The organism is Proteus mirabilis HI4320, from assembly GCF_000069965.1.
Classification (GTDB): domain Bacteria; phylum Pseudomonadota; class Gammaproteobacteria; order Enterobacterales; family Enterobacteriaceae; genus Proteus; species Proteus mirabilis.
The window spans coordinates 3,575,626-3,630,570 of record NC_010554.1; the positions used below are offsets into that span (position 1 = coordinate 3,575,626).

General features: G+C 42.6%; 64 protein-coding genes, 8 tRNA genes and 4 rRNA genes (2 of these 76 cut by a window edge). 62 read left to right on the forward strand and 14 right to left on the reverse strand.

Translation table 11 applies throughout. The features are described from left to right. The 3 genes from rrf (PMI_RS16085) to birA all read left to right on the forward strand — a co-directional run. Positions 1-16, forward strand: a 5S ribosomal RNA gene (rrf, locus tag PMI_RS16085); it begins 100 nt to the left of the window's first position. Between the two features lie 198 nt (positions 17-214). Then, a complete protein-coding gene (gene murB / locus PMI_RS16090; protein WP_012368687.1) occupies positions 215-1,249 on the forward strand; it encodes a UDP-N-acetylmuramate dehydrogenase in 1,035 nt (344 codons plus the stop codon). Further along, positions 1,246-2,208 carry a bifunctional biotin--[acetyl-CoA-carboxylase] ligase/biotin operon repressor BirA gene (gene birA, locus PMI_RS16095; RefSeq protein WP_004246972.1) on the forward strand — a complete coding sequence of 321 codons (963 nt, stop codon included), beginning with the start codon at positions 1,246-1,248 and terminating at the stop codon, positions 2,206-2,208. The genes murB and birA overlap by 4 nt, the downstream gene beginning before the upstream one ends. A 132-nt stretch (positions 2,209-2,340) precedes the next feature. On the opposite strand, the gene coaA is transcribed toward birA, so the two are convergent. Continuing rightward, positions 2,341-3,288, reverse strand: coding sequence for a type I pantothenate kinase (gene coaA / locus PMI_RS16100; RefSeq protein ID WP_004246971.1), 948 nt, complete (start codon positions 3,286-3,288; stop codon positions 2,341-2,343). Positions 3,289-3,725: 437 nt separating this feature from the next. Here coaA and PMI_RS16110 point away from each other — a divergent pair. The 37 genes from PMI_RS16110 to PMI_RS16285 all read left to right on the forward strand — a co-directional run bounded on the left by PMI_RS16110 (position 3,726) and on the right by PMI_RS16285 (position 21,380). Beyond that, positions 3,726-3,801, forward strand: a tRNA-Thr gene (locus tag PMI_RS16110). A gap of 16 nt (positions 3,802-3,817) precedes the next feature. After that, positions 3,818-3,902 (forward strand) — tRNA-Tyr (locus PMI_RS16115). Between the two features lie 82 nt (positions 3,903-3,984). Continuing rightward, a tRNA-Gly gene (locus PMI_RS16120) sits at positions 3,985-4,059 on the forward strand. A gap of 5 nt (positions 4,060-4,064) precedes the next feature. Beyond that, positions 4,065-4,140: transfer RNA gene (locus PMI_RS16125), tRNA-Thr, on the forward strand. Positions 4,141-4,261: 121 nt separating this feature from the next. Next, the gene (tuf, locus tag PMI_RS16130; protein ID WP_012368688.1) at positions 4,262-5,446 is read left to right on the forward strand and encodes an elongation factor Tu; all 1,185 of its coding nucleotides are present in this window, start codon (positions 4,262-4,264) and stop codon (positions 5,444-5,446) included. A gap of 202 nt (positions 5,447-5,648) precedes the next feature. Next, the gene (gene bfd / locus PMI_RS16135) at positions 5,649-5,846 is read left to right on the forward strand and encodes a bacterioferritin-associated ferredoxin (protein ID WP_012368689.1); all 198 of its coding nucleotides are present in this window, start codon (positions 5,649-5,651) and stop codon (positions 5,844-5,846) included. A gap of 77 nt (positions 5,847-5,923) precedes the next feature. Further along, positions 5,924-6,397, forward strand: coding sequence for a bacterioferritin (gene bfr / locus PMI_RS16140; RefSeq protein ID WP_004246967.1), 474 nt, complete (start codon positions 5,924-5,926; stop codon positions 6,395-6,397). Positions 6,398-6,762: 365 nt separating this feature from the next. Next, entirely contained in the window at positions 6,763-7,074 is a 312-nt protein-coding gene (rpsJ, locus tag PMI_RS16145; protein ID WP_001181005.1) for a 30S ribosomal protein S10, read from the forward strand. 32 nt (positions 7,075-7,106) lie between these two features. Continuing rightward, positions 7,107-7,736, forward strand: a complete 630-nt coding sequence (rplC, locus tag PMI_RS16150; RefSeq protein WP_004246966.1) for a 50S ribosomal protein L3 — start codon at positions 7,107-7,109, stop codon at positions 7,734-7,736. Between the two features lie 16 nt (positions 7,737-7,752). Beyond that, positions 7,753-8,358: a 50S ribosomal protein L4 gene (gene rplD / locus PMI_RS16155; protein ID WP_004246964.1), complete on the forward strand. Its 606-nt coding sequence runs from the start codon at positions 7,753-7,755 to the stop codon at positions 8,356-8,358. Then, positions 8,355-8,657 (forward strand): 50S ribosomal protein L23, encoded by a 303-nt coding sequence (rplW, locus tag PMI_RS16160; protein ID WP_004246962.1) that lies wholly within the window; start codon positions 8,355-8,357, stop codon positions 8,655-8,657. Before rplD ends, rplW begins: the two co-directional genes overlap by 4 nt. Before the next feature lie 19 nt (positions 8,658-8,676). After that, positions 8,677-9,501, forward strand: coding sequence for a 50S ribosomal protein L2 (gene rplB / locus PMI_RS16165; protein WP_004246961.1), 825 nt, complete (start codon positions 8,677-8,679; stop codon positions 9,499-9,501). Positions 9,502-9,515: 14 nt separating this feature from the next. Then, positions 9,516-9,794: a 30S ribosomal protein S19 gene (rpsS, locus tag PMI_RS16170; RefSeq protein WP_004246960.1), complete on the forward strand. Its 279-nt coding sequence runs from the start codon at positions 9,516-9,518 to the stop codon at positions 9,792-9,794. A gap of 14 nt (positions 9,795-9,808) precedes the next feature. Further along, a complete protein-coding gene (gene rplV / locus PMI_RS16175) occupies positions 9,809-10,141 on the forward strand; it encodes a 50S ribosomal protein L22 (protein WP_004246959.1) in 333 nt (110 codons plus the stop codon). A 17-nt stretch (positions 10,142-10,158) separates the two neighbouring features. Further along, on the forward strand, positions 10,159-10,860 hold the full coding sequence (rpsC, locus tag PMI_RS16180) for a 30S ribosomal protein S3 (protein ID WP_004246958.1): 702 nt from the start codon (positions 10,159-10,161) through the stop codon (positions 10,858-10,860). Between the two features lie 12 nt (positions 10,861-10,872). Beyond that, positions 10,873-11,283, forward strand: a complete 411-nt coding sequence (gene rplP / locus PMI_RS16185; protein ID WP_004246957.1) for a 50S ribosomal protein L16 — start codon at positions 10,873-10,875, stop codon at positions 11,281-11,283. Further along, positions 11,283-11,474, forward strand: coding sequence for a 50S ribosomal protein L29 (rpmC, locus tag PMI_RS16190; RefSeq protein ID WP_004238624.1), 192 nt, complete (start codon positions 11,283-11,285; stop codon positions 11,472-11,474). The genes rplP and rpmC overlap by 1 nt, the downstream gene beginning before the upstream one ends. Continuing rightward, positions 11,474-11,728 carry a 30S ribosomal protein S17 gene (gene rpsQ / locus PMI_RS16195; protein ID WP_004246956.1) on the forward strand — a complete coding sequence of 85 codons (255 nt, stop codon included), beginning with the start codon at positions 11,474-11,476 and terminating at the stop codon, positions 11,726-11,728. Before rpmC ends, rpsQ begins: the two co-directional genes overlap by 1 nt. A 176-nt stretch (positions 11,729-11,904) precedes the next feature. Beyond that, positions 11,905-12,276 carry a 50S ribosomal protein L14 gene (rplN, locus tag PMI_RS16200; protein ID WP_004246955.1) on the forward strand — a complete coding sequence of 124 codons (372 nt, stop codon included), beginning with the start codon at positions 11,905-11,907 and terminating at the stop codon, positions 12,274-12,276. Between the two features lie 10 nt (positions 12,277-12,286). Continuing rightward, positions 12,287-12,601: a 50S ribosomal protein L24 gene (gene rplX, locus PMI_RS16205; protein WP_004246953.1), complete on the forward strand. Its 315-nt coding sequence runs from the start codon at positions 12,287-12,289 to the stop codon at positions 12,599-12,601. A 13-nt stretch (positions 12,602-12,614) separates the two neighbouring features. Further along, complete coding sequence (rplE, locus tag PMI_RS16210; protein ID WP_004246952.1) at positions 12,615-13,154, forward strand: 50S ribosomal protein L5; 540 nt, start codon at positions 12,615-12,617, stop codon at positions 13,152-13,154. Positions 13,155-13,166: 12 nt separating this feature from the next. Further along, a complete protein-coding gene (gene rpsN / locus PMI_RS16215) occupies positions 13,167-13,472 on the forward strand; it encodes a 30S ribosomal protein S14 (protein WP_004246951.1) in 306 nt (101 codons plus the stop codon). A 32-nt stretch (positions 13,473-13,504) separates the two neighbouring features. Further along, positions 13,505-13,897: a 30S ribosomal protein S8 gene (rpsH, locus tag PMI_RS16220; RefSeq protein WP_004246950.1), complete on the forward strand. Its 393-nt coding sequence runs from the start codon at positions 13,505-13,507 to the stop codon at positions 13,895-13,897. A gap of 14 nt (positions 13,898-13,911) precedes the next feature. After that, positions 13,912-14,445 (forward strand): 50S ribosomal protein L6, encoded by a 534-nt coding sequence (gene rplF / locus PMI_RS16225; RefSeq protein WP_004246948.1) that lies wholly within the window; start codon positions 13,912-13,914, stop codon positions 14,443-14,445. Between the two features lie 9 nt (positions 14,446-14,454). Beyond that, complete coding sequence (gene rplR / locus PMI_RS16230) at positions 14,455-14,808, forward strand: 50S ribosomal protein L18 (RefSeq protein ID WP_004246947.1); 354 nt, start codon at positions 14,455-14,457, stop codon at positions 14,806-14,808. A 14-nt stretch (positions 14,809-14,822) separates the two neighbouring features. Further along, complete coding sequence (gene rpsE / locus PMI_RS16235) at positions 14,823-15,323, forward strand: 30S ribosomal protein S5 (protein WP_004246946.1); 501 nt, start codon at positions 14,823-14,825, stop codon at positions 15,321-15,323. Between the two features lie 5 nt (positions 15,324-15,328). Further along, positions 15,329-15,508 (forward strand): 50S ribosomal protein L30, encoded by a 180-nt coding sequence (gene rpmD, locus PMI_RS16240; protein WP_012368690.1) that lies wholly within the window; start codon positions 15,329-15,331, stop codon positions 15,506-15,508. A gap of 3 nt (positions 15,509-15,511) precedes the next feature. After that, positions 15,512-15,946, forward strand: coding sequence for a 50S ribosomal protein L15 (gene rplO / locus PMI_RS16245; protein WP_004246944.1), 435 nt, complete (start codon positions 15,512-15,514; stop codon positions 15,944-15,946). A gap of 7 nt (positions 15,947-15,953) precedes the next feature. Beyond that, entirely contained in the window at positions 15,954-17,276 is a 1,323-nt protein-coding gene (gene secY, locus PMI_RS16250; protein ID WP_004246943.1) for a preprotein translocase subunit SecY, read from the forward strand. A 44-nt stretch (positions 17,277-17,320) separates the two neighbouring features. Continuing rightward, entirely contained in the window at positions 17,321-17,437 is a 117-nt protein-coding gene (rpmJ, locus tag PMI_RS19140; protein ID WP_012368691.1) for a 50S ribosomal protein L36, read from the forward strand. A gap of 144 nt (positions 17,438-17,581) precedes the next feature. Further along, the gene (gene rpsM, locus PMI_RS16255) at positions 17,582-17,938 is read left to right on the forward strand and encodes a 30S ribosomal protein S13 (protein ID WP_004249689.1); all 357 of its coding nucleotides are present in this window, start codon (positions 17,582-17,584) and stop codon (positions 17,936-17,938) included. 16 nt (positions 17,939-17,954) lie between these two features. Beyond that, positions 17,955-18,344, forward strand: coding sequence for a 30S ribosomal protein S11 (rpsK, locus tag PMI_RS16260; RefSeq protein ID WP_002919257.1), 390 nt, complete (start codon positions 17,955-17,957; stop codon positions 18,342-18,344). A 36-nt stretch (positions 18,345-18,380) separates the two neighbouring features. After that, the gene (gene rpsD, locus PMI_RS16265; protein ID WP_004246942.1) at positions 18,381-19,001 is read left to right on the forward strand and encodes a 30S ribosomal protein S4; all 621 of its coding nucleotides are present in this window, start codon (positions 18,381-18,383) and stop codon (positions 18,999-19,001) included. Between the two features lie 25 nt (positions 19,002-19,026). Continuing rightward, a complete protein-coding gene (locus PMI_RS16270; protein WP_004246941.1) occupies positions 19,027-20,016 on the forward strand; it encodes a DNA-directed RNA polymerase subunit alpha in 990 nt (329 codons plus the stop codon). A gap of 37 nt (positions 20,017-20,053) precedes the next feature. Beyond that, complete coding sequence (rplQ, locus tag PMI_RS16275) at positions 20,054-20,440, forward strand: 50S ribosomal protein L17 (protein ID WP_004246940.1); 387 nt, start codon at positions 20,054-20,056, stop codon at positions 20,438-20,440. Positions 20,441-20,702: 262 nt separating this feature from the next. Further along, the gene (zntR, locus tag PMI_RS16280; protein ID WP_004246939.1) at positions 20,703-21,116 is read left to right on the forward strand and encodes a Zn(2+)-responsive transcriptional regulator; all 414 of its coding nucleotides are present in this window, start codon (positions 20,703-20,705) and stop codon (positions 21,114-21,116) included. A gap of 60 nt (positions 21,117-21,176) precedes the next feature. Further along, positions 21,177-21,380 carry an alternative ribosome-rescue factor A gene (locus PMI_RS16285; RefSeq protein ID WP_004246938.1) on the forward strand — a complete coding sequence of 68 codons (204 nt, stop codon included), beginning with the start codon at positions 21,177-21,179 and terminating at the stop codon, positions 21,378-21,380. A 3-nt stretch (positions 21,381-21,383) separates the two neighbouring features. Here the strand turns inward: PMI_RS16285 and mscL are convergent, their stop codons facing one another. From mscL to def, 5 genes are all read right to left on the reverse strand, one after another. After that, complete coding sequence (gene mscL, locus PMI_RS16290) at positions 21,384-21,791, reverse strand: large-conductance mechanosensitive channel protein MscL (protein ID WP_004246937.1); 408 nt, start codon at positions 21,789-21,791, stop codon at positions 21,384-21,386. Positions 21,792-21,897: 106 nt separating this feature from the next. Further along, positions 21,898-23,274: a Trk system potassium transporter TrkA gene (gene trkA / locus PMI_RS16295; protein ID WP_004246936.1), complete on the reverse strand. Its 1,377-nt coding sequence runs from the start codon at positions 23,272-23,274 to the stop codon at positions 21,898-21,900. A gap of 112 nt (positions 23,275-23,386) precedes the next feature. Next, positions 23,387-24,655, reverse strand: a complete 1,269-nt coding sequence (rsmB, locus tag PMI_RS16300; RefSeq protein ID WP_004249887.1) for a 16S rRNA (cytosine(967)-C(5))-methyltransferase RsmB — start codon at positions 24,653-24,655, stop codon at positions 23,387-23,389. A gap of 96 nt (positions 24,656-24,751) precedes the next feature. Continuing rightward, the gene (gene fmt, locus PMI_RS16305; RefSeq protein ID WP_004246934.1) at positions 24,752-25,702 is read right to left on the reverse strand and encodes a methionyl-tRNA formyltransferase; all 951 of its coding nucleotides are present in this window, start codon (positions 25,700-25,702) and stop codon (positions 24,752-24,754) included. Between the two features lie 26 nt (positions 25,703-25,728). After that, positions 25,729-26,244: a peptide deformylase gene (gene def, locus PMI_RS16310; RefSeq protein WP_004246933.1), complete on the reverse strand. Its 516-nt coding sequence runs from the start codon at positions 26,242-26,244 to the stop codon at positions 25,729-25,731. A gap of 131 nt (positions 26,245-26,375) precedes the next feature. Here def and dprA point away from each other — a divergent pair, with 131 nt between their 5' ends. From dprA to PMI_RS16335, 5 genes are read left to right on the forward strand one after another with little or no spacing between them, the layout of a single operon-like run. Further along, complete coding sequence (gene dprA / locus PMI_RS16315) at positions 26,376-27,536, forward strand: DNA-processing protein DprA (RefSeq protein WP_012368692.1); 1,161 nt, start codon at positions 26,376-26,378, stop codon at positions 27,534-27,536. A gap of 18 nt (positions 27,537-27,554) precedes the next feature. Next, positions 27,555-28,112, forward strand: coding sequence for a DNA topoisomerase family protein (locus PMI_RS16320; protein ID WP_004246931.1), 558 nt, complete (start codon positions 27,555-27,557; stop codon positions 28,110-28,112). Next, positions 28,105-28,674, forward strand: coding sequence for an L-threonylcarbamoyladenylate synthase type 1 TsaC (tsaC, locus tag PMI_RS16325; protein WP_004249883.1), 570 nt, complete (start codon positions 28,105-28,107; stop codon positions 28,672-28,674). Before PMI_RS16320 ends, tsaC begins: the two co-directional genes overlap by 8 nt. Before the next feature lie 7 nt (positions 28,675-28,681). Then, complete coding sequence (gene aroE, locus PMI_RS16330; RefSeq protein ID WP_004249684.1) at positions 28,682-29,506, forward strand: shikimate dehydrogenase; 825 nt, start codon at positions 28,682-28,684, stop codon at positions 29,504-29,506. After that, positions 29,503-29,766, forward strand: coding sequence for a DUF1488 family protein (locus PMI_RS16335; RefSeq protein ID WP_004249882.1), 264 nt, complete (start codon positions 29,503-29,505; stop codon positions 29,764-29,766). Before aroE ends, PMI_RS16335 begins: the two co-directional genes overlap by 4 nt. Here PMI_RS16335 and PMI_RS16340 read toward each other — a convergent pair. Next, on the reverse strand, positions 29,742-30,305 hold the full coding sequence (locus tag PMI_RS16340) for a gamma carbonic anhydrase family protein (protein WP_004249682.1): 564 nt from the start codon (positions 30,303-30,305) through the stop codon (positions 29,742-29,744). The genes PMI_RS16335 and PMI_RS16340 overlap by 25 nt on opposite strands. A 631-nt stretch (positions 30,306-30,936) precedes the next feature. On the opposite strand from PMI_RS16340, the gene PMI_RS16345 reads away from it, so the two are divergent. From PMI_RS16345 to PMI_RS16375, 7 genes are all read left to right on the forward strand, one after another. Beyond that, a 16S ribosomal RNA gene (locus PMI_RS16345) occupies positions 30,937-32,479 on the forward strand. A gap of 71 nt (positions 32,480-32,550) precedes the next feature. Further along, a tRNA-Ile gene (locus tag PMI_RS16350) sits at positions 32,551-32,627 on the forward strand. Between the two features lie 133 nt (positions 32,628-32,760). After that, positions 32,761-32,836: transfer RNA gene (locus PMI_RS16355), tRNA-Ala, on the forward strand. Between the two features lie 336 nt (positions 32,837-33,172). Then, positions 33,173-36,073: ribosomal RNA gene (locus PMI_RS16360) — 23S ribosomal RNA — on the forward strand. 117 nt (positions 36,074-36,190) lie between these two features. Beyond that, positions 36,191-36,306: ribosomal RNA gene (gene rrf, locus PMI_RS16365) — 5S ribosomal RNA — on the forward strand. Together the 16S, 23S and 5S rRNA genes with 4 tRNA genes alongside form the textbook arrangement of a ribosomal RNA operon. Positions 36,307-36,357: 51 nt before the next feature. Then, positions 36,358-36,434 (forward strand) — tRNA-Asp (locus tag PMI_RS16370). A 7-nt stretch (positions 36,435-36,441) separates the two neighbouring features. After that, positions 36,442-36,517: transfer RNA gene (locus PMI_RS16375), tRNA-Trp, on the forward strand. 270 nt (positions 36,518-36,787) lie between these two features. Here PMI_RS16375 and hdfR read toward each other — a convergent pair. Then, positions 36,788-37,612, reverse strand: a complete 825-nt coding sequence (hdfR, locus tag PMI_RS16380) for an HTH-type transcriptional regulator HdfR (protein WP_004249680.1) — start codon at positions 37,610-37,612, stop codon at positions 36,788-36,790. Positions 37,613-37,727: 115 nt separating this feature from the next. Between hdfR and PMI_RS16385 the strand changes: the two genes are divergently transcribed. Beyond that, entirely contained in the window at positions 37,728-38,066 is a 339-nt protein-coding gene (locus PMI_RS16385) for a MaoP family protein (RefSeq protein WP_004246370.1), read from the forward strand. Positions 38,067-38,113: 47 nt separating this feature from the next. Here the strand turns inward: PMI_RS16385 and PMI_RS16390 are convergent, their stop codons facing one another. Beyond that, positions 38,114-39,646, reverse strand: a complete 1,533-nt coding sequence (locus PMI_RS16390) for a YifB family Mg chelatase-like AAA ATPase (protein WP_012368693.1) — start codon at positions 39,644-39,646, stop codon at positions 38,114-38,116. Between the two features lie 444 nt (positions 39,647-40,090). Here PMI_RS16390 and ilvL point away from each other — a divergent pair, with 444 nt between their 5' ends. The 6 genes from ilvL (at position 40,091) to ilvA (ending at position 46,684) form a co-directional block, all read left to right on the forward strand. Then, on the forward strand, positions 40,091-40,192 hold the full coding sequence (ilvL, locus tag PMI_RS19340; protein ID WP_012368694.1) for an ilv operon leader peptide: 102 nt from the start codon (positions 40,091-40,093) through the stop codon (positions 40,190-40,192). 129 nt (positions 40,193-40,321) lie between these two features. Then, the gene (gene ilvG / locus PMI_RS16400; RefSeq protein WP_012368695.1) at positions 40,322-41,971 is read left to right on the forward strand and encodes an acetolactate synthase 2 catalytic subunit; all 1,650 of its coding nucleotides are present in this window, start codon (positions 40,322-40,324) and stop codon (positions 41,969-41,971) included. Next, positions 41,968-42,246: an acetolactate synthase 2 small subunit gene (gene ilvM / locus PMI_RS16405; protein ID WP_004246366.1), complete on the forward strand. Its 279-nt coding sequence runs from the start codon at positions 41,968-41,970 to the stop codon at positions 42,244-42,246. The genes ilvG and ilvM overlap by 4 nt, the downstream gene beginning before the upstream one ends. 10 nt (positions 42,247-42,256) lie before the next feature. Next, positions 42,257-43,183 carry a branched-chain amino acid transaminase gene (locus PMI_RS16410; RefSeq protein WP_004246365.1) on the forward strand — a complete coding sequence of 309 codons (927 nt, stop codon included), beginning with the start codon at positions 42,257-42,259 and terminating at the stop codon, positions 43,181-43,183. Between the two features lie 72 nt (positions 43,184-43,255). Further along, a complete protein-coding gene (gene ilvD / locus PMI_RS16415; RefSeq protein WP_004249676.1) occupies positions 43,256-45,106 on the forward strand; it encodes a dihydroxy-acid dehydratase in 1,851 nt (616 codons plus the stop codon). Positions 45,107-45,109: 3 nt separating this feature from the next. Continuing rightward, positions 45,110-46,684 carry a threonine ammonia-lyase, biosynthetic gene (gene ilvA / locus PMI_RS16420; RefSeq protein WP_004246363.1) on the forward strand — a complete coding sequence of 525 codons (1,575 nt, stop codon included), beginning with the start codon at positions 45,110-45,112 and terminating at the stop codon, positions 46,682-46,684. On the opposite strand, the gene ilvY is transcribed toward ilvA, so the two are convergent. Next, positions 46,670-47,557, reverse strand: a complete 888-nt coding sequence (gene ilvY / locus PMI_RS16425; RefSeq protein WP_004246362.1) for an HTH-type transcriptional activator IlvY — start codon at positions 47,555-47,557, stop codon at positions 46,670-46,672. The two genes, ilvA and ilvY, sit on opposite strands and share 15 nt — an antisense overlap. A 172-nt stretch (positions 47,558-47,729) precedes the next feature. On the opposite strand from ilvY, the gene ilvC reads away from it, so the two are divergent. Next, positions 47,730-49,205, forward strand: coding sequence for a ketol-acid reductoisomerase (gene ilvC / locus PMI_RS16430; RefSeq protein ID WP_012368696.1), 1,476 nt, complete (start codon positions 47,730-47,732; stop codon positions 49,203-49,205). Positions 49,206-49,432: 227 nt separating this feature from the next. Here the strand turns inward: ilvC and tnpA are convergent, their stop codons facing one another. Further along, positions 49,433-49,849, reverse strand: coding sequence for an IS200/IS605 family transposase (tnpA, locus tag PMI_RS16435; RefSeq protein ID WP_012368697.1), 417 nt, complete (start codon positions 49,847-49,849; stop codon positions 49,433-49,435). A gap of 22 nt (positions 49,850-49,871) precedes the next feature. Between tnpA and PMI_RS16440 the strand changes: the two genes are divergently transcribed. Further along, on the forward strand, positions 49,872-51,080 hold the full coding sequence (locus PMI_RS16440; protein WP_012368698.1) for an RNA-guided endonuclease InsQ/TnpB family protein: 1,209 nt from the start codon (positions 49,872-49,874) through the stop codon (positions 51,078-51,080). Between the two features lie 131 nt (positions 51,081-51,211). On the opposite strand, the gene PMI_RS16445 is transcribed toward PMI_RS16440, so the two are convergent. Further along, on the reverse strand, positions 51,212-51,472 hold the full coding sequence (locus PMI_RS16445) for a type II toxin-antitoxin system YafQ family toxin (RefSeq protein ID WP_012368699.1): 261 nt from the start codon (positions 51,470-51,472) through the stop codon (positions 51,212-51,214). A 9-nt stretch (positions 51,473-51,481) separates the two neighbouring features. After that, positions 51,482-51,730, reverse strand: a complete 249-nt coding sequence (locus tag PMI_RS16450) for a hypothetical protein (RefSeq protein ID WP_004253075.1) — start codon at positions 51,728-51,730, stop codon at positions 51,482-51,484. A gap of 172 nt (positions 51,731-51,902) precedes the next feature. Between PMI_RS16450 and rep the strand changes: the two genes are divergently transcribed. Further along, positions 51,903-53,924 carry a DNA helicase Rep gene (gene rep, locus PMI_RS16455; RefSeq protein WP_004249673.1) on the forward strand — a complete coding sequence of 674 codons (2,022 nt, stop codon included), beginning with the start codon at positions 51,903-51,905 and terminating at the stop codon, positions 53,922-53,924. Positions 53,925-53,998: 74 nt separating this feature from the next. Here rep and gppA read toward each other — a convergent pair whose 3' ends face one another. Then, a protein-coding gene (gene gppA, locus PMI_RS16460; protein ID WP_004246357.1) for a guanosine-5'-triphosphate,3'-diphosphate diphosphatase crosses the window boundary here: on the reverse strand, positions 53,999-54,945 show its 3' portion. Its footprint extends 562 nt past the window's final position; 947 of the gene's 1,509 nt are visible here — the last part of the coding sequence; its start codon lies beyond the right edge, outside the window — the gene reads right to left on this strand; the stop codon is at positions 53,999-54,001.

A 54,945-nucleotide genomic window follows, 5' to 3' on the forward strand; every position in this document is an offset into this window, starting at 1 on the left:
TAGGGAACTGCTAAGCATTAAATAAGACGAGAAAGCCAACCCAATGGGTTGGCTTTTTTGCATTTGTTTTTCTTTATTCTTAATGATCATCACACCTAGAATATTACAGGTATCTTTTTAACTTACTCTTATTACCTACCAACAGCTCACTCGCGCTATCCTCACAGCAGGTTGACTGCTAAACTAAGCTATCAGCTAAATGAGGTCGACTTTCATGAATGAACCTATTTCATTGCAATCATTTAATACATTTGGTTTGAAAGCCAATGCTCGTCATATAGAAACGGCAAAGAATACAGATGAACTCTGTCGGTACTGGCAAAATGCTCAAGACCAAAAACTGCCTATTCTTATTTTAGGCGGAGGGAGTAATGTTCTATTCATTGAAGATTTTAACGGTACGGTGATTAGAAACTGTATTTCTGGCATTGAAATTACAGAAGATGAGCAACAATGGCATATTCATGTTGGGGCAGGTGAAAATTGGCATAACCTTATAAAGAGCTTAATTGAAAAGCATATTTATGGGTTAGAAAATCTCGCTTTAATCCCTGGTAATGTTGGATCTGCTCCCATACAAAATATTGGTGCTTATGGTAAAGAATTAAAAGACGTTTGCGCCTATGTTGATATTGTTGAGTTAAGCACTGGTAAAGTCACGCGTTTAACAAATGAAGAGTGCCAATTTGGCTATCGCGACAGTATTTTTAAACATCACTATCAGCAAGGTTATGCAATTATTGCCGTTGGCTTAGTGCTGAATAAACATTGGGAACCTATTTTGACCTATGGTGATTTAGCTAAATTATCACCAGAAACAGTCACACCACAGATAGTATTCGACTCTGTATGCGGTATGAGGACAAGTAAATTACCGGATCCTGCTCTTACAGGTAATGCGGGTAGTTTTTTTAAAAATCCTATTGTTGATATAAAACTTGCACAACGCTTAAAAAGTAAATATCCATTTTGCCCTCAATATGTACAACATAATGGTGTAAAACTTGCTGCAGGCTGGCTTATTGATCAATGTGGTTTGAAAGGTTATCAGAGCGGTGGCGCTGCTGTGCATACAAAACAGGCATTGGTATTAATTAATAAAGAAGGCAAGGCAAGTGGGCGCGATATTGTTAATTTAGCAAGTTATATTCGCCAAAAGGTATTTGAACGTTTTGGAGTGCAATTAGAGCCGGAAGTGCGTTTTATTGGACGGCATGGCGAGATTAACGCGGTGGATGCTATTTCATGAAAGAGACATCAACTCCTCTATTACTCATCAATATCCTTGCTGATGGTGAGCTCCATTCAGGAGAACAATTAGGCGAAAGTTTGGGGATGACACGGGCAGGGATTAATAAGCATATCAAGACATTGCGTAGCTGGGGTATCGACATTCATACAGTGGCAGGTCAGGGTTATCAGCTAGATGCACCGATGAACCTGTTAAACAGTGAACGTGTCAATCGAGGCATTCAAGGTGCACCAGCTCGTGTGATACCGGTTATTGATTCAACTAACCAGTATATGATACAGCGTATTAGTGAATTAACCTCCGGTGATGTTTGTATTGCTGAATATCAATCTGCAGGGCGTGGGCGTAGAGGGCGGCAATGGATCTCTCCTTTTGGTCGTAATCTATATCTCAGTATGTATTGGAAATTGGATCAAGGACCTGCTGCCGCAATCGGGCTAAGTTTAGTTGTTGGTGTGATCCTTGCTGAAGTTTTACAGCAATTTGGTGCGAATGGTGTCAAAGTTAAATGGCCAAACGATCTTTACTTAAATGATAAAAAATTATCTGGGATCTTGGTTGAATTAACGGGAAAAACAGGTGATGTTGCGCATATTGTTACTGGCATTGGTATTAATATCGCCATGAGTAACAATCAAAAAGATGCAATAAACCAACAATGGATTAATTTAGAGCAGGTAGGGATAAAAATAGATAGGAATCAGTTGGCTTGTGAAATCACCAATGCGCTAAGAAAAGCATTTGTACAATTTGAAAAACAGGGGTTATCTGCTTTTATTGAACGTTGGAAAAGTTTAGATAATTTTATTGATAGGCGTGTTAAATTAATTATTGGTGACAAAGAGATCTTTGGTATCGCTAAAGGTATTAATGAGCAAGGGGCGTTACTTTTAGAACAAAACAATAAAATAGTACCCTATATTGGTGGTGAGATCTCGCTACGAAGTGCACCATAATTGGTTTATTTTGCTGCAATTTTCATATTAAAATATGCTCTCTAAAATAGGTAAAGAGAGCATATTTAAATTTAATCCACCTATTTATAGGGTGAGAATTGATAATTTATCTATTCTCTAAATAGGTAAGATTTATTTACGTAACCTAACACTTTTAACCGAATGGTTATCACCCTTAGTCATAATCAAACTGGCTCTTTCACGGGTTGGTAAAATATTTTGCTTTAGGTTTAAGCCATTAATTTCTTGCCAAATGGAAGACGCGATCTCAATAGATTCTTCGCGACTCAGTTTGGAATAATTATTGAAATAGGATTCGGGATCGGTAAATGCCCCTTCACGGAATTTTAAAAATCGGCTGATATACCAGTGTTTCAATAATGCTTCATCTGCATCAACATAAATGGAAAAGTCGACATAATCTGATACAAAAACATTGTGTGGATCATGAGGGTAGTCTTGATTACTCTGTAATACATTGAGTCCTTCAAGGATCAAAATATCGGGTTGCTCAATGACCTGTTTTTTGTCTGGAATAATGTCATACACTAAATGAGAATAGACAGGTGCAGTCACTTGCTTTTTGCCCGATTTAATATCAGAGACAAAAGAGACAAGACTATGCATATCATAGGATTCAGGAAACCCTTTTTTCTTCATTATTCCGCGTTTTTTTAATTCCGCATTAGGTAATAAAAATCCATCAGTGGTAATCAAATCCACTTTCCGATGTTCAGGCCAACGAGTTAGCAAAGCTTGAAGTAAACGGGCAGTCGTACTTTTACCCACCGCTACGCTACCCGCTATACCAATGATATAAGGAATTTTGGCGTTATTTGTGCCTAGAAACTGTTCTAAGACAGCCTGACGACGTAAATTTGAACTGATATAGAAATTTAACAACCTTGATAATGGAAGATAAATTTCAATGACATCATCAATTGAGATTTCTTCATTAATGCCTTTAAGGTCGGCAATTTCTGTTTCTGTTAATGTTAAGGGAACCGAATTCCTTAACGTAGCCCACTGCTTTCTATCAAATTCTAAATAAGGGGTTGTAAAGCGTTCTTTGTTATTCATAAGCCAACATCTGCCTAGTATTCGCAGGTTGGACAGGCTGTTTAAAACACCCGTATCCGATAAAAAATAAACAGCATCATAACGAGTGATGTGGCAGAGGCGTAGAGATTTTTTACTTTTTTTCTGCTTTTTTTGACGCGAACTGAATAAATTTGTAAAAAAAGTACAAAAAATAGTCATAAAAAATAAAAATAAGCGTAGAATAAAAGCGTAAAAATAATTCTTTTAGGTGAATTTTACTGTTTAGTGATAAATCTAGGATTGTAGAGAGAATATTGCGTTGGATTTTCTTTGATTTTTTTGCTGTCATTTTGGTCGTTTTTTTCCTAAAAAATCAACAATACATACAAAAATGAACAAAATCTAAGCAAAAGAACAAATATCGCAATTTTTTTGTTGCATCATGACGAAAGTCCTCCTAGAATGCGCACCACTTAGCCGGCATAGCTCAGTTGGTAGAGCAACTGACTTGTAATCAGTAGGTCCCGAGTTCGACTCTTGGTGCCGGCACCATTTAAAATTTAGATTTGGTGGGATACCCAAGCGGCCAAAGGGAGCAGACTGTAAATCTGCCGTCACAGACTTCGAAGGTTCGAATCCTTCTCCCACCACCATTAATTCCTTACTTAAGTGTTTTCAAATCGTGAACACTTGAGTAGAATACAAAGCTGATTTTAAGTCAGGTAGCCGAGTTCTGCGGGCATCGTATAATGGCTATTACCTCAGCCTTCCAAGCTGATGATGCGGGTTCGATTCCCGCTGCCCGCTCCAGATGTGCTGATATAGCTCAGTTGGTAGAGCGCACCCTTGGTAAGGGTGAGGTCGGCAGTTCGAATCTGCCTATCAGCACCACTCCCCAATGTTCTTGCCTTCCTGATTAAAAATCTTAACAAGCATAGCTAATCGCTAGTTTAATTACTGCTTGGTTGATGTGGTGTAACCACCGATTCCGTGTCTTAGAGGGACAATTTAAATGTCTAAAGAAAAATTTGAACGTTCAAAACCGCACGTTAACGTTGGTACTATCGGCCACGTTGACCACGGTAAAACAACTCTGACTGCTGCAATCACTACAGTTTTAGCTAAAACTTACGGTGGTGCTGCTCGTGCATTTGACCAAATCGATAATGCACCAGAAGAAAAAGCGCGTGGTATCACCATCTCTACTTCACACGTAGAATACGATACTCCAACTCGCCACTACGCACACGTAGACTGCCCAGGCCACGCCGACTATGTTAAAAACATGATCACTGGTGCTGCGCAAATGGACGGAGCTATTCTGGTAGTAGCAGCAACTGATGGTCCAATGCCACAAACTCGTGAGCACATCCTGTTAGGTCGTCAGGTTGGTGTTCCTTACATCATCGTATTCCTGAACAAATGTGACATGGTAGATGATGAAGAGCTGTTAGAATTAGTTGAAATGGAAGTTCGTGAACTTCTGTCTCAATACGATTTCCCAGGCGATGACACTCCAGTAATCCGTGGTTCAGCGCTGAAAGCACTGGAAGGCGAAGCAGAGTGGGAAGCAAAAATTGTTGAATTAGCAGAAGCACTGGATACTTATATCCCAGAGCCAGAGCGTGCAATTGACAAACCATTCCTGTTACCAATCGAAGATGTATTCTCAATCTCAGGTCGTGGTACAGTAGTTACTGGTCGTGTAGAGCGTGGTATCATCAAAGTAGGTGATGAAGTTGAGATTGTTGGTATCAAAGAAACCGCAAAAACAACTTGTACTGGCGTTGAAATGTTCCGTAAATTACTTGACGAAGGTCGTGCAGGTGAGAACGTAGGTGTTCTGCTGCGTGGTACAAAACGTGAAGAAATCGAACGTGGACAAGTACTGGCGAAACCAGGTTCAATCAACCCACACAACAAATTTGAATCAGAAGTTTATATTCTGAGCAAAGATGAAGGTGGTCGTCACACTCCATTCTTCAAAGGCTACCGTCCACAGTTCTACTTCCGTACAACTGACGTAACTGGTACTATCGAATTACCAGAAGGCGTAGAAATGGTAATGCCAGGCGACAACGTGAACATGATCGTTGAACTGATCCACCCAATCGCAATGGACGAAGGTTTACGCTTCGCAATCCGTGAAGGTGGCCGTACAGTAGGTGCGGGTGTTGTTGCTAAAGTATTAGGTTAATTCCTAGCTTTATTATTTTTGAAAAGGGCATCTGATGATGCCCTTTTTTAGTTTATGCCTCTATTAACGATAACTAGCTTATTGCCATTATTCATTTTTTATTATCATCAGCACACTTAGATAGATCTGTACGATAAATAGAAATTGAAATAACAATGATTATCATTTACTATCTTGATAGGTAGTTAATGAGGTCGTTATTATGTATGTCTGTCTGTGTCATGGTGTGAGTGATAAAAAAATTATCTCTACTGTTCATAAACATAAAATTCGAACAATCAATCAATTGCGTCAAATCCTACCTGTAGGCAGTTGTTGTGGTAAATGTATACGTCAAGCTCGTCAACTTATAGATGATGAACAACACCTCCTTTATCCTCAAATTTCTGAAGTTGCATAACAGTTTTTAATATTCCTTTCTCTCTACTTTGTATAAAAGGTCTACACTAAAAAGACTGGAAGCAAAGGAGCATAAAAATGAAAGGTGATAAAAAAATGATAGCCCACCTTAATAAATTATTAGGTGGTGAACTTGTTGCAATTAATCAGTATTTCTTGCATGCCCGTATGTTTAAAAATTGGGGATTTACTCGCCTTAATGCGATGGAATACCATGAGTCTATTGATGAAATGAAGCATGCTGATAAATATATTGAGCGTATTTTATTTTTAGAAGGTATCCCTAACTTACAAGATTTAGGAAAACTCAATATCGGTGAAGATGTTGAAGAGATGTTGCGTTCAGATCTTGAACTCGAATTAGGGGGAGCAAAAGACTTACGTGAAGCTATCGCTTATGCTGATTCAATTCATGATTATGTGAGCAGAGATCTGATGCTAGAAATCTTAACGGATGAAGAAGGGCATATCGATTGGATTGAAACCCAACTAGAGCTTATTGAACGTATCGGACTACAAAACTATCTTCAAGCGCAAATGATTGAAGAGTGATCTCATCTTTTAGCAAAAAAGAAGTATTAATCTTTCTTTATTGCTATCTATCGAATTTATAAAAGCAAAGGTAACGCTATTGTTGCCTTTGCCTTTTATTTTTTAAGTTCAATTTGCTGTGACTAGATAATTTTTATCGCTGTTTTTTTATTCTTGGCTTGATTTCATCTCTCAGGCAAGTATAATGCGCAGGCTCACTGATTTAGTGGGGCTGATTTATCAGCTAATGCAGATTTTTTTATTGCATTAATATAATACTCCCGATTGGGGAGTTATATGCAGAACGATTACACTCTCTCATCAATCGAAATGGGTACGAGTAGTAATCATTTACGTTTATAAAAAATAGTTGGAGCTCTGGTCTCATGCAGAACCAAAGAATCCGTATCCGCCTGAAAGCTTTTGATCATCGTCTGATTGATCAATCAACTGCGGAAATCGTAGAGACTGCTAAGCGCACAGGTGCGCAAGTTCGTGGTCCAATCCCACTGCCGACTCGCAAAGAGCGTTTCACAGTGTTGATTTCTCCGCACGTTAATAAAGATGCGCGTGATCAGTATGAAATTCGCACTCACAAACGTCTGGTTGACATCGTTGAGCCAACCGAGAAAACCGTTGATGCTCTGATGCGTCTGGATCTGGCTGCCGGCGTAGACGTGCAGATCAGCCTAGGTTAATCAGGTCATCAAGCGATTGAGAGGTTGAAACAATGATTGGTTTAGTCGGTAAAAAAGTAGGAATGACTCGTATCTTCACTGAAGATGGCGTTTCAATCCCTGTAACCGTTATCGAAATTGAAAACAACCGTGTTACTCAGGTCAAAGATCTAGAGAAAGACGGTTATCGTGCAATTCAGGTGACTACAGGTAGCAAAAAAGCGAACCGTGTACTGAAACCTGAAGCAGGTCATTTTGCTAAAGCTGGCGTTGAAGCTGGCCGCTTACTGCGTGAATTCCGTCTGAACGAAGGCGAAGAATACACTGTAGGTCAAAGCATTAGTGTAGAAATTTTCGCTGACGTTAAAAAAGTCGACGTTACTGGAACATCTAAAGGTAAAGGTTTTGCTGGTACTGTAAAGCGCTGGAACTTCCGTACTCAAGATGCTACCCACGGTAACTCCTTGTCTCACCGCGTTCCGGGTTCTATCGGTCAGAACCAGACTCCGGGTCGTGTATTTAAAGGCAAGAAAATGGCAGGTCAACTGGGTAACGAACAAGTTACCGTTCAGAGCCTGGAAGTAGTACGTGTTGACGCTGAGCGCAACCTGCTGCTGGTCAAAGGTGCTGTCCCAGGTGCAACTGGCAGTGACCTGATCGTTAAACCAGCTGTCAAGGCGTAACGTCGAGGAGATAGGAATGGAATTGGTAATGAAAGACGCGCAAGGCGCGCTGACTGTTTCCGAAACTACCTTCGGGCGTGACTTTAACGAAGCGCTTGTGCATCAAGTAGTCGTTGCATACGCTGCTGGTGCTCGTCAAGGTACTCGTGCTCAGAAAACTCGTGCTGAAGTTTCTGGTTCAGGCAAAAAGCCATGGCGCCAGAAAGGTACAGGTCGTGCACGTTCAGGTTCAATCAAGAGCCCAATTTGGCGCTCTGGTGGTGTTAGCTTCGCAGCTAAACCACAGGACCACAGTCAAAAAGTAAACAAAAAGATGTACCGCGGTGCTCTGAAGAGCATTCTGTCAGAACTGGTACGTCAAGATCGTCTGATCGTCGTAGAGAAGTTCTCTGTTGAAGCGCCTAAAACTAAGCTTTTAGCACAGAAACTGAAAGATATGGCTCTGGAAGATGTACTGATTGTCACAGCAGAAGTTGATGAGAATCTGTATTTAGCAGCACGTAACTTATACAAAGTAGACGTTCGTGATGCAGCAACAATCGATCCAGTTAGCTTAATCGCCTTCGACAAAGTCGTCATGACTGCTGACGCTGTGAAGCAAGTTGAGGAGATGCTGGCATGATCCGTGAAGAACGTCTGCTGAAAGTACTGCGCGCGCCGCATGTATCTGAAAAAGCTTCTATCGCGATGGAAAAATCAAACACCATCGTTCTCAAAGTTGCTAAAGACGCGACCAAAGCAGAGATTAAAGCAGCTGTACAAAAACTGTTTGAAGTCGAAGTTGAAAGTGTTAACACTCTGCTGATGAAAGGCAAAGTGAAACGTCACGGTCAGCGTATTGGTCGTCGTAGCGACTGGAAAAAAGCTTACGTCACCCTGAAGGAAGGCCAGAATCTGGACTTCGTCGGCGGCGCTGAGTAAGTCGGAGGAGTAAAGAACAATGGCAATTGTTAAATGTAAACCTACGTCTCCGGGCCGTCGCCACGTAGTTAAAGTGGTAAACCCAGAGCTGCATAAAGGGAAACCTTATGCGCCATTGCTGGAAAAGAACAGCAAATCCGGTGGTCGTAACAACAATGGTCGTATCACTACCCGTCATATCGGTGGTGGTCACAAACAGGCTTACCGTATTGTTGACTTTAAACGCAACAAAGATGGTATCCCTGCGACAGTAGAACGTCTGGAATATGATCCAAACCGTTCAGCTAACATCGCTTTAGTGCTGTATGCTGATGGTGAACGCCGCTACATCCTGGCTCCAAAAGGCCTGAAAGCGGGTGATAAAGTTCAATCTGGCGTTGATGCTGCTATCAAAACGGGTAACACCTTACCAATGCGTAATATCCCGGTTGGTTCTACCGTTCATAACGTAGAAATGAAACCAGGTAAAGGTGGTCAGTTAGCTCGTTCAGCTGGTACTTACGTTCAAATCGTTGCGCGTGATGGTGCTTATGTCACTATTCGTCTGCGTTCTGGTGAAATGCGTAAGATCCCTTCTGATTGCCGTGCAACTATCGGTGAAGTAGGTAACTCTGAGCACATGTTACGCGTTCTGGGTAAAGCTGGTGCAAGTCGCTGGCGTGGTATTCGTCCTACCGTTCGCGGTACTGCGATGAACCCAGTAGACCACCCACACGGTGGTGGTGAAGGTCGTAACTTTGGTAAACACCCTGTAACACCTTGGGGCGTTCAAACCAAAGGTAAGAAGACTCGTAAAAACAAACGCACTGAACACTTTATCGTTCATCGTCGTACTAAGAAATAATTAGAGGATAAGCCATGCCACGTTCTCTCAAGAAAGGTCCATTTATTGACCTGCACTTGCTGAAGAAGGTAGAGAAAGCGGTGGAAAGCGGTGACAAAAAGCCTGTTAAGACTTGGTCCCGTCGTTCAACGATCTTTCCTAACATGATCGGTTTGACCATCGCTGTCCATAATGGTCGTCAGCATGTTCCAGTTTACGTTTCCGACGAAATGGTTGGTCACAAACTGGGTGAATTCGCGCCGACCCGTACTTATCGCGGTCATGCAGCCGATAAAAAGGCTAAGAAGAAATAAGGTAGGAGGAAGAGATGGAAACTATCGCTATACATCGCCACGCTCGTTCTTCTGCTCAGAAGGTTCGCCTGGTGGCAGACCTGATTCGCGGTAAGAAAGTGTCGCAAGCTCTGGAAACTCTGACCTATACCAACAAGAAAGCTGCTGGTTTAGTGAAGAAAGTACTCGAGTCTGCTATTGCTAATGCAGAACACAACGATGGCGCTGACATTGATGATCTGAAAGTAGCTAAGATCTTTGTTGACGAAGGTCCTTCTATGAAGCGCATTATGCCTCGTGCAAAAGGCCGTGCAGATCGTATTCTGAAGCGCACCAGCCACATCACTGTGGTTGTGTCCGATCGCTGAGACTCTGGAGACTAGCAATGGGTCAAAAAGTACATCCTAATGGTATCCGCCTTGGCATTGTCAAGCCTTGGAATTCCACATGGTATGCGGGTACCAATGAATTCGCTGACAACCTAGACAGCGATTTTAAAGTGCGCCAGTACTTAACTAAAGAACTGGCAAAAGCATCTGTATCTCGTATCGTTATCGAACGTCCTGCGAAAAGCATCCGTGTGACTATTCACACTGCTCGCCCAGGTATCGTTATCGGTAAAAAAGGTGAAGATGTAGAAAAACTGCGTAAAAACGTAGCGGATATCGCTGGCGTTCCTGCGCAAATTAATATCGCCGAAGTACGTAAACCTGAACTGGACGCAAAATTAGTTGCTGACAGCATCACTTCACAGCTGGAACGTCGTGTTATGTTCCGTCGTGCTATGAAGCGTGCGGTACAGAACGCAATGCGTTTAGGCGCTAAAGGTATTAAAGTGGAAGTAAGTGGTCGTTTAGGCGGCGCTGAAATCGCTCGTACTGAATGGTATCGTGAAGGTCGTGTACCTCTGCACACTCTGCGTGCAGATATCGACTACAATACCTCAGAAGCACATACTACTTATGGTGTGCTCGGCGTTAAGGTATGGATCTTCAAAGGTGAGATCCTGGGTGGTATGGCTGCGGTTGAACAGGCGGAAAAACCAGCCGCTCAACCTAAAAAGCAGCAGCGTAAAGGCCGCAAGTAAGGAGAGTCGCTGATGTTACAACCTAAGCGTACAAAATTCCGTAAAGTGCATAAAGGCCGCAACCGTGGCTTAGCTATAGGTACGGATGTAAGCTTCGGGACTTACGGTCTTAAAGCTGTGGGCCGTGGTCGTCTGACTGCACGTCAGATCGAAGCGGCACGTCGTGCAATGACCCGTGCAGTTAAGCGTCAGGGTAAAATCTGGATCCGTGTGTTCCCAGACAAACCAATCACTGAAAAGCCGCTCGAAGTCCGTATGGGTAAAGGTAAAGGTAACGTAGAGTATTGGGTTGCCTTGATCCAGCCAGGTAAAGTCCTATATGAAATGGATGGTGTGCCTGAAGAAGTGGCCCGTGAAGCATTTCAGCTAGCGGCAGCAAAACTGCCTATCAAAACCACCTTTGTAACTAAGACGGTGATGTAATGAAAGCAAAAGAGCTGCGCGAAAAGAGCGTTGAAGAGCTGAACACTGAATTGCTGAACTTACTGCGTGAGCAGTTCAATCTGCGTATGCAGGCAGCAAGTGGTCAGTTACAACAGTCTCATCTGTTGAAACAAGTGCGTCGTAATATCGCACGCGTTAAGACTTTACTGACTGAGAAGGCGGGTGCGTAATGACCGATAAAATCCGTACTCTGCAAGGTCGTGTGGTAAGTGACAAAATGGAAAAATCTGTTGTTGTTGCTATCGATCGTATGGTGAAACATCCATTATATGGTAAATTCATCCGTCGTACGACTAAACTGCATGTACATGACGAGAACAACGAATGTGGCATGGGTGACGTAGTAGAAATTCGTCAAACACGTCCTATCTCTAAGACTAAGTCTTGGGCGTTAGTTCGCGTTGTAGAAAAAGCTGTTCTGTAATAAAATAGCCTTTTCGTACGAAATAAACGGCTCAAAACTGAACGAGCCGTTTATTTTTTCTGTCCATATCGAGAATGTGGTGTTATAATGCCGCTCCCTCGTATTATGGGATATTGAACGGCCTCTTCTAATGTGGAAGTGGCTCAGTAGTAGTTGACATTTAGCGGAGCACTAAAATGATCCAAGAACAGACTATGCTGAACGTGGCCGACAACTCCGGTGCACGTCGCGTAATGTGTATCAAGGTTCTAGGTGGCTCGCACCGTCGCTACGCAGATGTAGGTGACATCATCAAAATTACCATTAAAGAAGCAATTCCACGTGGTAAAGTTAAGAAAGGTGATGTACTGAAAGCGGTAGTGGTGCGCACCAAGAAGGGTGTTCGTCGCCCTGACGGTTCTGTCATTCGCTTCGATAGCAACGCTTGTGTATTGTTAAACAACAACAGCGAGCAAGTTATTGGTACGCGTATTTTTGGGCCGGTTACTCGTGAACTTCGTAACGAGAAGTTTATGAAAATAATCTCTCTGGCACCTGAAGTACTCTAAGGAGCAGGCAATGGCAGCGAAAATCCGTCGTGAAGACGAAGTTATCGTGCTAACTGGTAAAGATAAAGGTAAGCGCGGTAAAGTAAAACAGGTTCTTTCTTCTGGTAAAGTTATCGTTGAAGGTATCAATCTGGTTAAAAAACATCAGAAGCCAGTACCGGCTCTGAACCAACCAGGTGGCATCGTTGAAAAAGAAGCTGCAATTCAAGTTTCTAACGTTGCAATCTTCAATGCGGCAACCGGCAAGGCTGACCGTGTAGGTTTTAGATTCGAAGACGGCAAAAAAGTTCGTTTCTTCAAATCTAATAAAGAAACTATCAAGTAATTTGGAGTATACGATGGCGAAACTGCATGATTACTACAAAGACGAGGTAGTCCAAAAACTGATGTCTCAGTTTGGTTACCATTCTGTCATGCAAGTCCCTCGGGTCGAGAAGATCACCCTGAACATGGGTGTTGGTGAAGCAATTGCTGATAAAAAACTGCTGGATAATGCAGCAGCTGATTTAGCAGCAATCTCAGGTCAAAAACCTCTGATCACCAAAGCACGCAAATCTGTTGCAGGCTTCAAAATCCGCCAGGGCTATCCGATCGGCTGTAAAGTGACCCTGCGTGGCGAACGCATGTGGGAGTTCTTTGAACGTCTGATCTCTATTGCTGTACCACGTATCCGTGACTTCCGTGGTTTGTCCGCTAAATCATTCGATGGACGTGGTAACTACAGCATGGGCGTGCGTGAACAAATCATCTTCCCTGAAATCGATTACGATAAAGTGGATCGTGTTCGTGGTTTGGATATTACCATTACTACGACTGCGAAATCTGATGATGAAGGTCGCGCATTGTTAGCAGCGTTTAACTTCCCGTTCCGCAAGTAAGGCAGGGCATTCATGGCTAAGAAATCTATGAAAGCACGTGATGTAAAACGTGCGAATTTAGCTGAGAAATTCTTCGCAAAACGCGCAGAACTGAAAGCTATCGTTTCAGATGTAAACGTATCTGATGAAGATCGTTGGAATGCTGTTCTGAAACTGCAAACACTGCCACGTGATTCAAGTCCTTCACGTCAGCGTAACCGCTGCCGTCAAACTGGACGTCCGCACGGTTTCCTGCGGAAATTTGGCCTAAGCCGTATTAAAGTCCGTGAAGCCGCTATGCGCGGTGAAATCCCGGGCCTTAGAAAGGCTAGCTGGTAATCACCCTAATTGAATCACGGGAGTAAAGACAGATGAGCATGCAAGATCCCATCGCGGATATGCTGACCCGTATCCGTAACGGTCAGGCCGCGAATAAAGTTGCGGTCACAATGCCTTCCTCCAAGCTGAAAGTGGCGATTGCCAACGTGCTTAAGGAAGAAGGTTATATCGAAGATTTTAAAATTGAAGGCGACACTAAGCCAGAACTGGAAATCACTTTAAAATATTTCCAAGGTAAGGCTGTAGTAGAAAGCATTCAGCGCGTAAGCCGTCCAAGTCTGCGCATCTATAAAAGAAAAGATGAGCTGCCACAAGTTATGGCAGGACTGGGCATCGCTGTTGTTTCTACCTCAAAAGGTGTTATGACTGATCGTGCAGCTCGCCAAGCAGGTCTTGGTGGCGAGATTATCTGCTACGTAGCTTAATTCGGGAGGAAAGAATGTCTCGTGTGGCAAAAGCACCCGTCGTCATTCCTGCCGGCGTAGAGGTTAAACTCAACGGTCAGGTAATTACGATTAAGGGTAAAAACGGCGAGCTTACTCGTACTATCCATAATGCAGTTGAAATTCAACATGCTGACAACCAACTAACTTTCGCACCACGCGATGGTTATGCTGATGCATGGGCACAAGCGGGTACTACTCGTTCACTGCTAAATGCAATGGTTGTAGGTGTTACCGAAGGCTTCACTAAGAAACTGCAACTGGTAGGTGTAGGTTATCGTGCGTCTGTTAAGGGCAACACAGTTAACTTATCAGTAGGTTATTCACATCCAGTGGAACACCAACTGCCAGCAGGCATCACTGCTGAATGTCCAACACAAACTGAAATCCTACTGAAAGGTGCGGATAAGCAAGTGATTGGTCAAGTAGCAGCTGAACTGCGTGCTTACCGTCGCCCTGAACCTTATAAAGGTAAAGGTATTCGTTACGCCGACGAAGTTGTGCGTATCAAAGAGGCTAAGAAGAAGTAAGGTAACACTATGGATAAGAAAGCAGCTCGTATCCGTCGTGCGACCCGCGCACGCCGTAAGCTCCAGGAACTGGGTGCGACTCGCCTGGTGGTACATCGTACCCCTCGCCATATTTATGCGCAGGTTATTGCACCAAACGGTTCTGAAACTTTGGTGGCCGCTTCTACTACAGAAAAAGCTATCATTGAGCAACTGAAAAACACTGGAAACAAAGAAGCAGCAGCAGTAGTTGGTAAAATTGTTGCTGAACGCGCTCTGGAAAAAGGTATCAAATCAGTATCATTTGACCGTTCCGGTTTCCAATATCATGGTCGAGTCCAGGCACTGGCAGATGCTGCCCGTGAAGCTGGCCTTCAGTTCTAAGGTAGGAGTGTAAGATGGCTCACATCGAGAAACAAGCTGGCGAACTGCAGGAAAAGCTGATCGCGGTAAACCGCGTATCGAAAACCGTTAAAGGTGGTCGTATCTTTAGCTTCACCGCTCTTACAGTAGTTGGTGATGGTAATGGCCGCGTTGGTTTTGGATATGGCAAAGCTCGCGAAGTTCCGGCAGCAATCCAGAAAGCGATGGAAAAAGCCCGTCGCAATATGAAAACCGTCGCTTTAAACAACGGTACTCTGTTCCACCCTATTAAAGGTACTCATACAGGTTCTCGCGTATTTATGCAGCCTGCTCATGAAGGTACTGGTATCATCGCAGGTGGTGCAATGCGTGCAGTTCTAGAAGTGGCTGGCGTTCGTAACGTACTGGCTAAAACCTATGGTTCCACGAATCCGATTAACGTCGTTCGTGCAACACTGGACGCTTTAGATAGCATGAAGTCTCCAGAAATGGTCGCAGCTAAGCGTGGTAAATCCGTTGAAGAAATTCTGGGGTAATGACCATGGCTAAGACTATTAAAATTACTCAAACACGCAGTTTAATCGGCCGTCTGCCTAAACATAAGGCAACTATGGCTGGTTTAGGTCTGCGTCGCATCGGTCACACTGTAGAACGCGAAGATACACCAGCAGTTCGCGGTATGATCAACTTGGTTTCCTATATGGTTAAAGTTGAGGAGTAAGAGATGCGTTTAAATACTCTGTCTCCGGCTGAAGGTGCCAAGCATGCGCCTAAACGTGTAGGTCGTGGTATCGGTTCTGGCCTAGGTAAAACTGGCGGCCGTGGTCACAAAGGTCAGAAATCTCGTTCTGGCGGTGGCGTACGTCGTGGTTTTGAAGGTGGTCAGATGCCTTTATACCGTCGTTTACCAAAATTTGGTTTTACTTCACGTAAATCATTCGTGACTGCGGAAATCCGTCTGTCTGATTTGGCTTATGTTGAAGGCGATGTAATCGATCTGAATGCACTGAAAGCCGCAAACGTTGTTGGCCCACAGATTGAATTTGCAAAATTAATTCTGTCTGGCGAGGTTAACCGTGCAGTGACTATTCGTGGTCTGCGTGTTACCAAAGGTGCCCGTGCAGCAATCGAATCAGCTGGCGGTAAAATTGAGGAATAAGTGACAGATGGCTAAACAACCAGGGTTAGATTTTCAGAGTGCTAAAGGTGGTATAGGTGAACTAAAACGCAGATTACTGTTTGTTCTTGGTGCACTAATTGTCTTTAGGATTGGCTCTTTTATTCCTATCCCTGGTATTGATGCCACTGTGCTTGCCAAATTGCTCGATCAGCAAAAAGGCACCATCATTGAAATGTTTAACATGTTCTCTGGTGGTGCTCTTAGCCGTGCTTCTATCTTTGCGCTGGGTATCATGCCTTATATTTCGGCATCGATTATTATCCAACTATTATCAGTGGTTAACCCTCGGTTAGCGGAGATTAAGAAGGAAGGGGAGGCCGGTCGTCGTAAGATCAGCCAATATACCCGTTATGGTACTTTGGTGCTGGCGATATTCCAATCTATTGGTATCGCAACAGGCTTACCGAATATGCCAGGAATGCAAGGTCTGGTTATTAATCCAGGCTTACCATTCTATATTACGGCTGTTGTGAGCTTAGTCACAGGGACAATGTTCCTGATGTGGTTAGGTGAGCAAATCACTGAACGTGGTATTGGTAACGGTATCTCAATCATTATCTTTGCAGGTATCGTTGCAGGTCTTCCACCTGCCATTGGTCAAACCATCGAGCAGGCGCGGCAAGGCGAACTGCACTTCCTCCTGTTATTGTTGGTTGCAGTATTGGTGTTCGCGGTAACTTTCTTTGTTGTTTTTGTAGAAAGAGGACAACGTCGTATCGTTGTTAACTATGCAAAACGTCAACAAGGGCGTAGAATATACGCGGCACAAAGTACACATCTACCACTTAAGGTAAATATGGCGGGTGTAATACCGGCAATTTTTGCTTCAAGTATTATTCTGTTTCCTGGTACAATAACCTCTTGGTTTGGCGATGGTACAGGATGGGGTTGGCTGACGACAATTTCTTTAAATTTACAGCCTGGTCAACCTATTTATGTGTTACTATACGCTGCTGCAATCATCTTCTTCTGTTTCTTCTATACGGCGTTGGTTTTCAACCCAAGAGAAACGGCAGATAACCTGAAGAAGTCCGGTGCATTTGTACCAGGAATTCGCCCGGGAGAGCAGACGGCTAAATATATAGATAAAGTGATGACACGTTTAACCTTAATCGGTGCTCTGTACATTACCTTTATCTGTCTCATCCCGGAGTTCATGCGTGACGCAATGAAAGTACCTTTCTATTTTGGTGGTACTTCCCTCTTAATCGTGGTTGTGGTCATCATGGATTTTATGGCTCAAGTGCAAACTCTCCTGATGTCAAGTCAGTATGAGTCTGCATTGAAAAAAGCAAACCTTAAAGGCTAATTACCGATAAGATGGGTTTGTTTTAGAAGTTACGGAGAGTAAAAATGAAAGTTCGTGCTTCCGTCAAGAAAATGTGCCGTAACTGCAAAATCGTTAGACGTCACGGCCACGTGCGTGTAATTTGCAGTGTTGACCCTAAGCATAAACAGCGTCAAGGCTAAATTATTGCATTTTTTTCTTGCAAAGTTCGGTTGAGCTGGCTAAATTAGCCAGCCCAATCATTTATAATCATACAGTATTGTTTGAGTATCCTGAAAACGGGCTTTTCAGAATAGTACTGTATAAAGTTAATTTAGGAGTGCATAGTGGCCCGTATAGCAGGCATTAACATTCCTGATCATAAACATACCGTAATCGCTTTAACATCGATTTACGGCATTGGTAAAACTCGTTCACAGGCTATCTGTGAAGCAACGGGTATTGCTGAAAATGTTAAGATCAGTGAGCTGTCTGAAGAGCAAATCGACAAGCTGCGTGACGAAGTTGCCAAATACGTTGTAGAAGGTGATCTACGTCGTGAAGTTACCCTGAGCATCAAACGTCTGATGGATCTTGGTACTTACCGTGGTTTACGTCATCGTCGTGGTCTACCAGTTCGCGGTCAGCGTACTAAGACTAACGCACGTACCCGTAAGGGTCCGCGTAAGCCGATCAAGAAATAATCGGGGTATTTGAACAATGGCAAAAGCACCTATTCGTGCACGTAAGCGTGTAAGAAAACAAGTCTCTGACGGTGTGGCTCATATCCATGCTTCTTTCAACAACACAATCGTTACTATTACAGACCGTCAAGGTAACGCGTTGGGTTGGGCTACTGCCGGTGGTTCCGGTTTCCGTGGTTCTCGTAAATCTACTCCGTTTGCGGCTCAGGTTGCAGCAGAACGTTGCGCTGAAGCTGTTAAAGAGTACGGAATTAAGAACTTGGAAGTTATGGTAAAAGGACCTGGTCCTGGTCGTGAGTCAACTATCCGTGCATTAAACGCGGCTGGTTTCCGCATCACTAATATTACTGATGTGACTCCGATTCCTCATAACGGTTGTCGTCCACCGAAAAAACGTCGCGTTTAATAACGGTTTCGTTTTTAGGATAGTTGGAGAAAGAAAATGGCAAGATATTTGGGTCCTAAGCTCAAGCTGAGCCGTCGCGAAGGTACAGATTTATTTCTGAAATCTGGCGTTCGGGCGATTGACACCAAGTGTAAACTGGAACAAGCACCAGGTCAGCACGGCGCACGTAAACCGCGTCTGTCTGATTACGGTGTTCAGTTACGTGAAAAACAAAAAGTACGTCGTATTTACGGTGTTCTAGAGCGTCAATTCCGTAACTACTACAAAGAAGCAACACGTCTGAAAGGCAACACAGGTGAGAACTTACTTACTCTGTTAGAAGGTCGTCTGGATAACGTTGTTTATCGTATGGGCTTTGGCGCAACTCGCGCAGAAGCACGTCAGATGGTTAGCCACAAAGCAATCATGGTAAATGGTCGCGTGGTTAATATTGCTTCTTATCAGGTTTCCCCGAATGACGTAGTCAGCGTTCGTGAAAAATCGAAAAAACAGTCTCGTATTAAGGCTGCTTTAGAGCTGGCTGAACAGCGTGAAAAGCCAACATGGCTGGAAGTTGATGCTGCTAAGATGGAAGGTGTGTTCAAACGTATTCCTGAACGTACTGACTTGTCTGCGGACATTAACGAGCACCTGATCGTCGAGCTTTACTCCAAGTAAGGCTTAGCACCAAAGAGAGGACACAATGCAGGGTTCTGTGACAGAGTTTCTAAAACCGCGCCTGGTTGATATCGAGCAAGTGAGTTCGACGCACGCCAAGGTGACCCTTGAGCCATTAGAGCGAGGCTTCGGCCACACTCTAGGTAACGCACTGCGCCGTATTCTGCTTTCGTCTATGCCGGGTTGTGCGGTAACAGAGGTTGAGATTGATGGTGTACTGCATGAGTACAGCACCAAAGAAGGTGTTCAGGAAGATATCCTAGAAATACTGCTCAACCTTAAGGGGTTGGCGGTAAAAGTTCATGGTAAAGATGAAGTAATTCTTACTTTGAGCAAATCTGGCATTGGCCCTGTTATTGCAGCCGATATCATCCATGACGGTGATGTCGAAATCGTCAAGCCGCAGCACGTTATCTGCCACCTTACAGACGAAAACGCATCTATTAATATGCGTATCAAAGTTCAGCGTGGTCGTGGTTATGTGCCGGCTTCTGCCCGAATTCATTCGGAAGAAGATGAGCGCCCTATCGGTCGTTTACTAGTAGATGCGTGTTATAGCCCAGTTGAGCGAATCGCTTATACTGTGGAAGCAGCGCGTGTTGAACAACGTACCGACTTGGATAAGCTGGTAATCGAGATGGAGACTAACGGTACTATCGATCCAGAAGAATCGATTCGCCGTGCAGCGACTATCCTGGCTGAACAGCTTGAAGCTTTTGTTGACTTACGTGATGTTCGTCAGCCTGAAGTTAAAGAAGAGAAGCCAGAGTTCGATCCGATCCTGCTGCGCCCAGTTGACGATCTTGAATTGACTGTCCGCTCTGCTAACTGTCTGAAGGCAGAAGCAATCCACTACATCGGTGATCTGGTACAGCGTACTGAAGTTGAATTACTTAAGACGCCTAACCTTGGTAAGAAATCTCTTACTGAGATTAAAGACGTACTGGCGTCGCGTGGTTTATCTCTGGGCATGCGCCTTGAGAATTGGCCACCTGCAAGTATCGCTGATGAATAAGATCACAGGTTAAGGTTTTACTGAGAAGGATAAGGTCATGCGCCATCGTAAGAGTGGTCGTCAATTGAACCGCAACAGCAGCCATCGTCAGGCTATGTTTCGCAACATGGCAGGTTCTTTAGTTCGTCATGAAATCATCAAGACAACTTTGCCTAAAGCGAAAGAACTGCGTCGCGTCGTTGAGCCGCTGATTACTCTTGCCAAGACCGACAGCGTAGCTAATCGTCGTCTGGCATTCGCCCGTACTCGTGACAACGAAGTCGTGGCAAAACTGTTTACAGTATTAGGTCCGCGTTTTGCGAGCCGTGCAGGTGGTTACACTCGTATTCTGAAGTGTGGCTTCCGTGCAGGTGACAATGCTCCAATGGCTTACATTGAGCTTGTTGACCGTGCTGATTCTGAAACAGAAGCAGCTGCTGAATAATAAAATTATTATTCAGCGAAGCGAATAAAAAGACCGGATTTTTTAATCCGGTTTTTTTATTGCTATAGATTAGCAATAAATTTAAATTTATTGGTCCCTCCCTTTAATGACTCGCTACTTCTTTATTTATGTGGGTGCTATATATTTACTTCTGAATATGCTGCTATTGTGCGAAAGTAAGTATTGAGTATCGCACTATATTTCAATTCTATTTTTTTGGTTATTTGTTATGCTTACTTATCATTAGTTTGAGGAGTGATCAATGTATCGCATCGGCCAAATTGCAAAATTAGCGAATGTTACAACAGATACTATCCGTTTTTATGAAAAACAAGGATTGATGGAACATGATAGACGGACAGAAGGTGGCTATCGTCTGTATACAGAACAAGATTTGCAAAGATTACGCTTTATTCGTTATGCCAAAGAGTTAGGCTTTACTCTGGATGCTATTACTGAGTTACTTTCAATTAGAGTCGATCCTGCGCATCATACTTGTGTAGAATCAAAACATATTGTTGATGCTAGGCTAGCAGAAGTTGAGGCTCGTCTAAAAGAAATGGAAAAGATGCGTGATTCTTTAAAAATGTTAAGCAATGCTTGCTGTGGAACCGCTCATGAAAGTACATATTGTTCAATTCTAGAAATACTTGAATCTGGAGCGACAAAGCAATAATATCTGCACTGAAGATTGTTGTTCTATGCTTTATGTTCTTTAATAATTTAAGAGGTTTTTATGTCTAGCAAATATCAGCACCAAAAAGGTGTGATCAAAGATAATGCGTTAGCTGCACTTGTTCATGATCCTTTATTTAGACAACGGGTAGAAAAAAATAAGAAAGGCAAAGGCAGCTATATGAGAAAGGCAAAACATAATAAGAAAGGTAACTGGGAGGCCAGTGATAACAAATATTTTCAATTGTTATCACTGGCCTTTTAGTTTTTATTTTTGCTGATTTTTTAATAGATCACGGATTTCTGTTAATAAAGTTTCTTCTGCTGAAGGTGCAGGTGGTGCTTTAGGTTGTTCTTCTTCTTGTCTGCGCATCTTATTAATTAATTTAATCGCACAGAAAATAGCAAACGCGACAATGGCAAAATCAAAAACAGTTTGTATAAAGGCACCATAGTTTAAGATAACGGCAGGTATATCCCCATGAGCTTCTCTTAGTACTAAACTAAATTGTTTAAAATCGATCCCTCCAATGAGTAAGCCTAATGGAGGCATAATCACATCAGCTACTAAGGATGAAACAATTTTTCCGAATGCTGCACCAATGATGACACCGACTGCCATGTCAACAACATTGCCTTTCATTGCAAATTCACGAAACTCTTTGAAAAAAGCCATAACCACCCCTTATTAGTATGGATCTAGATATAAAAATATGTGTTTAGATAATAATAATAGATCAGTATCAGTAACAATCACTACTATTCTTATTTCTACACTAGAGTTATAAGAAAAATGGACTAGGTTGGAACAGTTTTTCTACTTCAGGAACATATTTTTTATCTGTAATAAACATGATCACATGGTCACCTTGTTCTATTGAGTGACTTGCATTGGCAATAATGACATCTTCATTGCGGACAATGGCGCCGATAATTGTGCCTGGCGGAAGTTTGATATCTTGAATACGTCTACCGACAACTTTTGAGGTATTTTCATCACCATGTGCAATGGCTTCAATAGCTTCAGCAACACCGCGACGTAATGAGGAGACACTGACAATATCTGCTTTGCGAACATGACCTAATAGTGCTGAAATAGTGGCTTGTTGCGGAGAGATGGCAATATCAATGACTCCACCTTGGACTAAATCAACATAAGCACTGCGTTGAATAAGTACCATGGCTTTTTTTGCTCCCATACGTTTTGCGAGCATTGCGGACATGATATTTGCTTCATCATCATTAGTGAGTGCAATAAAGACATCGATTTGCTCAATATGCTCTTCAGCGAGTAGCTCTTGATCAGATGCATCACCATAAAACACGATAGTATCATGGAGGAGCTCTGCTAACTCGGTAGCACGTTGTTGATTATGCTCAATCAGCTTAACGCTATAATCTTTTTCTAATCTTGCCGCTAATCCTGCTCCAACGTTTCCGCCACCAACAATCATAATGCGTTTATAAGGTTTTTCTAATCGTTGTAGCTCACTCATTACTGCGCGAATATGTTGTGATGCCACTACGAAAAAGACCTCATCACCCGCTTCAATAATGGTCGATCCTTGAGGGCGAATAGGTCTATCTTGGCGAAAGATAGCCGCAACACGAGTATCAATATGTGGCATATGATCACGTAGAGTGGATAGTGCATTACCCACAAGTGATCCACCATAGTAGGCTTTTACTGCCACGATACTGACTTGACCTTCAGCAAAGTTTACTACCTGTAGGGCACCGGGGTATTGAATTAGTTTATAGATATAATCTATAACGAGGTGTTCCGGGGAGATGAGGTAATCAATAGGAATTGCTTCTGGTAAAAAAAGTTTATCTGCTTCACGAACAAATTCAGAGGCTCGGATACGAGCAACTTTATTGGGAGTATTAAATAAAGTATAAGCGACTTGGCATGCTATCATATTTGTTTCGTCAGAATTTGTGACGGCAACTAGCATATCCGCATCTTCAGCCCCCGCTTCTCTTAAGACTCTCGGATGAGATCCATGACCATTTACAACTCTTAAATCAAATTTATCTTGAAGTTGACGTAAACGGGTAGCATCAGTATCGACAACAGTAATATCGTTATTCTCACCGACAAGATTTTCAGCGAGAGTGCCACCCACTTGACCTGCGCCTAAGATAATAATTTTCATCGTCAGTTCTCAGAATATTCGATTAACAAATACAAGATCAATGTCTGTTCACATCGATCTTGTGTTGGAATAGTAGCTTCTTTTAGATCTGATATCATCTTTTATCAGAAGATCATTTTTTGTTGATCAGCGCATAAAAGAAGCCATCACCGCTATATTGCTCCGGTAAGCATTGATGCTGATAGTCACATTGAGCATCTTGCATTGACGATAAGAAGGCTGCAATTTGTTGGCTATTTTCTTCCGGTAAAATAGAACAAGTAGCATAAACTAATGTGCCGCCTGATTTTAGGTATGGCCATATAGCATGTAATATTTCTTTTTGAATTTGCGCTAACTGAGCTATGTCTTCATTACGACGTAGCCATTTGATATCTGGATGGCGACGTATAACGCCAGTTGCTGAGCAAGGAGCATCAAGTAAGATCCTGTCAAATTGCATATTTGCACACCATTGCTCTGGATAACGTCCATCACCACTTTTGACTGTGGCATGTAGTTTTAAGCGGTTTAGATTTTCTTTAACTCTGGCTAAACGTTGCTCATCGATATCAATGGCGAGAACATGCGCTTTAGGGGCTATTTCTAAGATATGGGTTGTTTTTCCCCCAGGGGCTGCACATAAATCAAGAATTTGTTCGTTATTTTGTGGCGCTAATAATTCTGCACAACGCTGAGCGCTGCGGTCTTGAACAGTGACCCAGCCCTCATTAAACCCTGGTAACAGGTGAACATTACAAGGTGTTTCTAAACGAATAGCATTGGGATGGTGGTCATCGGAGAACGCGCTGATCCCTTCTTTTTCAAGCAGCGCTAAGTACTGTTCACGTGAATGATGTATTTGATTTACCCGTAACCACATTGGTGGCTTTTGGTTATTTCCTTCAATAATACTTTCCCATAGCTCAGGGTAGGCGTTTTTTATTCGTGTGAGTAACCAAGAAGGGTGCAAATAGCGGCTATCATTATTTTGGAAACGTTCCATTAATACATCTTGTTGACGCTGAAATTGGCGTAATACACCGTTAATTAACCCTTTTAATTGTGGTTTTTTCAGTGCGATCGCACCATTAACAGTTTCAGCGAGTGCTGCATGGGCAGGAACTCGAGTATAAAGGAGCTGATATAAACCGACCATAATGAGGTAATGTAAAATTCGTTGTTTACCTTTCAGTGGTTTATCCATTAGTTGTTGGATGATCCATTCTAGCTGGGGTAAGGTACGTAAGGTACCAAAGCAGAGCTCTTGCAAGAGCGCTTTGTCTTTATCTGAAATGTTTTTTTGTAATTCAGGGATCACCGAACTTAATGATAAGCCTTGATCTAAAACTTGAGCTATTGCCTTTGCTGCAATACTGCGTAAGTTGTATGACGTTTTCATAGTGAATTAGCGTTTATATATTGGCCGCCAGAGAAGAATAATATTGGCGTGAAAAAAGGACCCCCTGAAATATTGTTATTTCAAGGGGTAGTATCATTATTGAATGATTTTCCCAGGGGTAAACCAATCTCGTTTGGAATTTAGGAAATCGGCTGATGCCATAGGTTTTTTACCTGATGGTTGAAGCTTGGTGATATTTAAAATGCCTTCACCTGTTACAATATAAATGCCTGTTTTATCTGCTTTCAATAATGTACCTGGTATTTGATTGGTATTATCCGACGCGATAACTTGCGCTTCCCATACTTTCACCGGCTGATCATCGAGCATAAAAAAGCTCATAGGCCATGGATTAAACGCTCTAATACAACGTTCTATCTGTTGTGCAGATAACGACCAATTAATTTTTGCTTCTTCCTTTGATAGCTTTTCTGCGTAATTCGCTAGGCTATCATCTTGTTTTTCCGCTTTTAACTCACCGCTAATGATAAGATCTAATGTATTAATTAGTGCTTTAGGCCCCAGCTCTGCTAATTTAGCATAAAGAGAAGCACTCGTGTCTTGATGAGTAATTGGGCATGATGCTTTATAAAGCATATCGCCAGTATCTAAACCAACATCCATTTGCATAATGGTGACGCCAGTTTCTGTATCGCCCGCCCATAAGGCACGTTGGATAGGTGCAGCACCTCGCCATTTAGGTAGAAGAGAGCCATGGACGTTTAAGCAACCTAAACGAGGAATATCAAGTACTGCTTTGGGTAAAATCATACCATAAGCAACAACAATCATAACGTCAGGTTGTAGTGCTTTGATCCACTCATGATTCTCTTCTGGTTTTAACGATGTCGGTTGATAAACAGGAATGTTATTAGTTAATGCCAGTTCTTTCACTGGATTAATAGTCAGTTTCTTACCTCTTCCTGCGGGTTTATCTGGTGGCGTTAATACCCCAACAATATGATGTTGAGTTGATAACAGAGCAGCTAAATGTCGGGCTGCAAAGTCGGGTGTTCCCGCAAAGATAATACGTAATGAATCAGACACGTTTTTTTCCTGTTACAAGTAAATCTCTATTGTCCCGCTTTTGCTCTTCTCTTATCGAGCTTTTCAACTTTCTGGCGGATACGTTGGCGTTTTAATGGAGATAAATAATCCACAAATAATTTGCCAACTAAATGATCCATCTCATGTTGAATACAAATAGCGAGTAAGTCATCAGCTTCTAATTCAAAAGGTTGTCCGTTGTAATCAAGCGCTCTTACTTTTACGCGCTCTGCACGAGGCACAAATGCGCGTTGTTCAGGTATTGATAAACAACCTTCCTCTATTCCGGTATCACCTTCCTGATCAAGAAGTTCTGGATTAATGAGTACCAGTTTTTGATCTCGTGTTTCAGAGATATCAATGACGATGATGCGCTGGTGGATATCCACCTGTGTCGCAGCTAAACCGATACCTTCTTCCAAATACATTGTTTCAAACATATCATCGACAATTTTTTGAATTTCGGCATCAACTTTTTCGACTGGCTTTGCAATGGTGCGAAGGCGCTCGTCTGGATAATGTAATACGTGTAATACTGCCATAATTTATTTGGACTGTTTCTAAAATGTGAATGAGAATTAACGTCTATTCTAGACATTTATTGTCTGGATTGACAGTATTTGCTGAGTTTAGCACTCACCTTGTATGTTAAAAAATAACACTAGGATAATGCATGGATGCCAGAGAAATATGGATAAGACTTAATGTTGTTTCAAGATTGCCAGTAAATAAAGCGATTAAGGTGGTGGAATACTTACAATCATTGACGCAACTAAATCGTAAAGTGTTACTAGAATGTGGCCTATCAGAACAACAAAGTCACCAATTTATGAGGCTTCAGGCAAATTGTGTCAAAAGTACATTAAAGTGGCTAGATAAAAATGAATCATCACTCTTAACAATTTCTGATTCAGATTATCCTTTGCTATTAAAACAAATATCTTCTCCACCTCTTTTGCTTTTTGTTGCAGGTAATAAAGAGCATTTAAAAAGCACACAAATTGCATTAATTGGTAGTAGAGATGCTACACAGTATGGAACTAAGTGGGCGACTTATTTTGCACAACAGCTCGTGAAAAATAAATTCACAATTACAAGCGGGTTGGCGCAAGGGATTGATGGTGTTGGACATCGTAGTGCTTTAAAACATCATGGCGTCACTATTGCTGTATTAGGGAGTGGTTTAGAACAAATTTACCCATCATTTCATCGTCGACTAGCAGAGCAAATCAAAGAGTCGGGTGTTCTTGTTTCAGAGCATCTCCCGATGGCACCTCCTTTAGCTCGTCATTTCCCGCAAAGGAATAGAATTATTAGTGGATTGAGTTCAGCTCTCTTAATTGTAGAAGCTGGCATAAAAAGTGGATCTTTAATCACTGCCAATTATGCTCTACAACAAGGCAAAGAATTGTTTGTGTTACCCGGATTACTCGGTGATTCACACTTTGAAGGAAATCATCAGTTGCTAAAACAGGGGGCGAATTTAGCCTCTTCGCCAGATGATATTATGGAATATTTAAATAGCTCTTTGCAGTGGTTAATCTTTAATCATAATGATGATTTACAGGACGAGCATATCGCAGAGGTTGGCTCAGCTACCAACAATAAAAAAGAGTCCAGCAATATGCCATTAGAAATTGAAAAACTTACACCCACTCAACAGCAATCAATAAATTTGATATTGCCTTTGTTAGGTTTTGATAAAGCTATCCCGATTGATATTATTGCGAATAAGAGCGGTTTATCCACATCAGATTTAGCTCCTCTTTTATTAGAGCTTGAGCTTATCGAAAAAGTCGCTATTGTGGCGGGTGGCTATATTCGATTGGAATAAGTGTTATGAGGTAAGACAATGGCAAAAATAATGCCGTTTACGTATCCATCTGAGCAAGAAAAATGTCCTGAATGTGGCAGTGATTTAATTATAAGAAATGGTGGTCATGGCCCTTTTCTAGGATGTTCTGCTTATCCTAATTGCCATTATATTAAGGCGTTGAAATCTCAAGGCGATGGACAGGTTATTAAAGTATTAGAAGGACAGCCTTGCCAATGTTGTGGCGCAGATTTAGTTTTACGACAAGGTAAGTTTGGCATGTTTATAGGCTGTAGCAATTATCCTGCTTGTGAGCATATAGAACAAATTGATAAACCTGATGAGACTGTGATTCATTGTCCTCAGTGCGAGAAGGGCAAATTATTACAGCGTAAGTCTCGGTTTGGTAAAATATTTTATGCTTGTAACCAATATCCTGAATGTCAATTTGTACTAAATAATAAACCGATTAATGGTGAGTGCGAATATTGTCATTATCCATTATTGATGGAAAAGAGGTCTTCTCAAGGAGTAAGATTAGTGTGCGCCAGCAAATTGTGTGGCAAGCAACAAACAAAAAGAGAAGAACATGAATAACGAAGTATCACCTGTAAATAATACAATTATAGAAGCACTGCAAAATAATCAAGTTATTGCCTATCCAACAGAAGCTGTGTTTGGTGTCGGTTGTGATCCTGATAGTGAAAGCGCGGTAATGGCATTACTTGAGTTAAAACAGAGAGCCATTGAGAAAGGGCTTATTTTAATTGCTGATAACTATGAACAATTAAAACCTTATATTGATGATAACGCATTGACTCAAGAACAGCGGGAGCGGATGTTTGCCTCTTGGCCAGGCCCAATCACTTGGGTTATTCCAGCTAAGTCAACAACGCCAAAATGGCTAACAGGGCGGTTTTCTTCCTTAGCTGTAAGGGTTACGGATCACCCTATTGTGAAAGCATTATGTGTGGCTTATGGCAAACCATTAGTATCAACCAGCGCAAATTTAAGCGGACTTCCTCCATGCCGTAGTGTTGAAGAAGTACAAGAGCAGTTTCGTAATCGAATTGCTATTGTAAATGGCGAGGTTGGTGGCAGAAAAAATCCTTCTGAAATTAGAGATGCACTCACAGGTGAGCTATATCGACAAGGATAATGATGCTATGGAAAAATATGTAGTGATGGGCAATCCCATTGAACATAGTCAATCTCCTTTTATTCATCAGCTTTTTTCGAAACAGTCAGGGATTGATTATGAATATGGGCGTTTACTGGTTCCATTAGGCGAATTTGATAAAGTAGCAACGCAATTTTTTTCTCAAGGTGGACGTGGAGCTAATGTTACCGTTCCTTTTAAGGAAGATGCTTTTCGCTTTGTGGATAAATTAACACAAAGAGCACAAGCCTGTGGTGCTGTTAATACTATTTTAAAATTAGATGACGGCACGTTATTAGGTGATAATACTGATGGTCAGGGCTTAATTCTTGATTTAGCTAGGTTGGATTTTATTATCCCCGGAAAAATATTATCGGTTCTTGTTATTGGGGCTGGTGGTGCTACACGAGGGATATTATTACCATTATTAAATTATAATTGTGATATTACTTTGACTAATCGCACTGTTGAAAAAGCACAACAATTAGCACAAGAATTTAGCCAATTTGGTACAATTAGAGCTAGTGCTCCACAAAATGTTACAGATAAACATTATGATCTAATTATTAACGCCTCTTCATCTAGTATGACGGACGATATTCCACCTATACCTGATAGTGCTTATGGTTTTAAAACTGCTTGTTATGATTTGTATTATAAGGCAGGTATGACTTCTTTTTTATACCATGCATTAAAAAATGGTAGTACACGCTTATCTGATGGCCTAGGTATGCTGGTAGGGCAAGCCGCTTATGCCGTTGAGTTATGGTATGAGCGAGTACCTGATATTAATCCAACAATAAATATTTTAAGAGAAAATTTGAATAAATGAATCAATCCATTCAATTTCCTGATCGTGAGCAGTGGCTTGAAGATCAAAATAGCGTTCTTTTCCCTATCATGGTCAATGGAATGTTATTTGATTGCCAAATCACCGAACAAGAGCTAAAGGCACGCTTTGGTGATAATAGTAATGGTCTTTGTTTGTTTAAACAGCATCGATGGGAAATTGAAGAAGAATTTGAAGAGTTGGCTAAGCTGTATGAAGTGTCAACTCTTCATCCATTTTACTGTTTATCAATGGCGGAATGAGCCGTTGATAAATAGTCGTTCTTCCACTTTACGTAATTATTAGCAGAGTAGATAAAGTGTTGTATTTCTGCGGGCGTGAGTGGGCGGATCTTTTTTACTGGGCTACCTAAATAAAGAAAACCACTTTCTAGTCGTTTACCTGGTGGTACTAGGCTTCCTGCGCCGATCAAGACATTATCTTCAATAATTGCACCATCAAGTAAAATTGATCCCATGCCGACTAATACTCGGTTTCCGATTGTACACCCATGTAACATTGCTTTGTGTCCAACAGTCACATCATCACCGATGATGAGAGGAAAACCATTAGGGGTATTTTCTGATGCATGTGTAACATGTAGCACTGAGCCATCTTGAATATTAGTCCTTGCTCCTACACTGACATAGTTAACATCACCGCGGATCACAACCATTGGCCAAATGCTGACATCTTCACTAAGGCGTACATCACCAATAACGGTGGCTGTCACGTCAATATAAACATCTTTAGCAATGGAAGGTGATAAGTGTAAGTAACTTCTAATAGTGGAATGGCTCATGATTGACCTCATACGAATATTGTGGCGGTACTTTGCTGTAATTGTAATATAGAAAAGCATAGCAGTGAGCAGGTATATCTGACGAGAGAATAATCCAGAGTATTATTTTTAACTGAAATAAATAGCGATGATAATAAAAGTAAGTGGATCGATGATGATCGATAGAAGATAACGAATAGACAAAACGGTTATTGCTAGTATAATTTTTGTGCTACTAGCGGGGTTTTAGTGTCAAAAATAGACGTGTAGCTTAAAAATAGAGCGAACAGAAAAAAAATTGAAATAAATACTTGCGCTAATCTGAGAAGCCCCTATAATGCGCACCCACTGACCGACGATGAGCTGACAACAGCAACGACGGAAAGGGAAGAGAAAAGAAAAAAGTTTGAAAAAACTCTTGACTCTTCAGAGGAATAGCGTAATATACGCCTCCTCGCAACAACGCAGAAGACCGGAAACGGCAGCGATAGTTGCACTGCTCTTTAACAAATTATCAGACAATCTGTGTGGGCACTCGCAGAGACGATATCTTCTAAAAAATTAGATATATCAAGTCTTGAAGAGTGACTAACAAGTTAATTCATATAATGAATAAGCTAAGTTTTCGATTTCTTTGAGCATCAAACACTTTTAATTGAAGAGTTTGATCATGGCTCAGATTGAACGCTGGCGGCAGGCCTAACACATGCAAGTCGAGCGGTAACAGGAGAAAGCTTGCTTTCTTGCTGACGAGCGGCGGACGGGTGAGTAATGTATGGGGATCTGCCCGATAGAGGGGGATAACTACTGGAAACGGTGGCTAATACCGCATAATGTCTACGGACCAAAGCAGGGGCTCTTCGGACCTTGCACTATCGGATGAACCCATATGGGATTAGCTAGTAGGTGGGGTAAAGGCTCACCTAGGCGACGATCTCTAGCTGGTCTGAGAGGATGATCAGCCACACTGGGACTGAGACACGGCCCAGACTCCTACGGGAGGCAGCAGTGGGGAATATTGCACAATGGGCGCAAGCCTGATGCAGCCATGCCGCGTGTATGAAGAAGGCCTTAGGGTTGTAAAGTACTTTCAGCGGGGAGGAAGGTGATAAGGTTAATACCCTTATCAATTGACGTTACCCGCAGAAGAAGCACCGGCTAACTCCGTGCCAGCAGCCGCGGTAATACGGAGGGTGCAAGCGTTAATCGGAATTACTGGGCGTAAAGCGCACGCAGGCGGTCAATTAAGTCAGATGTGAAAGCCCCGAGCTTAACTTGGGAATTGCATCTGAAACTGGTTGGCTAGAGTCTTGTAGAGGGGGGTAGAATTCCATGTGTAGCGGTGAAATGCGTAGAGATGTGGAGGAATACCGGTGGCGAAGGCGGCCCCCTGGACAAAGACTGACGCTCAGGTGCGAAAGCGTGGGGAGCAAACAGGATTAGATACCCTGGTAGTCCACGCTGTAAACGATGTCGATTTAGAGGTTGTGGTCTTGAACCGTGGCTTCTGGAGCTAACGCGTTAAATCGACCGCCTGGGGAGTACGGCCGCAAGGTTAAAACTCAAATGAATTGACGGGGGCCCGCACAAGCGGTGGAGCATGTGGTTTAATTCGATGCAACGCGAAGAACCTTACCTACTCTTGACATCCAGCGAATCCTTTAGAGATAGAGGAGTGCCTTCTGGAACGCTGAGACAGGTGCTGCATGGCTGTCGTCAGCTCGTGTTGTGAAATGTTGGGTTAAGTCCCGCAACGAGCGCAACCCTTATCCTTTGTTGCCAGCACGTAATGGTGGGAACTCAAAGGAGACTGCCGGTGATAAACCGGAGGAAGGTGGGGATGACGTCAAGTCATCATGGCCCTTACGAGTAGGGCTACACACGTGCTACAATGGCAGATACAAAGAGAAGCGACCTCGCGAGAGCAAGCGGAACTCATAAAGTCTGTCGTAGTCCGGATTGGAGTCTGCAACTCGACTCCATGAAGTCGGAATCGCTAGTAATCGTAGATCAGAATGCTACGGTGAATACGTTCCCGGGCCTTGTACACACCGCCCGTCACACCATGGGAGTGGGTTGCAAAAGAAGTAGGTAGCTTAACCTTCGGGAGGGCGCTTACCACTTTGTGATTCATGACTGGGGTGAAGTCGTAACAAGGTAACCGTAGGGGAACCTGCGGTTGGATCACCTCCTTACCTAAGAGATACGTGTTATGTGCAGTGCTCACACAGATTGTCTGATGAAGAACGAGCAGAGATACCGGTATAGGCTTGTAGCTCAGGTGGTTAGAGCGCACCCCTGATAAGGGTGAGGTCGGTGGTTCAAGTCCACTCAGGCCTACCACTTTTCCTTTATGCTGTGTTGTGAAGCAACTCGTTTACATTAAGTAAACTTCGTTACTCCACGCCTTGCCTAAAGAAAAAGCTTCTTATTATAAGAAGAAAAAGGAGTGGTTATACGGGTATTGAAACATTATGGGGCTATAGCTCAGCTGGGAGAGCGCCTGCCTTGCACGCAGGAGGTCAGCGGTTCGATCCCGCTTAGCTCCACCATAATCTCTTGAATATAAAACAATGATTCAGAGTATATTAGGAATAGTATACTGCGAATTATTATGCTCTTTAACAATCTGGAACAAGCTGAAAAATTGAAAACAAATCAATATATCACCGAGGTATATTGATGAGTCTCTCAAAATCTCAAACTTTGAATGTGTTTTGACATCAAAGTGGGATGAGCGAGCAATTTACAGTTCGAGGCGGACAGCGCACAGCAAGCGCAGCATACTTAAGTATGTGAGCATTGCGAGCACTGCCCAACGAAGAAATGTAATCTGCGCAGCCATCACCACCCAGATAGTCTTTGAAAGAGACACTTTCGGGTTGTGAGGTTAAGCGAATAAGCGTACACGGTGGATGCCTAGGCAATCAGAGGCGATGAAGGACGTGCTAATCTGCGAAAAGCGTCGGTAAGGTGATATGAACCGTTATACCCGACGATATCCGAATGGGGAAACCCAGTATCCAATGGATACTATCATTAACTGAATCCATAGGTTAATGAGGCGAACCGGGAGAACTGAAACATCTCAGTACCCCGAGGAAAAGAAATCAACCGAGATTCCCCTAGTAGCGGCGAGCGAACGGGGAGCAGCCCAGAGTCTTAATCAATAGCAGTGTCAGGAGAACGGTCTGGAAAGTCCGGCAGTAAAGGGTGATAGCCCCGTATCTGAAGATGCTGTTATTGTGAACTCGACGAGTAGGGCGGGACACGTGTTATCCTGTCTGAATATGGGGGGACCATCCTCCAAGGCTAAATACTCCTGATTGACCGATAGTGAACCAGTACCGTGAGGGAAAGGCGAAAAGAACCCCGGCGAGGGGAGTGAAAAAGAACCTGAAACCGTGTACGTACAAGCAGTAGGAGCCTCTTTATGGGGTGACTGCGTACCTTTTGTATAATGGGTCAGCGACTTATATTCTGTAGCAAGGTTAACCGCATAGGGGAGCCGTAGGGAAACCGAGTCTTAACTGGGCGAATGAGTTGCAGGGTATAGACCCGAAACCCGGTGATCTATCCATGGGCAGGTTGAAGGTTGGGTAACACTAACTGGAGGACCGAACCGACTAATGTTGAAAAATTAGCGGATGACTTGTGGATGGGGGTGAAAGGCCAATCAAACCGGGAGATAGCTGGTTCTCCCCGAAAGCTATTTAGGTAGCGCCTCGTGAACTCATCTTCGGGGGTAGAGCACTGTTTCGACTAGGGGGTCATCCCGACTTACCAACTCGATGCAAACTGCGAATACCGAAGAATGTTATCACGGGAGACACACGGCGGGTGCTAACGTCCGTCGTGAAGAGGGAAACAACCCAGACCGCCAGCTAAGGTCCCAAAGTCATGGTTAAGTGGGAAACGAAGTGGGAAGGCTCAGACAGCCAGGATGTTGGCTTAGAAGCAGCCATCATTTAAAGAAAGCGTAATAGCTCACTGGTCGAGTCGGCCCGCGCGGAAGATGTAACGGGGCTAAACCATGCACCGAAGCTGCGGCAGCGACACAAAGTGTTGTTGGGTAGGGGAGCGTTCTGTAAGCCTGCGAAGGTGTACTGTGAGGTATGCTGGAGGTATCAGAAGTGCGAATGCTGACATAAGTAACGATAATGCGGGTGAAAAACCCGCACGCCGGAAGACCAAGGGTTCCTGTCCAACGTTAATCGGGGCAGGGTGAGTCGACCCCTAAGGCGAGGCTGAAAAGCGTAGTCGATGGGAAACGGGTTAATATTCCCGTACTGGTGGTAACTGCGATGGGGGAACGGAGAAGGCTAGGTTGTCCGGGCGACGGTCGTCCCGGTTCAAGCAGGTAGGCAGAGTGATTAGGCAAATCCGGTCACTTAATGCTGAGATGTGATGACGAACCACCAAGGTGGTGAAGCAATTGATGCCCCGCTTCCAGGAAAAGCCTCTAAGCTTCAGGTTACCAACAATCGTACCCCAAACCGACACAGGTGGTCAGGTAGAGAATACTCAGGCGCTTGAGAGAACTCGGGTGAAGGAACTAGGCAAAATGGTGCCGTAACTTCGGGAGAAGGCACGCTGGCGGTAGGTAAAGTCCCTCGCGGACAGAGCTGAAGCCAGTCGAAGATACCAGCTGGCTGCAACTGTTTATTAAAAACACAGCACTGTGCAAACACGAAAGTGGACGTATACGGTGTGACGCCTGCCCGGTGCTGGAAGGTTAATTGATGGGGTTAGCGCAAGCGAAGCTCCTGATCGAAGCCCCAGTAAACGGCGGCCGTAACTATAACGGTCCTAAGGTAGCGAAATTCCTTGTCGGGTAAGTTCCGACCTGCACGAATGGCGTAATGATGGCCAGGCTGTCTCCACCCGAGACTCAGTGAAATTGAACTCGCTGTGAAGATGCAGTGTACCCGCGGCAAGACGGAAAGACCCCGTGAACCTTTACTATAGCTTGACACTGAACATTGAGCCTTGATGTGTAGGATAGGTGGGAGGCTTTGAAGTGTGGACGCCAGTCTGCATGGAGCCAACCTTGAAATACCACCCTTTAACGTTTGATGTTCTAACCTAGGCCCATAAACTGGGTCGGGGACCGTGTCTGGTGGGTAGTTTGACTGGGGCGGTCTCCTCCTAAAGAGTAACGGAGGAGCACGAAGGTTGGCTAAGCATGGTCGGACATCATGCGGTTAGTGCAAAGGCATAAGCCAGCTTGACTGCGAGAGTGACGGCTCGAGCAGGTACGAAAGTAGGTCTTAGTGATCCGGTGGTTCTGAATGGAAGGGCCATCGCTCAACGGATAAAAGGTACTCCGGGGATAACAGGCTGATACCGCCCAAGAGTTCATATCGACGGCGGTGTTTGGCACCTCGATGTCGGCTCATCACATCCTGGGGCTGAAGTAGGTCCCAAGGGTATGGCTGTTCGCCATTTAAAGTGGTACGCGAGCTGGGTTTAGAACGTCGTGAGACAGTTCGGTCCCTATCTGCCGTGGGCGTTGGAAGATTGAGAGGGGTTGCTCCTAGTACGAGAGGACCGGAGTGAACGCACCACTGGTGTTCGGGTTGTCATGCCAATGGCATTGCCCGGTAGCTAAGTGCGGAAGAGATAACCGCTGAAAGCATCTAAGCGGGAAACTTGCCTCGAGATGAGTCTTCCCTGTCGCTTTAAGCGACCTAAAGGAACGTTTAAGACTAAGACGTTGATAGGCTGGGTGTGTAAGCGTAGCGATACGTTGAGCTAACCAGTACTAATGAACCGTGAGGCTTAACCTGACAACACCGAAAGTGTTTTGTCAGAGAGACGAAACGATGAAGTCAGCTTGTTTAAGATTGAATTACTGGTTATAGACTGTGATAACAGAAGATAACGGGTAATTGAAACCGAATTTGCTTGGTGGCCATAGCGCGGTGGTCCCACCTGATCCCATGCCGAACTCAGAAGTGAAACGCCGTAGCGCCGATGGTAGTGTGGGGTCTCCCCATGTGAGAGTAGGGAACTGCCAAGCATTAAATTAAAGCCTTAGTGTAAAAAGACATTAAGTGCGTAAAGAATAAGCGGAGCGGTAGTTCAGTTGGTTAGAATACCTGCCTGTCACGCAGGGGGTCGCGGGTTCGAGTCCCGTCCGTTCCGCCAACTATTTAGGGGCGTAGTTCAATTGGTAGAGCACCGGTCTCCAAAACCGGGTGTTGGGAGTTCGAGCCTCTCCGCCCCTGCCAGTTACCAATTAAGTAATAACAAAATTTATACTACTTTGTAGCCCAGTTAATTAACTGGGCTTTTTGTTATATAAAAACCACTATATTTTTCTCCAATCCTTCCAACTCTTCCAATCCTAAATCGTATTTATAACTCTATGTATCATCCAAATGATTAATCTAACATTATTCACATAATATTTTTCTGGGTATTGAGTCTGTTATTAGTAATAACATGTGCTTCAATCATCAATTTTATTACTGATATATCAATTTGACTGAAGCACAATGCTACTGATGGTTGGAGACAGGTTGAGAAAGTAGTTGCTGAATTAACACTTGTTGATCACTGGTATTGAGCCATACAGCAAATAGCGGTTTTTGGATGATCTCTACTGCTGCTGGTGAGAGATCGGGATATAAATCGAGCCAATGAGTAGGTAAAAAAGCAACGGCATTTGTTGTTTTCATTAACTGATAGGCAATCATAGCTGAATTTGTTGTCAAAATAGGTTCTGTTTTTGGTGCAGAGCTATTTTGTGAAAGTGGTGACAAATCAGCACTCCACTCAATTTTGATAAATTGTGCGCTTTGCTGGTTCAGGTGTGATGCTCTTTTCATTAGTTGAAATGTGATATTGCCAATTACTTTACTTTCCAACTCATCCATTTTGGGTGCTTCTGTAGTAAAAAGCAGATCTAGCTCACGAGCATGAAGTTGCTTTACTAGAGATTGCCTTGTAGAGACTCTAGATTCAATTCTAAGCTCATTTCTTTCTAAGTAAGCCTCTTGTAGCCAAGAGGTTAGATAAGCGTCCCAGAGCGATGCTGTCGCACCAATTGAAAGTTCTGAGTGTTGGGAGGCGTGGCTAATTTCTTTTTTTGCCTGTAACCAGGTATTCATTAATGACTCAGCATAAGGGATAAGCCTTTCTCCAGCGAGTGTTAAGCGAATATTGTTACGATGGCGAGTAAACAAATTTGTCCCAAGTTGGGTTTCTAATTGGCGTATTCTAAAACTGACCGCAGACTGTGTTAAATAAAGAGATTCAGCGGCTCGGCCAAAGTGTCTTGTCTTACTGACTTCCAAAAAGGTTTTCAGTAATTCGGTATCCACATCTATCTCCAAAAAAATTTGTCGTTACGATTTAAATATTTTGTTTTACAGAACCGCATGACTCCCTAATACTCCGCGCCATAAGTATGACGATAGAGAATTAGGAGTGTGTCAGATGGCAGAAAGTTTTATCACGACTAATCGTTTTTTTGACAATAAACATTATCCGCGTGGTTTTTCTCGTCATGGCGATTTCACTATCAAGGAAGCCCAGATATTGGAACGTCATGGTCAAGCTTTCAATGAACTTGATTTAGGCAAACGAGAGCCTGCAACTGAAGCGGAAAAATTATTTGTTGCCATGTGTCGTGGCGAACGAGAAGCAGCTACTGTTGAAGAAAAAATTTGGAAGAAATATACCAGTCGTATAAGTCGTCCAAAACGTTTTCATACCTTATCGGGTGGAAAGCCACAGCTCGATCCATCTGATGACTATACCGATTCTGATGATTAATATCATTAGTTTTAATTTAAAAGGGGCGTATTTCGCTCCTTTTTTACTTACCCTTCTAACTGTTTTTGTAAATAGATCATCAGTCTATCCATGGCGCGAAAACTCAACGCTTCAATAAGATGATTTCGTTGTATTTTTTGCTCATTCTCAAGATCGGCAATAGTTCTCGAAACTCTTAAAATTTTGTGCCATGCACGAATAGATAAGCCTAATTTATTCAATGTCTCTTCAAGAAAGAGTGCATCTTTGGTATGTAATTGACAAAAATGTTCAATCTCTTTACTTGATAAATAAGTATTAAGCTTGCCACTTCGCTGGAACTGACGTTCTCTGGCTTGTAAAACTCGAGCTCGTATGATGCTACTCGATTCATTTGTATGAGTCGATTGTAGTAGTGCACCTTGAGGTAATAATGGCATTTCAACGGATAAGTCAAACCTATCTAAAAAAGGTCCCGATACTTTGCTTAAATAACGTAATACTTGTTTTACGGGCGTTCGATTATGAGTACCTTGATAGTGCCCTGTAGGACTTGGATTTAATGCACCGACAAGTAACACATTTGCGGGATAGCTAATTTTGGCTTTAGCGCGTGAAATGGTAATTTTGCGCGCATCAAGAGGCTCTCTAAGTGCATCTAACACACGTCTATCAAATTCCGGCAATTCATCTAAAAATAAAATGCCATGGTGTGCAAGTGTAATTTCACCGGGTTTAGGAATAGATCCACCTCCGGTTAAAGCAACGGCAGATGCCGTATGATGAGGTGCTCTAAAAGGACGTAAAGGCCATTTACCATCATGATGTATCGTATTTGATAGGCTACTGATAATTAATACATCAAGGGCTTCTTTAGCTGTAAGTGGAGGTAAGAGAGTATTAATGCGTTGTGCCAACATTGTTTTTCCTGTGCCAGGAGGGCCAAGAAATAAAATGTTGTGATTTCCTGCTGCAGTGATTTCTGCAGCTCTTTTTGCGTTATTTTGTCCAATAATATCACTAATATCTTTATTATTTTGGTTTTCAATTGTTTTGTGATTAATATTGTTTTTAGCTTCAATTAATGGAGTGTTATTTTCTAAATGATGACAAATATCCAAAAGATGGCTAGCTAATAACGCGGATTTATTAGGTAAGAGCGAAACTTCTGATTGATGTTCAATAGAAATGATAGATATTCTATTATCTTTGTTGGCGCTTAAAATTGAGGGAATAACCGCATTCACTTTTTGTAATTTACCGGAAAGTGCAAGCTCACCGATAAATTCATAACTATTTAATTTATCAGAGATTAATTGCTCTGAGGCAATTAAGATAGCTAACGCAATGGGTAAATCATAGCGGGCTCCTTCTTTAGGTAAATCAGCGGGTGAAAGATTAATCGTAATTCTTTTTGCTGGATAACTATATCCACTATTTATTAATGCGCTTCTTACCCTATCTTTCGCTTCTTTTACGACAGTTTCAGGTAAACCAACTAAAGTGAGTCCTGGTAATCCCTGGCTAATATGAGCCTCAATAGTAATAAGTGGTGCAGAGATCCCTAATGAGGCTCGCGTATATATTACTGCTAATGCCATTTTTTTATTCTCCATTATTTTCTCTCTTTTTAATTTATTTTTATTGAGGTGTTAAATAAGAAGTTAATTAAATGAGAGATATCTCGTGAATATTTAATATATTGAAAAATATAGAAAATAAATAAAGTTAAAAAATAATTATTGGATGAAAAATTATTATTTATACGAAACTTTTTATTTTTGAATTTAATTATTTCTATTAACAGAACAAATAGTAAATTAATGGTTTTTCTTTCAGTATTAACCACTGCAATATAATTATTAAGCAGTGTTATACTCTGGCGTGTGACGGAGAGATAAAAATAGCTATATGTTTCATGTGGTTAGAATTATTTTAAAAATAATCATTGTCAACATGAAAATATCATGGTAACTCTAAAAGGACAGAGTGAAAGAGAACACAACACAGACTATTTTTTACTACAGAAAAAGAATTTTAATATTATGAATACTATCGTCCTAGTGATTAGCCTAATTATTGTCAGCGTGGTGGTGATTATTAACCCACTGTGCGGGGTTGCACTAGGACGAAGAAAGGCTAACTAAACTAGCCGGATCTCAGAAAAACCCCCGCACCGAAAGGCGCGGGGGTTTTTTTTGAGCCAAGGATTTTAAAGAGAATAAAAAAGAAAATAAATTAATATTAAACAAGAAGTTAAGACGCAGGGTGAAAGAATGAATGGAGCACAGTGGTTAGTTCAAGCATTACGAAAACAGCGAGTGGAAACGGTCTTTGGTTATCCTGGCGGTGCGATTATGCCTGTGTATGACGCACTCTATGATGGCGGTGTCGAACATGTTTTGTGTCGTCATGAACAGGGAGCCGCTATCGCTGCTATTGGATTTGCTCGTTCTACCGGTACAACTGGTGTCTGTATCGCGACATCAGGCCCAGGCGCTACTAATGTCATCACAGGTCTTGCTGATGCATTGTTAGATTCTGTGCCTGTTGTTGCTATCACAGGGCAAGTTGCTTCAAATTTAATCGGGACAGATGCTTTTCAAGAGGTGGATGTACTTGGGCTCTCTTTAGCATGCACCAAACATAGTTTTCTGGTTTCTGATGTGAATGAACTGCCAAGAGTCGTATCAGAAGCATTTTCGATCGCTAAGCAAGGGCGTCCAGGCCCTGTGTTAATTGATATTACTAAAGATGTGCAATTAGCAGATGCTTCACATTTAGCTGATCATCCATTGCCACAAGAGCAAGAGTTTCCCTATCCCGAACACGAAATCGCGCAGGCTCTGCAGATGTTAGCACAAGCGAAAAAGCCGATTTTGTATGTTGGGGGCGGTGTAGCAATGAGCCAAGGTGTTGAGGCGCTAAGATCTTTTGTAAAACAGACGCAAATCCCCGTTGTTTCGACATTGAAGGGGTTAGGTTGTGCTAATGCATTTGATGCCAATTATTTAGGTATGTTGGGTATGCATGGTACAAAAGCTGCTAATTATGCCGTTCAACGTAGTGATTTATTAATTGCTGTAGGCGCTCGTTTTGATGATCGCGTAACGGGTCGTTTAAATACTTTTGCACCCAATGCAAAAGTGATCCATATCGATATCGATTACGCAGAGCTTAATAAATTAAAACAAGCCCATATTGCTTTGTTAGGTGATGCCAAAGTGTTATTACCTAAGTTATCTCAACCGTTAGCTATTGAGGCATGGCAAGAAGAGGTACAGCAATTAATCGCTGAATATGCTTGGCGCTATGATCATCCCGGTGAAGCAATTTATGCTCCTTTGTTGTTAAAACAGTTATCTGATGCTAAGCCTGAAAATAGCATTGTGACAACAGATGTTGGACAGCACCAAATGTGGTCAGCACAGCATATGACATTTGATGCGCCAGAAAATTTTATTACTTCTAGTGGGCTAGGCACGATGGGATTTGGTATCCCCGCGGCTATTGGTGCGCAAATAGCTAGACCTGATGCGTGTGTTATCTGTGTCTCTGGTGACGGCTCTTTTATGATGAATGTGCAGGAGTTAGGCACCATTAAACGTAAGCAATTACCTATTAAATTGGTGTTATTGGATAACCAGCGGCTTGGTATGGTGCGCCAATGGCAAGAGCTGTTTTTTGAGCAACGTTATAGTGAAACCATTTTAACGGACAACCCTGATTTTGTTGCTTTGGCAAAAGCTTTTGATATTCCGGGGCAGCGTATTACAGAAAAAGCACAGGTTGCTGAAGCAATTAAATGTTTATTAACCAGTGATGGCCCTTATTTATTACAGGTATCTATCGATGATGCAGAGAATGTCTGGCCTTTAGTCCCGCCGGGCGCAAGCAATGATGAGATGATGGAGAAATCAAAATGAACCAACACAATATCACAATTGAAGCCCGTTTTTGTCCAGAGATCTTAGAACGTATCTTGAGAGTTATCCGCCACCGTGGTTTTCATATATGCTCAATGAATATGAATATCACAGAAAGTAACTATATTAATTTAGCTCTGACTGTGAGCAGTCAACGACCTGTTGATCTTTTATGTAGCCAGTTAACAAAGTTAGCTGATGTTGCAGGTATTCAGGTCTTACATCAACAACAAAAAGAAAAATTACAATTCATAAGTGCACTTAGTGCCATGTAAGGATAGAAGAATGACAAAGCAAGCTGATTATATTTGGTTTAACGGTGAAATGGTTCCATGGGCTGAGGCAAAAGTACATGTCATGTCTCACGCACTACATTATGGAACGTCTGTATTTGAAGGAGTACGTTGCTACGATTCCCATAAAGGGCCTGTCGTTTTTCGCCATCGTGAGCATATGCAACGATTGCATGATTCTGCCAAAATTTATCGTATGCCTGTCGCGCAAAGTGTTGATGAGTTAATGGAAGCTTGTCGCGAAACATTGCGCAAAAACCAGTTAGTCAGCGCTTATATTCGTCCTTTAGTTTTTATTGGTGATGTCGGAATGGGGGTTAATCCACCAGAAGGTTATAAAACCGATATCATTATTGCTGCATTCCCATGGGGGGCATATTTAGGTGAAGAGGCGTTAGATAAAGGGATTGATGCGATGGTCTCTTCTTGGCATCGAGCAGCACCTAATACTATCCCGACGGCGGCCAAAGCAGGAGGTAATTATCTCTCTTCATTGTTAGTGGGCAGTGAAGCTCGTCGCCATGGTTATCAAGAAGGGATTGCATTAGATGTTCATGGTTATCTTTCTGAAGGGGCTGGTGAGAACTTATTTGAAGTAAAAGATGGCGTTATTTTTACTCCTCCATTTACCTCATCTGCGCTACCGGGGATCACTCGCGACGCAATTATTAAATTAGCGAAAGATCTCGGTTATGAAATTCGTGAACAAGTACTGTCTCGAGAATCTCTCTATCTTGCTGATGAAGTGTTTATGTCTGGTACCGCTGCAGAAATTACACCAGTTCGTAGCGTTGATGGTATTCAAGTTGGTATTGGTCGCTGTGGTCCAGTAACAAAAGCTATTCAGAAAGCTTTCTTTGGTTTGTTTACGGGTGAAACCGAAGACAAATACGGCTGGTTAGATCCTGTCAATCCATAATCATAATTAAATACATTTATTGAGCGAGTAGTTCGTTCCCTACTCGCTGTTATTATCGCAGGAGTGTGAAAAATGCCTAAATACCGTTCAGCAACAACGACACATGGTCGCAACATGGCTGGCGCCCGCGCATTATGGCGTGCAACAGGAATGACTGACGCTGATTTTGGTAAACCTATTATCGCAGTTGTAAATTCATTTACTCAATTTGTACCCGGTCATGTGCATTTGCGGGATTTAGGAAAACTGGTTGCAGAGCAAATTGAAGCTGCGGGTGGTGTGGCTAAAGAATTTAATACTATTGCGGTGGATGACGGTATCGCGATGGGACATGGTGGCATGCTTTATTCGTTACCTTCCCGTGAGTTAATTGCTGATTCTGTGGAATATATGGTCAATGCACATTGTGCAGATGCCATGGTATGTATTTCTAACTGCGACAAAATCACACCGGGTATGCTGATGGCGTCTTTGCGCTTAAATATCCCAGTCATTTTTGTTTCTGGTGGACCGATGGAAGCGGGTAAAACCAAGCTTTCTGATCAACTGATCAAGTTAGATCTGGTTGATGCGATGATCCAAGGGGCTAATCCTAATGTCAGTGATGCTGATAGTGAACAAATTGAGCGTTCTGCTTGCCCTACATGTGGATCATGCTCTGGTATGTTTACGGCAAACTCAATGAATTGTTTGACTGAAGCGTTAGGATTATCGCAACCGGGTAATGGTTCATTATTAGCAACCCATGCTGATCGTAAAACATTATTTATTAATGCGGGTAAGCGTATTGTTGAATTAACTAAACGTTATTACGAACAAGATGATCTATCTGCATTACCACGTAATATCGCTAAAAAAGAAGCATTTGAAAATGCGATGATCTTAGATATCGCCATGGGGGGATCAACAAATACCGTTTTACATCTATTAGCTGCCGCGCAAGAAGGTGATGTTGATTTTAAGATGGAAGATATCGACAGACTTTCTCGCCAAGTTCCTCATTTATGTAAGGTGGCACCAAGTACCCAAAAATATCATATGGAAGATGTGCACCGAGCAGGTGGGGTGATGGGGATTTTAGGTGAATTAGACAGAGCAGGATTACTTAATCGCAATGTTAATAATATCTTAGGCTTAAGTTTGCCTGAAACATTAGCACAATATGATGTGATGCTAAGCCAAGATGAGCAAGTGAAATCAATGTACCAAGCCGGTCCCGCAGGTATTCGTACCACAAAAGCTTTTTCACAAGATTGCCGTTGGCCGACTTTAGATACCGATCGTGAACAGGGGTGTATCCGAAGTAAAGCGCATGCTTATAGCCAAGATGGTGGTTTGGCCGTGTTATCAGGTAATTTAGCGCAAGATGGCTGCATTGTTAAAACCGCGGGTGTGGATGAAGATAATTTAGTGTTTAGTGGCCCTGCTAAAGTATACGAAAGCCAAGATGATGCGGTAGAGGCAATTTTAGGTGGCAAGGTCGTTGCGGGTGATGTGGTCATTATCCGTTATGAAGGCCCGAAAGGGGGGCCCGGTATGCAAGAAATGCTCTATCCAACCTCATATTTAAAATCAATGGGATTAGGCAAAGCGTGCGCATTAATCACGGATGGACGTTTTTCTGGTGGAACCTCGGGGTTATCTATCGGACACGTTTCACCGGAAGCGGCAAATGGTGGGATCATTGGTTTAGTGGAAGAAGGGGATATTGTTGATATCAATATTCCAAATCGCGAAATTAACTTACGGGTAGATGAGAAAACACTAGCAGCCCGTCGTGAAGCACAACTTGCTCGTGGAGATAAAGCGTGGACACCTAAAGATAGGCAGCGCCAAGTCTCTTTTGCTTTACGTGCCTACGCGTCTTTAGCAACCAGTGCAGACAAAGGTGCTGTACGTGACAAATCTAAACTAGGGGGCTAACTCATGGCAGCCTTTAGACCTTTAACTTCAGCACCCAGTAGTGCTGAATATTTAAAAGCCGCATTAAGTGCGCCTGTTTATGAAGCTGCTGTCGTGACACCTTTGCAAGAGATGGCAAAAATTTCTCAGCGTTTAGAAAATACCATTTTAGTTAAACGAGAAGACCGACAACCGGTGCATAGCTTTAAACTGCGTGGCGCTTATAACATGATTGCAGGGTTAACGCCGGAGCAAAAGGCAAAAGGGGTGGTTACTGCATCAGCGGGAAATCATGCCCAAGGGGTGGCATTATCAGCTAATCGAATGGGCGTAAAAGCATTAATTGTGATGCCTATTGCAACGGCGGATATCAAAGTGGATGCCGTACGCCAGTTTGGTGGTGAAGCATTGTTGTATGGGGCTAACTTTGATGAAGCAAAAGCAAAAGCCATCGCTTTGGCAAAAGAGATGGGATATACCTTTGTGCCTCCTTTTGATCATCCCGCCGTGATTGCAGGGCAAGCAACATTAGCAATGGAGCTGTTACAACAAGACGTCCATCTTGATCGTATTTTTGTGCCTGTTGGCGGCGGCGGTTTAATTGCTGGGGTTGCTGTATTAATTAAACAACTGATGCCTGAAATAAAGATCATTGGTGTTGAGGCAGAAGATGCTGCTTGTTTAAAAGCAGCGTTAGAAGCAGGACATCCTGTTGAGTTACCTCGCGTTGGATTATTTGCCGAAGGTGTCGCTGTCAAACGTATTGGCGATGAAACCTTCCGTTTATGCCAAAAGTATGTTGATGATGTGATAACCGTTGATAGTGATGCAATTTGTGCCGCAGTAAAAGATCTGTTTGAAGACGTACGCGCTATTGCAGAGCCTTCTGGTGCTTTAGCATTAGCAGGGCTAAAAAAATATGTTGAGGAGCATCAGATCAAAGGGGAACGTTTAGCCCACGTACTTTCTGGCGCTAATGTCAATTTCCATGGCTTACGTTATGTTTCGGAACGTTGTGAACTAGGTGAAAAACGAGAAGCGCTATTTGCCGTTACAATTCCCGAACAAAAGGGTAGTTTTTTGCGTTTTTGCCAAATTTTAGGACAACGTGTTGTTACTGAATTTAACTATCGTTATAGCGATGCCGATCCAGAAAATGCACGTATTTTTGTCGGTGTGCGTTTAAGCCAAGGGCTACAAGAGCGTAAGGAAATCGTGCAACAGCTAACGGAGGCGGGTTATCAAGTCTCCGATCTCTCCGATGATGAGATGGCAAAATTGCATGTGCGTTATATGGTCGGTGGTCGCCCTAATCAGCCATTAAAAGAGCGTCTGTTTAGCTTTGAGTTTCCAGAAGCACCGGGTGCATTAATGAAGTTTCTTAAAACATTAGGGACTTACTGGAATATTACGCTATTTCATTACCGAAGCCATGGTACTGATTATGGCCGTGTGCTGGTGGCGTTTGAGTTACCTGAAACGGAAGGGCGTTTTGAACGACATTTAGATGCGTTAGGTTATGAATATCATGATGAGACAGGAAATCCGTCTTTTCAGTTATTTCTTTCACCACAAACAGCCAGCTTAGTGGTGGAGTAGGCGCCAAAACGCACTGATCACAGGCTCTTGAAGGCGTTTGTGTAAACCACAAACGCCAAGTTCAAAGGGTTCTACCAGTGATATATTATCGAGCAAAGAGATACGGTTTCGTACCGGCTCAGGGCAGTTATCGACGACAACTTGCGGAATAAGTGCGATACCACAACCAAGAGCAACCATTGAAACAATCGCTTCATGCCCTGAAACAGTGGCATAAATAAGAGGATTTTGAATTCGATGGCGTTTAAACCATAAAGCAATGCGCTGTCGTGATGGGCCGTGTTCAGGAATGATAAAGGGAATATTGAGCCAATCCGGTTTTTCTTGTGTAGCAAGGTGTCGAACATTACCCGGTAGAGCAGGGGCAATAAGAACTAAGGGGATCTCGCCTATTTTCTCAAAGCAGATATTTTCAGGCAACTTCTCTGGCTTTCCTGCAATACCTAAATCGGCTTCATCTGAGATAACTTTATCCACAGCATCTGCGGCATCACCGGTAGTCAATTTTATCTCGACTAAGGGATTTTCTGCACGAAAACGGTCAAGGATCGGCGGAAGGTGACTATAAGCTGCAGTGACTGAACAAAATAGACGTAGCTCTCCAGATAAGCTAGGACTGTTCTGGTTTAGCGTATGTTTGAGTTGCTTATATTGCAATAAGGTGTGTTGAGCATAACGTTTAAGTTGCTCCCCTGCATCAGTCAGTGTGACTTGGCGGTTATCACGCAAAAAAAGTGGATGCCCTAGTTGTTCTTCAAGACGCTGGATCTGACGTGAAAGCGTGGATGGACTGACATGCATGGCTTGCGCAGTCTTGGTGAAATGGCAACTTTCAGCAAGATGTAAGAAGAGTTTGAGATCGCGAATATCCATGGTCAGCCGCCTAGGTAAATAGTAAAAACAACGTTGCATTTATTGCAACATCATCTTGTAAATATATCAATTTAAGCAATGGCTTTCATCCCCTATAGTAAAGTCATGCAATACCTCACCGAGAGTGGGGATAACAATAGCAAACATATACACAACGATTTGGGAGTCGCTCATGGCCAATTATTTTAATACATTGAATCTGCGTCAGCAGTTGTCGCAACTGGGTAAATGTCGCTTTATGTCTCGTGACGAATTTGCCGATGAGGCTAATTATCTAAAAGGTAAAAAAGTCGTTATTGTTGGCTGTGGTGCACAAGGTTTAAACCAAGGTTTAAATATGCGTGATTCAGGACTGGATATCGCCTACGCATTACGCCAAGAGGCTATTGATGAAAAGCGTGCTTCATGGCGTCGTGCCACTGAAAATGGTTTTGAAGTAGGAACCTATGAAGCATTGATCCCGCAAGCCGATTTAGTGGTTAACTTAACGCCGGATAAACAGCACTCCGCCGTTGTTCAAGCCGTTCAACCACTGATGAAGTCAGGCGCCGCTTTGGGGTATTCTCATGGGTTTAATATCGTTGAAGTGGGTGAAAAAATTCGTGACGATATTACCGTTGTGATGGTTGCGCCAAAATGTCCAGGTACTGAGGTGCGCGAAGAGTATAAGCGTGGTTTTGGTGTACCTACCCTAATTGCTGTTCACCCAGAAAATGATGCTAAAGGTGAAGGTATGGCCATTGCGAAAGCATGGGCGGCAGCCACAGGTGGACATCGTGCGGGAGTGTTGGAATCATCTTTTGTTGCGGAAGTAAAATCAGACCTGATGGGCGAACAAACTATCCTGTGTGGTATGTTACAAGCCGGCTCTCTGCTGTGTTATGACAAAATGGTTGCTGAAGGTGTTGAACCGGGCTATGCAGGTAAGCTTATCCAGTTTGGTTGGGAAACGATTACAGAAGCCCTGAAGCAAGGTGGTATTACCTTGATGATGGATAGATTATCTAATCCTGCCAAAATGCGTGCTTATGCTTTATCAGAGCAATTAAAAGAGATTATGGCACCACTGTTTGCTAAACATATGGATGATATTATTTCAGGTAAATTCTCTGAAACCATGATGGCAGATTGGGCAAATGATGATAAAAACTTGCTGACATGGCGTGAAGAAACGGGTGCAAGCGCATTTGAAAATTATCCGGAATATGAAGGTAAAATCAGCGAGCAAGAGTATTTTGATCATGGCGTATTGATGGTTGCGATGGTTAAAGCGGGTGTTGAGCTGGCGTTTGATACGATGATTGAAGCTGGCATTATCGCTGAATCTGCCTATTATGAGTCACTGCATGAATTGCCATTAATCGCGAATACGATTGCGCGTAAACGTCTGTATGAAATGAATGTGGTTATTTCAGATACCGCGGAATACGGTAACTATCTGTTCTCTTTTGCTGCCGTGCCGATGTTAAAAGAGTTTATGACGACGTTGCAAAGTGGCGATTTAGCGAAGCATGTTCCAGATAGTGGGACAGATAATGCTCAATTGCGTGATATCAATGAAGCCATTCGTCAGCACCCTATTGAGATTGTCGGTAAGAAATTAAGAGGGTATATGACGGATATGAAAAAGATTGCTGTTGCCAACTAATTTTTCGTCGCTCTTTACGCGATAAGTGCGTTGGCTGCACTCGGTTACCCAAGTCACATACTAATGTATGCTCCTTGGGATAACCTCCTTTGCCGCCTTCTTCTCACGCAAATAGCTTAGAAAAATAAGTACTAATATATTTTAAAAGATAAAACAGAATATAAGTTTATCCAAAGCACCGTAAAACCCCGTCCTTCAGGTCGGGGATATAAGGCGCGGTTTTTTAACTAACTAGGTGTTTCCTGTTGCTCAATATACTGGCAGATAATGGATATTGGTGCGCCACCACAACTCCCCGCGAAATAACTCGGCGACCAAAGAACCCCCTTGTAGTAATCACGTTGGGCAATATCAGGACGATCACGTCGAAGTAATCGACTCGATACCCCTTTAAGGCTGTTAACCAGATTAGATATCGCCAGTTTTGGCGGGTAATTAATCAGTAAATGAACCTGATCCCGCTCCCCATCCATTTCAACCCGTTCAACATCAAAATCAGCACAAACACTGGCAAAGTAGCCTCGCCATTTTTCAATTGCATCCTGATCAAATATTTTTTGCCGGTATTTTGTGACAAAGACCAAATGGACGTGTATCAGGAATACACAATGTTTGCCACGGCGAATATTAGTTTCATTTTTCATAGACCAAAGTATAATAGGTAATATGAAACGTCTACAAGCCTTTAAATTCCAGTTAAGACCCAATGGTCAGCAAGAGCGTGAGATGAGACGCTTTGCAGGGGCTTGTCGTTTTGTTTTCAATCGGGCATTAGCACGTCAGAATGAGAATTACGAAGCAGGGAATAAATACATTCCCTATACAAAAATGGCTTCATGGCTCATTGAGTGGAAATCTGACACAGAGACACAATGGTTGAAGGAAGCCCCATCACAACCGTTACAACAGTCACTTAAAGATTTGGAACGGGCTTACAAGAATTTTTTCCAGAAGCGTACCGCTTTTCCTCGATTCAAGAAACGCGGTAAAAATGACGCTTTTCGTTACCCGCAGGGCGTGAAGCTCGATCAATCTAATAGTCGTATATCGTTGCCAAAGTTGGGATGGATGCGCTACCGCAACAGTCGTGAAGTCGTCGGAGAAGTGAGAAACGTCACGGTCAGTCAGTCATGCGGTAAATGGTACGTCAGCATTCAGACTGAGTATGAAGCGACAGAACCACAACATGAATCAACCTCAATAGTCGGGCTTGATGCAGGCGTGACAAAACTTGCCACGCTTTCAGACGGTACGGTATACCCGCCCGTCAGCAGTTTTAAAGTAAACCAGCGAAAGCTGGCAAGGCTTCAACGGAAATTAAGCCGTAAAATCAAATTCAGTGCCAACTGGCAAAAACAAAAGCGCAAAATTCAACGTCTGCATTCTCATATTGCCAATATCAGGAAAGACTCCCTTCACAAAGTCACCAGCGAAATCAGCAAAAACCACGCAATGATTGTCATTGAGGACTTAAAGGTCAGTAACATGTCTAAATCGGCAAAAGGTACGACAGAACGGCATGGATGGAACGTAAAAGCGAAATCTGGTTTAAACCGCGCAATACTGGAGCAGGGCTGGTATGAAATGCGCCGTCAGTTTGAGTACAAGCAGCTCTGGCGAGGTGGTCAGGTACTGGCAATACCCCCTGCCTACACCAGTCAGAAGTGCGCTTGCTGTGGTCATACAGCAAAGGAAAACCGCCAGTCACAAAGTCAATTCGAGTGCCTTGAATGTGGATATACAGCGAATGCTGATATCAACGGGGCACGTAACATTTTAGCGGCAGGACATGCCGTGCTTGCCTGTGGAGGGAGGGTGCAGTCAGACCGCCCGTCGAAGCAGGAACCCGCCGAGGTGATTCAGACATCAGTCTGAACGCAGTAGGGATCCACGTCCTTTAGGGCGTGGAGGATGTCAATATCTTGAAATAGATAGTTTAGAAAAATAAGTGCTAAATATATTTTAAAAAGATAAAACCACATATCTATCAATTTGATATGTGGTTTTTATTTAAATAAATCAGAATGTGAGCCAGTTCTGTCAAAATGAACAGTATCATTGTCTATTTTATAAATAAGTAGCCAATCAGGTTCGATATGAAGATCTCGACGAGGCTTCCAGTTTCCTGTTAATGGATGATCTTTCAATTGAGCAGGTAGTCGTTTTCCTTGCACTAATAGTAATATAATCTCTTTTAGTTTATTAATATCCTTTCCTCGCTTTTCTGCGAGTTTTAAGTCTTTTTTAAATTGTCCTGAATAACTCACTTTTCGCGTTTAGATATCCAATTTTTTGAATAAATCATGGGCATCTTCAGCATAAAAAACATCATCACCTTTATCTGTTTTTGCAAAAGTGTTTAATGTTTTTTCATTTGGTTGTGTTTGATTACTTTCCACATAAACTCGAATGAGATCTCTTAAGATTTGAGAGGCTGGTCTGTGTTTATTTCGAGCTATTGCAACAAAAGCCTCTTTGAGCTCTATATCAACTTTAGTGGCTATTAATTCGCTTTTTATACTCATAATATACACCTCCATATTTGTTTGAATATTATACAAAGTAAAACTTTATTAAACAAGGTTAAACTTCCTTTACCTAGAGAAATAAAGCTCAAAAAACTGAACCATTTTCCTATGCGCTTTCTGCTACAATGACTCCCCGTGATATTCTTGGTTAATGAAGTTTGGAAAAAGTATGCGATTAAATCCCGGTCAGCAAAAAGCAGTTGAATATGTGTCAGGTCCTTGTCTGGTCTTGGCGGGAGCCGGCTCGGGTAAAACACGGGTGATAACCAATAAAATTGCTTATCTTATTCGTCAATGCCGTTATTCTGCTAAGCAGATTGCTGCGGTGACTTTTACCAATAAAGCGGCGCGTGAAATGAAAGAGCGTGTTGCTCAAACATTGGGAAAACAAGAGGCAAAAGGATTAATGATCTCGACCTTCCATACATTAGGATTGGAGATTATTAAGCGAGAATACAAAGCATTAGGCATAAAATCCAACTTTTCTTTGTTTGATGATCAAGACCAATCCGCATTATTAAAAGAATTAACGGTAGATTTATTAGAAGAAGATAAAGATTTGCTATCACAGTTAAAGAGTCAAATCTCTAACTGGAAAAATGACATGCTCACACCTGAGCAAGTGATTGGTAGAGCACAATCGCAGCAAGATCATACTTTTGCCGAGTGCTTTCGACGTTATGAGCAACATTTACTAAGCTGTAATGTATTGGATTTTGATGACTTAATCAGTAAGCCTACCTTGCTATTACGTACTAATGAAGAAGTAAGGGCGCGCTGGCAACAGCGTATTCGTTATCTGCTGGTGGATGAATATCAAGATACCAATACAAGCCAATATGAGTTGGTGAAATGGTTAGTGGGTGAAAGAGCCCGTTTCACTGTGGTGGGGGATGATGATCAGTCTATTTATTCATGGCGTGGTGCGCGTCCCCAAAATCTGGTGTTATTGCAAAAAGATTTCCCACAGCTAAATGTGATCAAACTGGAACAAAATTATCGGTCATCAGGGCGTATTTTAAAATCAGCTAATATTTTAATTGAAAATAATCCCCATGTATTTGAAAAACGGCTGTTTTCAGAATTAGGTTATGGGGATGAGCTACGAGTATTAACCGCTAATAATGAAGAGCATGAAGCTGAGCGTGTAGCGGGGGAACTGATTGCCCATCATTTTATTAATAAAACTAATTATAAAGATTACGCAATACTCTATCGAGGTAATCACCAGTCGCGTATTTTTGAAAAGTATTTGATGCAAAATCGCATTCCTTATCGCATTTCGGGTGAAACCTCGTTTTTTTCCCGTGAAGAGATCAAGGATATTTTGGCTTACTTAAGAGTGATCACTAATCCGGATGATGATGCTGCATTCTTACGTATCGTCAATAAGCCTCGTCGTGAAATAGGCCCGATGACTATCCAAAAGTTGGGGGAGTGGGCTAAAGTCCGTGATAAAAGCTTATTTAATGCCTGTTTTGACTTGGGATTAAGCCAAACGTTAACAGGGCGAGGTTTAAGTGCATTACAGGCTTTTTCACAGTGGATGGCGCGAATTGTACAACAATCAGAGCGTGAGCCTTTGCTCGCTGTACGTGATTTGCTTCATGAAATGGATTATGAAAGTTGGTTATATGAAACCTCTAGTAGCGCGAAAGCGGCTGAAATGAGAATGAAAAATATTAACCAGCTTTTTTCTTGGATGAGTGAAATGCTTGAGGGGGATGAGCTACATGAACCCATGACGCTCTCTCAAGTGGTCAACCGTTTTACTCTGCGCGATATGATGGAGCGTGGTGAAACCGATGAAGAGTTAGATCAAGTGCAATTAATGACACTTCACGCCTCAAAAGGACTGGAATTTCCACATGTTTTTCTGGTTGGCATGGAAGAGGGGATCTTGCCTCATCAAAGTAGTATCGATGAAGATAACGTTGAAGAAGAGCGGCGTTTAGCTTATGTCGGTATTACTCGAGCACAAAAGACATTAACTTTCACATTATGTAAAGAGCGACGTCAATACGGTGAATTAATTCGTCCAGAGCCCAGTCGTTTTCTATATGAATTGCCTCAAGACGATCTCCATTGGGATACCAATAAAAAGAAAGTGTTAAGTGCTCAAGAAAAGCAAGAAAAAGGGCAAAAAGGGGTCGCTGGGCTTAAAGCGATGCTGGCGAGACATAAACCTTAGCTGTCTGTCAGTAAAAAATAAAATCCCTTACTTGCATGATAAGTAAGGGATTATTTTGAATCTGGTTAGACGTTTTAACCTATGCGTGAGTTATTTTGCTCTTCAAGCATTAATGGCCAATGAACGTAGCTTTGTAACTGTATCTCTTCATGAAGATTTTCCGCACGTAAAGGATGTTCAGCGATCCATTGATGTGGCAAGGTAATGATTAATTTTTCATCTTCCGTACGTAAACGCAGTGCAGGTAAAGTATCATCACGACGACGACTGGCAAAAATAATTGCTAGGCGAAGTAAACGTACCAAGCGGTATGCTTGATTTATCGGTAGCGCATTTTGCTGATTCAAAGGTGCGAGATCGATAATCCCCTTCTGATTTCTTAAAAATGAGGCGATTAAACGTCGTTGCGCGGGTGTATAACCAGGTAAATCAAGGTGGGAAACTAAATAACTGGCATGTGAAGGCGCTTGGCGAAAATCAACACTTAAGCCGATTTCATGTAAGGCACAAGCGCTGGAAAGTAGCTCTCGACAGCGATTATCTAATTGCCAACTTTTACTGACTTGAATGAAAAAATGCTCTGCTAATTGTTGAACACGATGGGCTTGCTCAATATCAATTTGGAAACGGCGCTGAATATTACGCAAAGTACGTTGACGAATATCTTGCTCAATAGGTAAATGCAACATACCGTAGACTAAGCCTTCACGTAGTGCACCACCGGCTAAGATCATATTTTCAATATGCAGGGTTTCAAAAATAGCGATCAGAATGGCTAATCCGCTAGGGAAAACAAGCGCTCTTTCGAAAGTAAGGCCTTCGATTTCTAACTCTTCAAGCTTGCCACACTCAATGGCTTTTTGTTTCAGTCGCTCTAATTTAGGTAAGGTAATTAATTCATCCATTCCTTGAGCAATCATGATCTCTTGTAATGCTTGAACGGTGCCCGATGCCCCTACACAAACCTGCCAACCTTGTTGGATAAGTTTTTCTGCCACAGGTGCAAGGATAGCTTTTGCTG

Excerpts from the sequence above, each read along its gene's own strand:
- rpsQ (WP_004246956.1), top strand. The coding sequence starts at position 11,474 with ATGACCGATAAAATCCGTACTCTGCAAGGTCGTGTGGTAAGTGACAAA.
- rplV (WP_004246959.1), top strand. The coding sequence starts at position 9,809 with ATGGAAACTATCGCTATACATCGCCACGCTCGTTCTTCTGCTCAGAAG.
- PMI_RS16440 (WP_012368698.1), top strand. The coding sequence starts at position 49,872 with ATGAAACGTCTACAAGCCTTTAAATTCCAGTTAAGACCCAATGGTCAG.
- rsmB (WP_004249887.1), bottom strand. The coding sequence starts at position 24,655 with ATGAAAACGTCATACAACTTACGCAGTATTGCAGCAAAGGCAATAGCT.
- rpmD (WP_012368690.1), top strand. The coding sequence starts at position 15,329 with ATGGCTAAGACTATTAAAATTACTCAAACACGCAGTTTAATCGGCCGT.
- secY (WP_004246943.1), top strand. The coding sequence starts at position 15,954 with ATGGCTAAACAACCAGGGTTAGATTTTCAGAGTGCTAAAGGTGGTATA.
- bfr (WP_004246967.1), top strand. The coding sequence starts at position 5,924 with ATGAAAGGTGATAAAAAAATGATAGCCCACCTTAATAAATTATTAGGT.
- rplD (WP_004246964.1), top strand. The coding sequence starts at position 7,753 with ATGGAATTGGTAATGAAAGACGCGCAAGGCGCGCTGACTGTTTCCGAA.
- PMI_RS16285 (WP_004246938.1), top strand. The coding sequence starts at position 21,177 with ATGTCTAGCAAATATCAGCACCAAAAAGGTGTGATCAAAGATAATGCG.
- tuf (WP_012368688.1), top strand. The coding sequence starts at position 4,262 with ATGTCTAAAGAAAAATTTGAACGTTCAAAACCGCACGTTAACGTTGGT.
- rplF (WP_004246948.1), top strand. The coding sequence starts at position 13,912 with ATGTCTCGTGTGGCAAAAGCACCCGTCGTCATTCCTGCCGGCGTAGAG.
- rplX (WP_004246953.1), top strand. The coding sequence starts at position 12,287 with ATGGCAGCGAAAATCCGTCGTGAAGACGAAGTTATCGTGCTAACTGGT.
- rpmC (WP_004238624.1), top strand. The coding sequence starts at position 11,283 with ATGAAAGCAAAAGAGCTGCGCGAAAAGAGCGTTGAAGAGCTGAACACT.
- ilvD (WP_004249676.1), top strand. The coding sequence starts at position 43,256 with ATGCCTAAATACCGTTCAGCAACAACGACACATGGTCGCAACATGGCT.
- ilvL (WP_012368694.1), top strand. The coding sequence starts at position 40,091 with ATGAATACTATCGTCCTAGTGATTAGCCTAATTATTGTCAGCGTGGTG.
- tnpA (WP_012368697.1), bottom strand. The coding sequence starts at position 49,849 with ATGAAAAATGAAACTAATATTCGCCGTGGCAAACATTGTGTATTCCTG.
- rpsK (WP_002919257.1), top strand. The coding sequence starts at position 17,955 with ATGGCAAAAGCACCTATTCGTGCACGTAAGCGTGTAAGAAAACAAGTC.
- PMI_RS16270 (WP_004246941.1), top strand. The coding sequence starts at position 19,027 with ATGCAGGGTTCTGTGACAGAGTTTCTAAAACCGCGCCTGGTTGATATC.
- PMI_RS16390 (WP_012368693.1), bottom strand. The coding sequence starts at position 39,646 with ATGGCATTAGCAGTAATATATACGCGAGCCTCATTAGGGATCTCTGCA.
- PMI_RS16410 (WP_004246365.1), top strand. The coding sequence starts at position 42,257 with ATGACAAAGCAAGCTGATTATATTTGGTTTAACGGTGAAATGGTTCCA.
- rpsJ (WP_001181005.1), top strand. The coding sequence starts at position 6,763 with ATGCAGAACCAAAGAATCCGTATCCGCCTGAAAGCTTTTGATCATCGT.
- rplE (WP_004246952.1), top strand. The coding sequence starts at position 12,615 with ATGGCGAAACTGCATGATTACTACAAAGACGAGGTAGTCCAAAAACTG.
- def (WP_004246933.1), bottom strand. The coding sequence starts at position 26,244 with ATGGCAGTATTACACGTATTACATTATCCAGACGAGCGCCTTCGCACC.
- rplN (WP_004246955.1), top strand. The coding sequence starts at position 11,905 with ATGATCCAAGAACAGACTATGCTGAACGTGGCCGACAACTCCGGTGCA.
- ilvM (WP_004246366.1), top strand. The coding sequence starts at position 41,968 with ATGAACCAACACAATATCACAATTGAAGCCCGTTTTTGTCCAGAGATC.
- rplW (WP_004246962.1), top strand. The coding sequence starts at position 8,355 with ATGATCCGTGAAGAACGTCTGCTGAAAGTACTGCGCGCGCCGCATGTA.
- tsaC (WP_004249883.1), top strand. The coding sequence starts at position 28,105 with ATGAATAACGAAGTATCACCTGTAAATAATACAATTATAGAAGCACTG.
- rpsD (WP_004246942.1), top strand. The coding sequence starts at position 18,381 with ATGGCAAGATATTTGGGTCCTAAGCTCAAGCTGAGCCGTCGCGAAGGT.
- rplQ (WP_004246940.1), top strand. The coding sequence starts at position 20,054 with ATGCGCCATCGTAAGAGTGGTCGTCAATTGAACCGCAACAGCAGCCAT.
- zntR (WP_004246939.1), top strand. The coding sequence starts at position 20,703 with ATGTATCGCATCGGCCAAATTGCAAAATTAGCGAATGTTACAACAGAT.
- rplO (WP_004246944.1), top strand. The coding sequence starts at position 15,512 with ATGCGTTTAAATACTCTGTCTCCGGCTGAAGGTGCCAAGCATGCGCCT.
- rplC (WP_004246966.1), top strand. The coding sequence starts at position 7,107 with ATGATTGGTTTAGTCGGTAAAAAAGTAGGAATGACTCGTATCTTCACT.
- PMI_RS16385 (WP_004246370.1), top strand. The coding sequence starts at position 37,728 with ATGGCAGAAAGTTTTATCACGACTAATCGTTTTTTTGACAATAAACAT.
- rep (WP_004249673.1), top strand. The coding sequence starts at position 51,903 with ATGCGATTAAATCCCGGTCAGCAAAAAGCAGTTGAATATGTGTCAGGT.
- PMI_RS16340 (WP_004249682.1), bottom strand. The coding sequence starts at position 30,305 with ATGAGCCATTCCACTATTAGAAGTTACTTACACTTATCACCTTCCATT.
- ilvA (WP_004246363.1), top strand. The coding sequence starts at position 45,110 with ATGGCAGCCTTTAGACCTTTAACTTCAGCACCCAGTAGTGCTGAATAT.
- coaA (WP_004246971.1), bottom strand. The coding sequence starts at position 3,288 with ATGAATAACAAAGAACGCTTTACAACCCCTTATTTAGAATTTGATAGA.
- birA (WP_004246972.1), top strand. The coding sequence starts at position 1,246 with ATGAAAGAGACATCAACTCCTCTATTACTCATCAATATCCTTGCTGAT.
- aroE (WP_004249684.1), top strand. The coding sequence starts at position 28,682 with ATGGAAAAATATGTAGTGATGGGCAATCCCATTGAACATAGTCAATCT.
- rpsC (WP_004246958.1), top strand. The coding sequence starts at position 10,159 with ATGGGTCAAAAAGTACATCCTAATGGTATCCGCCTTGGCATTGTCAAG.
- rplR (WP_004246947.1), top strand. The coding sequence starts at position 14,455 with ATGGATAAGAAAGCAGCTCGTATCCGTCGTGCGACCCGCGCACGCCGT.
- rpsS (WP_004246960.1), top strand. The coding sequence starts at position 9,516 with ATGCCACGTTCTCTCAAGAAAGGTCCATTTATTGACCTGCACTTGCTG.
- PMI_RS16450 (WP_004253075.1), bottom strand. The coding sequence starts at position 51,730 with ATGAGTATAAAAAGCGAATTAATAGCCACTAAAGTTGATATAGAGCTC.
- dprA (WP_012368692.1), top strand. The coding sequence starts at position 26,376 with ATGGATGCCAGAGAAATATGGATAAGACTTAATGTTGTTTCAAGATTG.
- PMI_RS16320 (WP_004246931.1), top strand. The coding sequence starts at position 27,555 with ATGGCAAAAATAATGCCGTTTACGTATCCATCTGAGCAAGAAAAATGT.
- rpmJ (WP_012368691.1), top strand. The coding sequence starts at position 17,321 with ATGAAAGTTCGTGCTTCCGTCAAGAAAATGTGCCGTAACTGCAAAATC.
- ilvY (WP_004246362.1), bottom strand. The coding sequence starts at position 47,557 with ATGGATATTCGCGATCTCAAACTCTTCTTACATCTTGCTGAAAGTTGC.
- ilvC (WP_012368696.1), top strand. The coding sequence starts at position 47,730 with ATGGCCAATTATTTTAATACATTGAATCTGCGTCAGCAGTTGTCGCAA.
- rplB (WP_004246961.1), top strand. The coding sequence starts at position 8,677 with ATGGCAATTGTTAAATGTAAACCTACGTCTCCGGGCCGTCGCCACGTA.
- rpsH (WP_004246950.1), top strand. The coding sequence starts at position 13,505 with ATGAGCATGCAAGATCCCATCGCGGATATGCTGACCCGTATCCGTAAC.
- mscL (WP_004246937.1), bottom strand. The coding sequence starts at position 21,791 with ATGGCTTTTTTCAAAGAGTTTCGTGAATTTGCAATGAAAGGCAATGTT.
- trkA (WP_004246936.1), bottom strand. The coding sequence starts at position 23,274 with ATGAAAATTATTATCTTAGGCGCAGGTCAAGTGGGTGGCACTCTCGCT.
- rplP (WP_004246957.1), top strand. The coding sequence starts at position 10,873 with ATGTTACAACCTAAGCGTACAAAATTCCGTAAAGTGCATAAAGGCCGC.
- ilvG (WP_012368695.1), top strand. The coding sequence starts at position 40,322 with ATGAATGGAGCACAGTGGTTAGTTCAAGCATTACGAAAACAGCGAGTG.
- rpsN (WP_004246951.1), top strand. The coding sequence starts at position 13,167 with ATGGCTAAGAAATCTATGAAAGCACGTGATGTAAAACGTGCGAATTTA.
- murB (WP_012368687.1), top strand. The coding sequence starts at position 215 with ATGAATGAACCTATTTCATTGCAATCATTTAATACATTTGGTTTGAAA.
- bfd (WP_012368689.1), top strand. The coding sequence starts at position 5,649 with ATGTATGTCTGTCTGTGTCATGGTGTGAGTGATAAAAAAATTATCTCT.
- rpsE (WP_004246946.1), top strand. The coding sequence starts at position 14,823 with ATGGCTCACATCGAGAAACAAGCTGGCGAACTGCAGGAAAAGCTGATC.
- PMI_RS16335 (WP_004249882.1), top strand. The coding sequence starts at position 29,503 with ATGAATCAATCCATTCAATTTCCTGATCGTGAGCAGTGGCTTGAAGAT.